This window comes from Psychrobacter glaciei (genome assembly GCF_014652895.1).
GTDB classification, from domain to species: Bacteria; Pseudomonadota; Gammaproteobacteria; order Pseudomonadales; family Moraxellaceae; genus Psychrobacter; species Psychrobacter glaciei.
The window spans coordinates 57,672-115,342 of the sequence record NZ_BMZR01000003.1; the positions used below are offsets into that span (position 1 = coordinate 57,672).

At 43.1% G+C, this 57,671-nt stretch carries 47 protein-coding genes, 2 tRNA genes and 1 pseudogene (1 of these 50 only partly in view); 26 read left to right on the plus strand and 24 right to left on the minus strand.

All coding sequences use genetic code 11. The features are described from left to right. Positions 1-53: 53 nt before the first annotated feature. From IE130_RS07895 to IE130_RS07905, 3 genes are all read right to left on the minus strand, one after another. Positions 54-1,748 (minus strand): sigma-54-dependent transcriptional regulator, encoded by a 1,695-nt coding sequence (locus tag IE130_RS07895; protein WP_189584253.1) that lies wholly within the window; start codon positions 1,746-1,748, stop codon positions 54-56. Between the two features lie 287 nt (positions 1,749-2,035). Then, positions 2,036-3,847 (minus strand): sensor histidine kinase, encoded by a 1,812-nt coding sequence (locus IE130_RS07900; protein ID WP_189584258.1) that lies wholly within the window; start codon positions 3,845-3,847, stop codon positions 2,036-2,038. A gap of 33 nt (positions 3,848-3,880) precedes the next feature. Beyond that, positions 3,881-4,516, minus strand: coding sequence for a response regulator (locus IE130_RS07905; RefSeq protein WP_010199282.1), 636 nt, complete (start codon positions 4,514-4,516; stop codon positions 3,881-3,883). Between the two features lie 401 nt (positions 4,517-4,917). Between IE130_RS07905 and IE130_RS07910 the strand changes: the two genes are divergently transcribed. Next, positions 4,918-6,012 (plus strand): serine hydrolase, encoded by a 1,095-nt coding sequence (locus tag IE130_RS07910; RefSeq protein ID WP_010199283.1) that lies wholly within the window; start codon positions 4,918-4,920, stop codon positions 6,010-6,012. A 112-nt stretch (positions 6,013-6,124) separates the two neighbouring features. Then, entirely contained in the window at positions 6,125-6,796 is a 672-nt protein-coding gene (locus tag IE130_RS07915; protein ID WP_189584261.1) for a thiamine phosphate synthase, read from the plus strand. A gap of 59 nt (positions 6,797-6,855) precedes the next feature. Here the strand turns inward: IE130_RS07915 and IE130_RS07920 are convergent, their stop codons facing one another. Next, positions 6,856-7,185, minus strand: a complete 330-nt coding sequence (locus IE130_RS07920) for a TraR/DksA family transcriptional regulator (protein WP_189584264.1) — start codon at positions 7,183-7,185, stop codon at positions 6,856-6,858. 386 nt (positions 7,186-7,571) lie between these two features. Between IE130_RS07920 and IE130_RS07925 the strand changes: the two genes are divergently transcribed. The 5 genes from IE130_RS07925 to ruvB all read left to right on the plus strand — a co-directional run bounded on the left by IE130_RS07925 (position 7,572) and on the right by ruvB (position 12,754). Then, on the plus strand, positions 7,572-8,774 hold the full coding sequence (locus tag IE130_RS07925; RefSeq protein WP_189584266.1) for a phosphoglycerate kinase: 1,203 nt from the start codon (positions 7,572-7,574) through the stop codon (positions 8,772-8,774). A 260-nt stretch (positions 8,775-9,034) separates the two neighbouring features. After that, positions 9,035-9,421 carry a hypothetical protein gene (locus tag IE130_RS07930; RefSeq protein ID WP_189584269.1) on the plus strand — a complete coding sequence of 129 codons (387 nt, stop codon included), beginning with the start codon at positions 9,035-9,037 and terminating at the stop codon, positions 9,419-9,421. A gap of 407 nt (positions 9,422-9,828) precedes the next feature. Continuing rightward, positions 9,829-10,866, plus strand: coding sequence for a class II fructose-bisphosphate aldolase (gene fba / locus IE130_RS07935; RefSeq protein WP_010199294.1), 1,038 nt, complete (start codon positions 9,829-9,831; stop codon positions 10,864-10,866). A gap of 108 nt (positions 10,867-10,974) precedes the next feature. Then, the gene (gene ruvA / locus IE130_RS07940; RefSeq protein WP_010199297.1) at positions 10,975-11,598 is read left to right on the plus strand and encodes a Holliday junction branch migration protein RuvA; all 624 of its coding nucleotides are present in this window, start codon (positions 10,975-10,977) and stop codon (positions 11,596-11,598) included. Positions 11,599-11,773: 175 nt separating this feature from the next. Continuing rightward, positions 11,774-12,754 (plus strand): Holliday junction branch migration DNA helicase RuvB, encoded by a 981-nt coding sequence (gene ruvB, locus IE130_RS07945; protein WP_026037210.1) that lies wholly within the window; start codon positions 11,774-11,776, stop codon positions 12,752-12,754. A gap of 121 nt (positions 12,755-12,875) precedes the next feature. Here the strand turns inward: ruvB and IE130_RS07950 are convergent, their stop codons facing one another. The 4 genes from IE130_RS07950 to IE130_RS07965 all read right to left on the minus strand — a co-directional run bounded on the left by IE130_RS07950 (position 12,876) and on the right by IE130_RS07965 (position 17,397). Continuing rightward, entirely contained in the window at positions 12,876-14,537 is a 1,662-nt protein-coding gene (locus tag IE130_RS07950) for an ABC1 kinase family protein (protein WP_189584272.1), read from the minus strand. Positions 14,538-14,653: 116 nt separating this feature from the next. Then, positions 14,654-15,358, minus strand: coding sequence for a ubiquinone biosynthesis accessory factor UbiJ (locus IE130_RS07955; RefSeq protein ID WP_189584275.1), 705 nt, complete (start codon positions 15,356-15,358; stop codon positions 14,654-14,656). Positions 15,359-15,456: 98 nt separating this feature from the next. Beyond that, on the minus strand, positions 15,457-16,311 hold the full coding sequence (gene ubiE, locus IE130_RS07960) for a bifunctional demethylmenaquinone methyltransferase/2-methoxy-6-polyprenyl-1,4-benzoquinol methylase UbiE (RefSeq protein ID WP_373299658.1): 855 nt from the start codon (positions 16,309-16,311) through the stop codon (positions 15,457-15,459). Between the two features lie 372 nt (positions 16,312-16,683). Then, entirely contained in the window at positions 16,684-17,397 is a 714-nt protein-coding gene (locus IE130_RS07965; protein ID WP_189584281.1) for an FFLEELY motif protein, read from the minus strand. Between the two features lie 248 nt (positions 17,398-17,645). Between IE130_RS07965 and IE130_RS07970 the strand changes: the two genes are divergently transcribed. Both IE130_RS07970 and IE130_RS07975 read left to right on the plus strand, forming a co-directional pair. After that, positions 17,646-19,337: an ATPase gene (locus tag IE130_RS07970; RefSeq protein ID WP_189584284.1), complete on the plus strand. Its 1,692-nt coding sequence runs from the start codon at positions 17,646-17,648 to the stop codon at positions 19,335-19,337. Positions 19,338-19,938: 601 nt separating this feature from the next. After that, positions 19,939-21,546, plus strand: coding sequence for an inorganic phosphate transporter (locus tag IE130_RS07975; RefSeq protein WP_189584287.1), 1,608 nt, complete (start codon positions 19,939-19,941; stop codon positions 21,544-21,546). 98 nt (positions 21,547-21,644) lie between these two features. Here the strand turns inward: IE130_RS07975 and IE130_RS07980 are convergent, their stop codons facing one another. Further along, positions 21,645-23,279, minus strand: coding sequence for an aminotransferase class I/II-fold pyridoxal phosphate-dependent enzyme (locus tag IE130_RS07980; protein WP_189584290.1), 1,635 nt, complete (start codon positions 23,277-23,279; stop codon positions 21,645-21,647). Positions 23,280-23,715: 436 nt separating this feature from the next. Between IE130_RS07980 and msrB the strand changes: the two genes are divergently transcribed. The 13 genes and pseudogenes from msrB (at position 23,716) to IE130_RS08045 (ending at position 36,230) form a co-directional block, all read left to right on the plus strand. Next, positions 23,716-24,141: a peptide-methionine (R)-S-oxide reductase MsrB gene (msrB, locus tag IE130_RS07985; RefSeq protein WP_010199314.1), complete on the plus strand. Its 426-nt coding sequence runs from the start codon at positions 23,716-23,718 to the stop codon at positions 24,139-24,141. Between the two features lie 158 nt (positions 24,142-24,299). Then, a complete protein-coding gene (locus tag IE130_RS07990; protein ID WP_189584293.1) occupies positions 24,300-24,785 on the plus strand; it encodes a glutathione peroxidase in 486 nt (161 codons plus the stop codon). A 213-nt stretch (positions 24,786-24,998) separates the two neighbouring features. Next, positions 24,999-25,074: transfer RNA gene (locus IE130_RS07995), tRNA-Val, on the plus strand. A 53-nt stretch (positions 25,075-25,127) separates the two neighbouring features. Next, positions 25,128-25,204 (plus strand) — tRNA-Asp (locus IE130_RS08000). Positions 25,205-25,982: 778 nt separating this feature from the next. Further along, a complete protein-coding gene (locus IE130_RS08005) occupies positions 25,983-26,597 on the plus strand; it encodes a YceI family protein (RefSeq protein WP_189584296.1) in 615 nt (204 codons plus the stop codon). 118 nt (positions 26,598-26,715) lie between these two features. Next, positions 26,716-28,113: a cytochrome c gene (locus tag IE130_RS08010; RefSeq protein WP_189584299.1), complete on the plus strand. Its 1,398-nt coding sequence runs from the start codon at positions 26,716-26,718 to the stop codon at positions 28,111-28,113. 353 nt (positions 28,114-28,466) lie between these two features. Further along, the gene (locus tag IE130_RS08015; protein WP_189584301.1) at positions 28,467-30,083 is read left to right on the plus strand and encodes a flavin monoamine oxidase family protein; all 1,617 of its coding nucleotides are present in this window, start codon (positions 28,467-28,469) and stop codon (positions 30,081-30,083) included. Positions 30,084-30,160: 77 nt separating this feature from the next. Then, a complete protein-coding gene (locus tag IE130_RS08020) occupies positions 30,161-30,823 on the plus strand; it encodes a c-type cytochrome (RefSeq protein ID WP_189584303.1) in 663 nt (220 codons plus the stop codon). 140 nt (positions 30,824-30,963) lie between these two features. Further along, positions 30,964-32,640, plus strand: a pseudogene (locus IE130_RS08025) (phosphoethanolamine transferase). 71 nt (positions 32,641-32,711) lie between these two features. Continuing rightward, complete coding sequence (locus IE130_RS08030; protein ID WP_189584306.1) at positions 32,712-33,401, plus strand: response regulator transcription factor; 690 nt, start codon at positions 32,712-32,714, stop codon at positions 33,399-33,401. Positions 33,402-33,530: 129 nt separating this feature from the next. After that, a complete protein-coding gene (locus IE130_RS08035; protein ID WP_189584309.1) occupies positions 33,531-34,877 on the plus strand; it encodes a sensor histidine kinase in 1,347 nt (448 codons plus the stop codon). A 131-nt stretch (positions 34,878-35,008) separates the two neighbouring features. Then, the gene (locus IE130_RS08040) at positions 35,009-35,482 is read left to right on the plus strand and encodes a diacylglycerol kinase (RefSeq protein ID WP_010199357.1); all 474 of its coding nucleotides are present in this window, start codon (positions 35,009-35,011) and stop codon (positions 35,480-35,482) included. A gap of 22 nt (positions 35,483-35,504) precedes the next feature. Continuing rightward, positions 35,505-36,230 carry a PAP2 family lipid A phosphatase gene (locus IE130_RS08045; protein ID WP_189584312.1) on the plus strand — a complete coding sequence of 242 codons (726 nt, stop codon included), beginning with the start codon at positions 35,505-35,507 and terminating at the stop codon, positions 36,228-36,230. A gap of 21 nt (positions 36,231-36,251) precedes the next feature. Here IE130_RS08045 and IE130_RS08050 read toward each other — a convergent pair whose 3' ends face one another. Further along, positions 36,252-37,931: a phosphatase PAP2/dual specificity phosphatase family protein gene (locus IE130_RS08050; RefSeq protein ID WP_201574470.1), complete on the minus strand. Its 1,680-nt coding sequence runs from the start codon at positions 37,929-37,931 to the stop codon at positions 36,252-36,254. A 234-nt stretch (positions 37,932-38,165) separates the two neighbouring features. Between IE130_RS08050 and IE130_RS08055 the strand changes: the two genes are divergently transcribed. Both IE130_RS08055 and IE130_RS08060 read left to right on the plus strand, forming a co-directional pair. Further along, positions 38,166-38,798: a DedA family protein gene (locus tag IE130_RS08055; protein ID WP_189584317.1), complete on the plus strand. Its 633-nt coding sequence runs from the start codon at positions 38,166-38,168 to the stop codon at positions 38,796-38,798. 344 nt (positions 38,799-39,142) lie between these two features. Next, on the plus strand, positions 39,143-40,426 hold the full coding sequence (locus tag IE130_RS08060; protein WP_227676169.1) for an adenylate/guanylate cyclase domain-containing protein: 1,284 nt from the start codon (positions 39,143-39,145) through the stop codon (positions 40,424-40,426). 93 nt (positions 40,427-40,519) lie between these two features. On the opposite strand, the gene fdx is transcribed toward IE130_RS08060, so the two are convergent. The 8 genes from fdx to IE130_RS08100 form a co-directional block, all read right to left on the minus strand. Further along, positions 40,520-40,858: an ISC system 2Fe-2S type ferredoxin gene (gene fdx / locus IE130_RS08065; RefSeq protein WP_010199366.1), complete on the minus strand. Its 339-nt coding sequence runs from the start codon at positions 40,856-40,858 to the stop codon at positions 40,520-40,522. Positions 40,859-40,950: 92 nt separating this feature from the next. Next, on the minus strand, positions 40,951-42,831 hold the full coding sequence (gene hscA / locus IE130_RS08070; protein ID WP_189584323.1) for a Fe-S protein assembly chaperone HscA: 1,881 nt from the start codon (positions 42,829-42,831) through the stop codon (positions 40,951-40,953). Positions 42,832-43,079: 248 nt separating this feature from the next. Then, positions 43,080-43,661: a Fe-S protein assembly co-chaperone HscB gene (hscB, locus tag IE130_RS08075; protein ID WP_189584326.1), complete on the minus strand. Its 582-nt coding sequence runs from the start codon at positions 43,659-43,661 to the stop codon at positions 43,080-43,082. A gap of 149 nt (positions 43,662-43,810) precedes the next feature. Then, the gene (iscA, locus tag IE130_RS08080; protein ID WP_025653020.1) at positions 43,811-44,131 is read right to left on the minus strand and encodes an iron-sulfur cluster assembly protein IscA; all 321 of its coding nucleotides are present in this window, start codon (positions 44,129-44,131) and stop codon (positions 43,811-43,813) included. A 395-nt stretch (positions 44,132-44,526) separates the two neighbouring features. After that, positions 44,527-44,937: a Fe-S cluster assembly scaffold IscU gene (gene iscU / locus IE130_RS08085; protein WP_010199375.1), complete on the minus strand. Its 411-nt coding sequence runs from the start codon at positions 44,935-44,937 to the stop codon at positions 44,527-44,529. Positions 44,938-45,106: 169 nt separating this feature from the next. Then, entirely contained in the window at positions 45,107-46,333 is a 1,227-nt protein-coding gene (locus tag IE130_RS08090) for an IscS subfamily cysteine desulfurase (protein ID WP_010199377.1), read from the minus strand. Then, entirely contained in the window at positions 46,330-46,839 is a 510-nt protein-coding gene (locus IE130_RS08095; RefSeq protein WP_010199379.1) for an Rrf2 family transcriptional regulator, read from the minus strand. Before IE130_RS08095 ends, IE130_RS08090 begins: the two co-directional genes overlap by 4 nt. A 482-nt stretch (positions 46,840-47,321) precedes the next feature. Further along, positions 47,322-47,966, minus strand: coding sequence for a hypothetical protein (locus IE130_RS08100; RefSeq protein ID WP_189584330.1), 645 nt, complete (start codon positions 47,964-47,966; stop codon positions 47,322-47,324). Positions 47,967-48,477: 511 nt separating this feature from the next. Between IE130_RS08100 and IE130_RS08105 the strand changes: the two genes are divergently transcribed. After that, on the plus strand, positions 48,478-48,750 hold the full coding sequence (locus IE130_RS08105; protein ID WP_045445077.1) for an HU family DNA-binding protein: 273 nt from the start codon (positions 48,478-48,480) through the stop codon (positions 48,748-48,750). Between the two features lie 407 nt (positions 48,751-49,157). Next, the gene (locus IE130_RS08110; RefSeq protein ID WP_189584333.1) at positions 49,158-51,032 is read left to right on the plus strand and encodes a SurA N-terminal domain-containing protein; all 1,875 of its coding nucleotides are present in this window, start codon (positions 49,158-49,160) and stop codon (positions 51,030-51,032) included. A gap of 216 nt (positions 51,033-51,248) precedes the next feature. On the opposite strand, the gene purH is transcribed toward IE130_RS08110, so the two are convergent. From purH to mrcB, 6 genes are all read right to left on the minus strand, one after another. Continuing rightward, a complete protein-coding gene (gene purH, locus IE130_RS08115; protein ID WP_189584336.1) occupies positions 51,249-52,829 on the minus strand; it encodes a bifunctional phosphoribosylaminoimidazolecarboxamide formyltransferase/IMP cyclohydrolase in 1,581 nt (526 codons plus the stop codon). Between the two features lie 152 nt (positions 52,830-52,981). Beyond that, positions 52,982-53,227 (minus strand): helix-turn-helix domain-containing protein, encoded by a 246-nt coding sequence (locus IE130_RS08120; RefSeq protein WP_189585244.1) that lies wholly within the window; start codon positions 53,225-53,227, stop codon positions 52,982-52,984. A 306-nt stretch (positions 53,228-53,533) separates the two neighbouring features. After that, on the minus strand, positions 53,534-54,682 hold the full coding sequence (locus IE130_RS08125) for a DUF3426 domain-containing protein (RefSeq protein ID WP_189584339.1): 1,149 nt from the start codon (positions 54,680-54,682) through the stop codon (positions 53,534-53,536). Between the two features lie 197 nt (positions 54,683-54,879). Then, complete coding sequence (gene prmA / locus IE130_RS08130) at positions 54,880-55,806, minus strand: 50S ribosomal protein L11 methyltransferase (protein ID WP_010199392.1); 927 nt, start codon at positions 55,804-55,806, stop codon at positions 54,880-54,882. Positions 55,807-56,020: 214 nt separating this feature from the next. Then, on the minus strand, positions 56,021-56,872 hold the full coding sequence (locus IE130_RS08135) for a tetratricopeptide repeat protein (protein WP_189584342.1): 852 nt from the start codon (positions 56,870-56,872) through the stop codon (positions 56,021-56,023). A 33-nt stretch (positions 56,873-56,905) separates the two neighbouring features. Next, positions 56,906-57,671: the end of a penicillin-binding protein 1B gene (mrcB, locus tag IE130_RS08140; protein ID WP_189584345.1), read on the minus strand. Its footprint extends 1,712 nt past the window's final position; only the last 766 of its 2,478 coding nucleotides appear in the window; the start codon falls outside the window, past its right edge — the gene reads right to left on this strand; it ends in the stop codon at positions 56,906-56,908.

Here is a 57,671-nt window from a genome sequence, read left to right on the forward strand (position 1 = left end):
TTATTATGCTCAAAATTGATGATGTATTATGTTTAAATCTACAGACCTTAAAATCAATCGGCCTGATCTTCAGCAATATTGAGCTTTTTCATACGATAACGTAAAGAGCGAAACGTCGTTCCTAACAGTTCAGCGGCTTGGGTTTTGTTCCAGCCTGTCTGCTTAAGAGCGGTAATAATCAGATTTTTTTCTTGCTCTTGCAGATAGTGTTCTAGACCTTTGGCAGGCAACAACTGTCTTTGAAAATCCTCTTTTGACCCTGTTTGTTCGTCATGACTGGTTGTTAATTCCTGCTCTATAGAAGAAATGGGGCTACGATCAGGCTCGACGCTATCGGCCATCGACCGCTGAATCGTGGAAGGGTAGTGCTGCGTAATTGTACGATATGGATGTAGATTGGTCGTTGCTTGCTCAGATTGCTTCACCGTCGAGGTTTGACCAATTTCTTCTTTGTTAATCACGGATGTGATTGCTGTTTGGTCGTCTTCTTTATAATTAGATGGGTTGGGAGTGGGCGCTTTATGACTGGTTGCATCGGTATTTTGACTTTGTTGAGTATTAATCTCTTGATGAGTATTAAGCTCTGCTAGACCCAGATGACTGACGTCAATGGTGTACGTTTCCGCCAATGTCACGGCACGTTCGAGTAGGTTGCGCAGCTCACGAACATTACCAGCAAAATCATGATGCTGCAAGCGCTGGCAAGCCGCTGCTGTCAATGAGGGCGGGGTGTCCAACTGCCACTCTTTTGCGATCAGTGCTAAAAAATGCTTGGCTAAGACGGGAATATCATCACGCCGCGCATTAAGCGTGGGCAGTTTTAGTTCAATCACGTTAATGCGGTAATACAAATCTTGCCGAAACATGCCGCTTTGTACCAGCTGGTTCAAGTCTTTATGGGTCGCGGATAAGATACGGATATCGACAGGCAGCTCTTTGGTATCACCGATAGCACGCACGGTTTTTTCTTGAATGGCGCGTAGTAATTTGACTTGCATTGCCAAGGGCAAATCTGCCACTTCATCCAAAAACAAAGTCCCACCGTTGGCTTGTTGGAACAGACCTTGCTTATCAGCGACCGCTCCCGTAAAGCTGCCTTTTTTATGGCCAAAAAATTCCGACTCCATCAGCTCGGAAGGGATTGCTCCGCAGTTCACCGGTACAAAACTGCCATCTCGACGTGGGCTTAAATCATGAATCAGCTTGGCAACCACCTCTTTACCTGTTCCGGACGCACCCGATAAAAAAACTGGCGCTTGTGAGCGAGCCAATTTTAAAATGGTGTTTTTAAGGGGATGCATGACGGCAGAATCACCGATCAAACGGCTATCCAACATCTGCTGCTCAGGTGAACATTCAGGCGCGGCTTCTGCTTCGTTATTTTGGTGAATAACCTTGAGCGCATTTTCAACTAATTGGCGTAGACGTGGCAGCTCAAGCGGTTTATTAACGAAGTCAAAAGCACCCAGCTTTAACGCTTCAATAGCCAAATCCATACTACCATGGGCAGTAATCACGGCGATTGGTGTACTAGAGCTGTTGCTGATGTGTTTGACCAGCTCTAGTCCTGAGCCATCAGGTAGCTTGAGATCCGTCAGACAAAAGTCATAGTCGTTTTGCTGCCAGTAGGCGCGTGCTTGCGATAAGGTATAAGCCACATCGCTTTTGATGCCCATCTTGGTTAGGGTGATTTGCATCAAGCGGCACAAATCTACTTCATCATCAACGACTAGCGCGGTTACTGTCATACGTTATCTCATTGTGTTCGATGGCTAAAATTTAAAAATAGGGTTCAATCTGTCTTATCTAGGGCGTGTCATCATTTAGATTGTGAGGCTTAAAATGAGGAAAATTGCAGCCAAACAAGGAAGAAATTGCCGTAAATATGAACATATTGACAAGATTTCTGACGATGTTTGGCTAAATTTAGCCATTTTAAGACCACTAAATGTATCCATGTGCTAATTGATGACACGCCCTAGTAAGGGTGATAATCAACGTGTTTTTATCAAACAACCCTTCTCTTTTATAGAAGCTACTGGTCTTCAGTAAGCCGTTTATCAGCATCGTGACCATCGGTGTCGATAGCAGGGGCAATCAAGCGAAAGCAAGTCTTTTGGTGTTCAGGAATATAGAGTAAACGGGCTTGATTGGCTTCACAGAACGCCTGTGATAAATACAATCCTAAACCCGTTCCAGCTTCGTCGGTGGTAAAGAATGGATTGAATAAATGCTGTAAATCATTGCTACTAACGCCCAATCCATCATCTAAAATATCAATTATAACATCGTTATCAGCACAGTAAATCTCAATTTCCACAAAAGCATGAGGGTGAGCGTAGCTACTATAACGCAGACCATTATTGATCAAATTAATTAATACTTGTTCCAATTGGTGCATGTCGAACGAGATAGTGGGATTGGTATATACACGCAAAAAAATGTCATGGTCTCGAAAATAATTGTCCAAAAACAGTGGTAGCCAATCAGCCAATAGAATTGATTGCTGACGGGCTACCTGCTGGCGCGACAGTTTTAAGATATCTTCAATAATACGGTTTACACGTTTGGTTTGCGAAAATATCATTTCATACAGTTCGTGATTGCCCGTCATATAAGTATTTGCAGGCTCTGTCATCGCTGTTGTATGGTCGGCAGTAGAACTGATAGTACTATGCTCTGCTGCCTTGTTCCTCTCACTTTCTACGACATCTTCCATCAATAGTTGACTGGCCTGTGAGATAGCCGCAAGCGGATTTCTGATTTCATGGGCAATACTGGCGGTCAATTGCCCAAGCGATGCCAGCTTTAACTGTTGAGCGCTGGCTTGCTCACGGCGCAAATCTTCTAGCATGATCAGCTTGCTATTATCTTTTAAGGGGATGATTTGTACCCGTAGCTTACCGATGACAGAGGCATTTGCTACCGCAGGTAATTCATAAACAAAGCTGCGTGACAGCCCTTCAGAGACGGACAAACAGGCATCAATAAGTTGCAGATGTTGTTCTTTGAGCTGATGTTGAAAGTCGGCGAGAAGGGTAGCTTCGGGGTTGTTTTGCTCATATCTTAAATGACTGGACGTATCAAGCATGGACGCTAGCGGAGGGTGGGGGATACTGAGTAGCTGATGAGCCGCTAGGTTTGCTAACACAATATGCTGTCTGTCAATCACGATGACCCCATTGACCATTTGGGTAATGACTTCTTGATTGATCACGTTCAGTCGTTCGACTTCTTTGGCTTGATTTGCAGCGACTTGCTCGACTTGTACCAAGCGCTGGGAAATGGACCAGCTCAAGACCCCTACCGCCAAAAAGCTTGCTGACATCAGCAAGGCATCGCCTAAATTGGACAAACTCATGCTATTGGCGATGGCATAAAAAAACTGCTGATAGATTACGAAAATAATAGCAAGCAAAGTGATAATAAGTGCTTGCGAGCCGTACAGTAGCATGAAGCTGGCCGCGACGACGACCATATAAAGCATGGTGAGCTGTAAGTCAGGGGCACCATTGGTATAAAGCAAAAGGCTCAAGATAATGACATCTAATGCCAATCCAAAAGCCAGCTGGCGCCGCAGATTCTTAGTCACCACATAAAACAAGCCAAGCAAAATCAAACTGATGATGACGTAGAAACTAAGCGCTGTTTGCTGCAATAAGCTTGGTAATAATGAGCCACTATCAGATTTGACGGTCACATATACCATCAACATAAAAAATACGCTAACGATAAATCGATAACTGCTATAGATCAGTCCCAACCGCCGTAACTGTGGTAAAGGCAGCGTCTCATCTTGCTGTAGGTAATTGGTGATAGCAGAGACGGCTCTGAGCGCAAGTTTCATAAATTGACCGTAATAAAAAAGGTATGAAGAGGTTTACGGTTGGATGAGACCATGACGGATAGCCAGATGAGTCAATTTCACGTCACTATCGACGCCGACTTTTTCATAAATGCGATAGCGATAAGTGTTGATGGTTTTGACACTCACGAACAATTGATCAGCGATTTGCTGCGGACTTTGGCAGTTTACCACCATCATGGCTACTTGCTTTTCGCGGTCACTTAATAAGTCAAAAGGTGAGTTGGCATTATCTGACAAGAGAACATCAGCCAACTGCTCAGCGACATCTTGGCTAAAGTAACGACCGCCTTGATAGATTTTTTTGACCGCGCGTATCATCTCATCAAGCGGCGTACCTTTAGTAATATAACCATTGACGCCAGCTTTGATCAGCATGGATGGATAAGGTTGCGCCGACATGCTACTGACGGCCAAAATTTTGATACCTAGATCGAGCTGAATCAAGCGCTTGGTTGCTTCAAGCCCGCCGATATTGGGCATATTAACGTCCAGTAAAATCACATCAGGGCGCAGCTGTTTGGCCAGTTTAATCGCCATGTCGCCGCTGTCAGCTTCACCGATGACTTCGATATCTGCACTGTCTGCCAACATACGGCTGATACCCATCCGCACCAAATCATGATCATCTACTACCAATACTCGAATCATAGTTGTACTCTTTGCTGTCTATCAAAATGAAGGTTGCATTGTGAACGTTAAACTATCTGAACCAATCTGTATATCTATTAACCACAACAATGATTTTTATTATTTTACAATAGGATGATATCGCACTGATGTGATGACTACTACTCTCATCATATATTGCTATAGTGTTAATTAATATTGCTAAAATCTAATTTAAATGTAGCAAAATTTGAAGCAGGTTAAAAAATGCCCATCTAACTGATTTAGTACATTAAACTTAAATGCAAACCATGATACACTAAAAATACAAAAACTCTATGTGAGTACCTACAAACACAACCACAAACGCTACGTACGTTGTTGCTATTAATTAGTATGTAACTGATTCGCTAATTAACAGCATCGCGACAGCAGGGGGAAGAATGAAGCACTTACCATTAACCAAACAGCAGTTAGTTGCTGCCATGATTTCATTGAGTTTAGGCAGTATTGCACAAGCTGCACTTACAATTAATGGTAGCGCTGATGCTGGATCGAGTGCTCGTATGAGTTGGGGCGGTGCTGATAGCTTATCCGAAGCGCGCAATATCATGTACAAGTCTAACGGCTCGGCCATCAAAAAAGTCGATAATGGGTATGGCACTACCAATATTACTAACAGCAACACCAGTAGTTTTGGTAGTAGTAATAACAGCTTCAATAACACCAACAGCTATAACACTACTTATCGTGGGAGCTTTGGCAGCAGTAGCATGATTCCGATCAGCACCGACTCTCGTAGTGTGGCGGTGATCGATGCCGAAACCGGTGAATCTATTTATGAGAAAAACGCTGATGTCGCCCGTCCTATGGCCAGTATTACTAAGGTAATGACGGCAATGGTGGTGTTGGATGCAGGTCTCGATATGAGAGAAGAGATCACACTCGATCCTGAAGATTTCGTCGGTCCTAAGCGTGCAAGTTCGCGGTTAAAATCAGGCGATCGTTTGAACCGTGCTGAAATGCTGTTAATGGCATTAATGAAATCTGAAAACCCTGCTGCCAAAAGCCTAGCGCGTAACTATCCAGGTGGCTATGATGCCTTTATACGAGCGATGAACCGTAAGTCACAAGAGCTTGGTATGACGACAGCTTATTTCGGTGATCCAACGGGTCTCGATAAACGTAACGTTGCTTCATCAAATGACTTGGTAAAAATGGTCCGTGCTGCTGGTAACTACGATGTGATTCGTCGTTTCTCCACGACTAAGAGCTATGACTTTTACGTGGCCAATTATTCAGCTGGTAACCGTACCTATAAAGCCAACAACACCAGCAGTCTAGTACGTTCAGGCGATTATCCAATCGGCATCTCAAAAACCGGTTTTATTAATGAAGCAGGTCGTTGTGTGGTAATGGAAACGCGTGTGAATAACCGTCCTGCGATCATTGTCATCTTGGGGGCGAACAGCTCAGCCACGCGTTGGGGTGATGCTAAAAACATTTTAAACAGTTTGGCGACTCGCCGTACAGTGTAAGCGGATTGATTTAGTAGGTATAAAAAGGCTGTTATGTAATATAACGGCTTTTTTATTGTGTTGAATTTTTATTTGCATTTTTAAACTGAGAACACGCCCTAGGACAAACCATATGACTCATGCACTGACTACTACATTAGCCCCAAAGTTATACTTACTGACCAATGATGATGAATTCGCGCTGCTATACCGCAAATTAGAGACCGCGTTTGCCACAGGGTGTATTGCCTTATTGCAAATCCGCCGTAAGCAAACATTGACGTTAAGCAATGGCGCATCCAAGCTCTATGACGAAGCTTTACAAATAGTTCGCTTGGCAAAGACATACAATGTCCCAGTCGTCATCAATGATGATATTCAGCTGGCCGCAAAGCTTGGTGTTGGGGTTCATTTGGGGCAAGAAGATGGCGATATCAGAAAGGCCAAGCAATGTCTATTATCGAATCAAATTATTGGTCGCACTTGTCATGGCGACGTGGCGCTGGTGAAAGAAGCGCAGGATGATGGCGCCAGTTATGCCGCGATGGGCGCAGTATTTGCGTCTACAACCAAACCGAATGCGGATGTCATCTCGCGCCGAGAGCTTTTCGATGGGTGTCAGCAAGGTATTGAGTTATGTGTGATAGGCGGTCTAACGGCAGAAAACGTTATTGAGCTGGCAGGTTTGCCGATTGCTTATGTGGCAGTAGTTGGGGATATTATGGATTTGCCAGAACACCAAATAGCCGAGCGTTGTGAGCAATGGCAGCAGGCGCTTGGTACGTGGCAGACGCCTGCTTTATAACTGATTTCTAAATTTCAAACTTATATTTCAAAATATAAGTGCATTATATAAATGAATCGTTATTCTGCATGTTCCATACATAACGTGGCATAGGGCAGTGCTTCCAAGCGTTTTTCTTCAATCAGTTTGCCACATACCTCACATTCACCATAAGTCCCATTTTCGATACGGCTCAAGGCATTTTCGACATAGATTAGGCTTTGTCGTGCTTCAGCCATGAGATTTTTACGCATATCGTTTTGACGATAAGAGATGGCTTGATCTTCCCAATGCTCATTGAGGTCATCTTGTGGGTTTTGGATATGATCTTCGATTTTATCGATTCGAGTTTCATACTCGTCTTTCAGCTTCAATAAAGTCTGTTTGGCAGTGGCTAGATCGATACTCATAGTATTCTCCTAATAGGTTATTTTTATTGTTGAACTTAATTATTATCATTAATAGGCGCTGTATCGTAAAGCTCATATTTACGATAAACATCAATGCCATCATAAACAGCCTGCTTGCTGAGTACCACCACGAAATGTTACTGATTTTTATAAGAATTAAGTAAGTTTGCCTTATTTTTAACCTGCTTAGTAAAATTTAATCATAGGTTCTTTATGAGTGCTTGCTAGAAAACTGATAGAATACACCGCCTCAGATTCTTGCTGAATTAGTCTCATGAGACCATTAATAAGAATAATCAGTTAGATAGTTTGATAACTGTCATTCAGTGATATTTAGTAAAAAGCCACACCATAGATTAACAATAGATGATGCATAGGAGCAGGTAATGAATTTTTTGCGTATGAGTGAGCTAAGCTTAACGGACAAAGTGGTATTGATTCGAGAAGACTTGAACGTACCTATTAGAGACGGTAAGGTCACGAGTGATGCGCGCCTGCAGGCCAGTTTGCCTACCATCAAAATGGCACTAGAGAAAGGCGCTGCCGTTATTGTGTGTTCACACTTGGGACGTCCAACTGAAGGTAACCCTGAAACCATATACTCTCTAGCACCTGTCGCTGACTATTTAAGCGACAAATTGGCAGCGCCAGTTAGTTTAAACAATGACTATCTGACTGAAGGCGTTGCAATTAAAGCAGGTGAAGTGGTACTACTAGAAAACGTGCGCTTTAATATGGGTGAGAAGAAAAATAATGCAGACTTAGCACAGAAATATGCATCGCTATGTGATGTGTTTGTGATGGATGCTTTTGGCACTGCTCACCGTGCGCAAGCCTCAACTGAGGGTGTCACTCAGGCCATGCGTCAAGCAGATAAAACAGTGTGCGCAGGGCCGCTATTAGCCGCTGAGCTTGATGCCTTGAGCCTAGCGCTTGAAACCCCAGCGCAGCCCATGCTCGCTATTGTTGGTGGCTCAAAAGTCTCTACAAAATTGCAAGTTTTGCACAGCTTGGCAGAAGTATGCACGCAAATAATCGTTGGTGGCGGTATCGCGAATACCTTCCTAGCCGCGCAAGGTCACAGTGTCGGCGCTTCGCTATATGAAGCGGACTTGGTTGAGACCGCTCGTGAGATTATGACTAAAACTGAGATTTTACTGCCTGAGTATGTGGTGGTTGCCGATAAAAATGAGATCGATTTCGCTGACTTTACAGGCTCCTTACAAAAAGCCACTGCGACTACGAAGTCGGTTGATGCGATTGGTGATAATGACATGATATTGGACATCGCTCCAGAAAGCGCCAAGCAACTGGCTGATGCTATTACCAATGCAAAGACTATTTTGTGGAATGGGCCAGTGGGTGTTTTTGAAGTGGATGCTTTCGGTCAAGGCACTCAAATCGTGGCAAATGCGGTCAAAAACAGTCAAGGTTTTTCGATTGCTGGTGGTGGCGATACTTTAGCAGCGATCGATAAATATCAAGTTGCAGATGGCGTGAGCTACATGTCAACAGGTGGCGGTGCATTTTTAGAGTTTGTAGAAGGCAAAGTGCTGCCAGCTGTTGCCGCACTGCAAATAGAAGCGTGATAATTTAACCAACTTTCAGCAGTTCAGTAACATTAGGCGTACAACGTACCGCAATCATCTAAGGTAGGCTATAAAAATAATATGGTGACTGGCTCTCTTACCTTGTTAATTTGACAGCTATGAGTGCAATTGGTCATCAATTATTATCAAGTAGTAATTATTTGTTTTTATACTGAAAATTATTATTGCATGTCTTATTTACTGCCTATAGAATAGCGCAACCATGTATTTTGACATGCTTTATTTACGAGAGGTTTATTATGTTAAAACGTCATTTGTTACTTGCTAGCGTACTTGCTGGTACTTTTGCAATCACTGCATGTAGCCAAGAAACACAAGATAAAACTGAAGCTGCTGCTGATTCTGCTGCTGAAGACACTGCTGCTAATGCTGACGCTGCTGCTGCTGAAACAGAAGCTGCTGCTGCTGAAGCTGAAGTTGCCGCACAAAACGCTGGTACCGAAGTTGCTGAAGGCGCTGACACTGCTGGTGTTGCCGCTACAAATGCACTAGAAAACACGGGTGAAGCGGTTGTGGTCGGCGCAAATGAAGCCGTTGCCAATACTGCTGAAGTGGTTGCCGATGGCGCATCTGCTGTTGAAGATAAAGCCAGTGAAAACGCAGTAGAAGCAGAGCAACAGTACTAATAATCGTACTGAGCAAGTCAGTTATTGATTCGGTGACGTGCTATCGATTGATAGGACGAGGCACTAAATGAGTAGCGAGCATTGATAATTGCTTTAATTGATAGTTGCTTTATAAGCCCTCAAAATACTAGAAAAGCCTTGGTGATTACCAAGGCTTTTTGCGTTGTGTGTCAGTGTTATAGTTGATAATAATCAAACTCACGTGAAGGGACGTGTAGACTGACAAATAGTCGGGCAACTGCTACGAAGACGGAACAATTTTTGCTATAATCACCGCGTAGCGTTCACACCCAAAATATTTTGGGCTTTTATTACTTTCTATACCGTTAGTATGGTCTTCTGCACATTGGGATGATCGTTATAAAGCTTTTTTAAATACTATTCAAAATCTAATCAGAGAGCGTCTTATGGCCCTAATATCCTTACGTCAACTTCTAGATCATGCCGCTGAACACAGCTATGGTGTTCCTGCTTATAACGTCAATAATTTAGAGCAAATGCGTGCAATCATGATGGCTGCGGATGCTTGTGACTCACCTGTCATCGTACAAGCCAGCGCAGGCGCACGTAACTATGCAGGGTCAGCGTTTTTGCGTCATTTGATCATTGCCGCTATCGAAGAGTGGCCACATATTCCTGTAGTAATGCATCAAGATCATGGTATGTCACCAGCGATTTGCCAACGTTCAATTCAGCTTGGTTTTTCATCAGTCATGATGGATGGCTCGCTTGGTGAAGATGGCAAAACGCCAATGGATTACGATTACAATGCTAGCGTTACTCGTGAAGTCGTCAAAATGGCACATGCTTGCGGTGTTTCTGTAGAAGGCGAAATCGGTTGTTTAGGTAGTCTTGAGACTGGTATGGCAGGCGAAGAAGATGGCTCTGGTGCTGAAGGCGTATTGGATCATGAGCAACTACTGACCAGTGCTGACGAAGCCGAGCAGTTTGTGAAAGACACCAATGTCGACGCGCTAGCCATTGCTATTGGTACTAGCCATGGCGCTTATAAATTTACGCGTCCACCTACAGGTGACATCTTATCTATTGAGCGCGTAAAAGAGATTCATGCTCGTATTCCTAACACGCATTTGGTGATGCATGGTTCTTCGTCAGTGCCACAAGAATGGCTAAAAATCATCAATGAGAATGGTGGTGATATCGGCGAAACTTATGGCGTGCCAGTTGAGCAGATCGTCGAAGCGATCAAGCACGGAGTACGTAAAGTCAATATCGATACCGATTTACGCTTGGCTTCGACAGGTGCTATCCGTAAATTTCTTGCAGAAAACCCGAGCGAATTTGATCCACGTAAATACTTTAAAGCGTCTATGGTCGCAATGTCAGATATCTGCACCAATCGTTTTGAAGCTTTTGGCTCTGCAGGTCAAGCGCATAAAATTCGTCCAACTAGCCTCGAAGGTATGGTGAATTTTTACCAGTAAGGCTATGCTGATAAGAGCAATAAGACTATGCTGCTAAAAGATAGTCGCGGACAACAAAGTGGCAGCTGATGTTATTTATATAATAGCCCATATGAGAGGTAGTAAGTGATGATTGGATTGATTACCGGACAAGTGCAATACTTAATGGCACCAACCGCCTGTATCATGACGACCTCTGGTGTGGGTTATGATATTGAGCTGCCATTGCCTTCATTTTGTCAGCTACATCTCAATGAGCAGGCAAGCATTTGGACGCATTTCCATGTGCGTGAAGATGCGCAGTTGCTCTATGGTTTTATTGACCGCAAAGAGCGTGATGTCTTTCGTCAGTTGATTAAAATCAACGGTGTTGGTGCAAAAATGGCATTAGCGATGCTGTCTGCAATGTCAGCAGCTGAGCTAAAAATGCACGTCGAGCAAGACTCTGAAACCGCATTAACTCGTATTCCAGGTATTGGCAAAAAGACCGCGCAACGGTTATTGATTGAGCTAAAAGATAAGCTAAAAAATATCGAAGTGGATAATAGTAATTTAGAGTTTGCTATGCAGCCAGCTGAGATTTCTGCCGAAGACAATATCATCGCCGAAGTAGAAGGCGCTCTGATTAGTTTGGGCTATAAAGAAAAAGAAGCTCAGCAAGCCATCAAAGCTGCCAAAAGTAACGGTGACATTTTTGCAGATACGCAAGGATTGTTAAAAGCCACATTACAGCAGCTATCAACGTTTAAGTAGTTTTCACTCCTACTGCTATTAATGGTTACATCAGTCAGTATCAAACAAATAAGCGACATTCATTGTCGCTTATTTTCGTTTTGGTATATAACTGTCGATGTTTTGCATGACTTATAGGTGGCGTTTGGTTATGCTATTTATTACCTAATTTTTTAATATAATGATAAAAACTATGATGCAAGATCGTTTGATTAATCCGTTAGAAGGCGCAGGGGATGCGCCTGATTCCAATATTCGACCAGCACTGTTGGCTGAATATATCGGTCAGCCGGTGGTGCGTGAGCAGATGGAAGTATTTATTGGCGCGGCACGCGGTCGTGGCGAGCCATTGGATCATACGCTCATTTTTGGTCCACCAGGGTTGGGTAAAACAACGCTTGCCAATATCATTGCTCGTGAAATGGGCGGTAACTTACGCTCGACCTCAGGGCCTGTCCTCGAGCGTCCAGGTGATTTGGCGGCCATGCTGACCAATTTGGAGGAGGGTGATGTCCTGTTTATTGATGAGATTCACCGTCTGAGTTCAGTCATTGAAGAAATACTTTACCCAGCCATGGAAGATTTTCAGCTAGATATCATGATTGGTGAAGGGCCAGCTGCCCGTTCTATCAAGCTTGATTTACCACCGTTTACCTTGGTTGCGGCAACGACCAGGGCAGGATTGTTGACCTCACCACTACGCGATCGCTTTGGCATTGTACAGCGGCTAGAGTTTTATAATATCGCCGATCTGACAACGATTGTTAGCCGTGCCGCCCGCTTGATGCGTGTGCCTATGAGTGAGGATGGTGCGGTGGAGATTGCACGCCGTGCCCGAGGCACACCAAGGATTGCCAATCGGTTACTACGCCGTGTACGCGATTATGCGGAGGTCAGAGGCGATGGCAGTATCAATGGTGCGATTGCGGGTAGTGCGCTAGATATGCTGGCAGTGGATAGACGTGGTCTCGATCATTTAGACAGACGGTATATTGAAATATTGCATGAGCGTTTTGATGGTGGTCCTGCAGGTGTTGAAGCGGTAGCAGCTGCTATGGCAGAGGATCGCGGTACACTTGAGGACGTGATTGAGCCATACTTAATTCAGCAAGGCTATGTGTTGCGTACGGCACGTGGTCGTGTATTGACTCAAATGGCGATTGACCAAATGTTATAGTAATCAGTATTTAGCATAAAAAATGCGCCTGCTTCTCATTAAAAGCAGGCGCATTTTTTTGTTTAAGTCTCGAGTTGCGGGGCTTTTTCTGAACTAAGAAAGTAAAAGATAAAGTTGGTCTCTAAGCTAAAATTCGCCAAACAACTACCAAAATAGCCAGTATATAAAATATAGGTGATAGCCAACCAATGACTTGCGTTGCAATGGCAATGAAAATAGCAAAGCCTGCAAGTGCTAGCCAATCACGGCGGCGATCATTAAGCATGTCCGCGCGAATTTGCTGTATTTCACGTAGTTGGCTGTCTTGACGTGAGCCTTGCGAGGCAAGACTTTGTAAGCCTTGATCTAGTAACTTGGGAATATCAGTGGTAGACAGTAACATCTCAGGCAATTGCTGGCGTAGCTGCTGTAAGTTACGCATCGGGTCTAGCTGCTCTTTGATCCAACTGCTTAAAATGGGCTTGGCAAGTGACCAAATATCAAGATCAGGATATAAATCGCGACCGAGGCCTTCAACGTGTACTAATGTCTTCAGCAATAGCATCAGCTGCGGCGGGATACTCATATGATGGCGACGTGCGATATCCAAAATCTGCATCAATACGCCAGCAAAGTCGATGTCATTAATGGATTTTTGTAGCATAGGGCCGACGGTACGTTTCATATCACGCATCAACGCATGCTTGTCTGCATTTGGTGGTATCCAACCAGCTCGGCTGACGATATCAACCATTGCGGTAAAGTTGTTATTCATGACTGCCAATAACATCCTCGCGACAATGAGCTGATCGTCTTTTGATAAGGTGCCCATGATGGCGCAATCAAGTCCGATATAACGTGGCTCATGACCCAAGTCGACCGCTGCCATACCTGCATGTAGTGTTTGCACAGGCGGGGTCTCTACGAATACATTGCCTGGATGCATATCAGCGTGAAAGAAATTATCACGAAAGACTTGGGTGAAAAATATCGTTAGACCTTTTTTTGCCAGTGCTGCACGGTCATAACCAAGCTGATCGAACATCTCAACTTGCGAGATAGGAACGCCTTGAATACGTTCCATCACCATCACATTTTTGGCAGCATCGTAGACTTCAGGCACATACATTAATGCTGAACCCAAGAAGTTATTGCGCATTTGAGTGGTATTGTCTGCCTCTAACGTCAAATCTAGCTCGTTAAGCATGACTTGCCGATAATCCTCGACAATATCGATAATATGTACGGCACGCGCCGCTTCAATACGAGCGGATGCCCAGCTTGCCAATTCACGTAGTAGCTCAAAGTCAGAAACAATCGTGGTGCGGATATCGGGACGAACCACCTTTATAACGACTTCACGACCATCATGCAGGGCGGCAGTGTGTACTTGGGCGATAGAAGCAGCCGCTAGCGGTTTGACATCAAAGCGTGCGAACAATGTGCCAATAGACTGCCCAAGACCATGCTTAGGATCTTGGATTTGGGTAATGGCCACATCAGAGTTAAATGGTTTAACCTTGTCTTGTAGCTGAACCAGTTGAGCGATGATCTCAGGCGGTACCAAATCACGACGTGTTGACAGTAGTTGGCCTAATTTTAAAAACAGCGTACCCATGTCCTCAAGTGCGTATTTAATCGCGTTTGGCTGATGTTTTTTACCCCAAGCGGCTGGATGCAAGCGAATTAAACGTGCTAAAGGTTGCAGCTGTGGCGCCTCTTCAATAGAAAAATGCGTATCAATGCGATATATTGCGGCGATACGCCAAAGCTCAAGTAAACGGGCGCGATGGGATAATAGCATGAGGTATAGGTACTCTAGGAAAAGTCAAAAATAAGGTAGACGCTGTGCTTATCTATAGATAATGTGATCAATAACCCGTTTAACTAATAATGTTTGCTTGTTATTAATTAAACGGGTTATTGATGGAACGAATTATTGATAAAACGTGCCTGCTCCTCTTTGATAGCAGCAAGTTTGGCCTCTTCACGTTCGACATCTGCACGCAGCTTTAGCAGTTGTTGCTTAAGGTTATTCACTTCTTCCAGCTCAACGGGGTCAGGGATACTATTGCCCGCCACATCATTGGCCCAGTCGCTGACATCATTAAAAGCACGTTTGGCACTATGACGCCAACTGCCTTTCAGCTGTGATATGAGCAGATGCAACTGACTCGCCATGGGTTTTCCGATGAAGGGTTCTAACTGGCCAGCGACATCTGGGTCAAAACCTGCCACCAACTGTTTCAGCTGCATCAGCACTTTATAGTCACCAGCGATAGGCAAATTACCTTCAGTGCCTCGCATTAGATTGAGCAGCTGGGCTGGGTTGTCTACGGTAATGATACAATCTGGGCGACTGTGACCGATACGTGCGCGCTCCATACTCGCTTTTTGGCGTTCACTCATGCGGCCACTTGGCTCAAACACACTGTCAGTCGTGACGGGCTCAAAACGCAAACGTTCATGGGTGAATAACACATCCAAATCAATCTCAGGCGACTTCATATTCAGCCGTAACACTTTGCCAGCCAATGGTGCTAGACCTAATTTGGTGATTTCATCGCTAGCAATGGCAAGGTTAATCAGCTTTTCGGCACCAGCCAAAAGTAACACAGTCAGCATAAGGCTCTCGCATATTTAATTGAGCGCCTTTAGAAAAGCGCATGGTTTGTCAGGGTCAGTGGTTACGACTATTGGGTGTTAGTATTTTTCTTTTATCGTTATGCTTTAAAGCCACGATGCACGGCGACGATACCAGCGGTAAGGTTGTGATAATCACAATTTTCAAAGCCCGCTTGTTGCATCATTTGCTTCAGCGTTTGCTGATCAGGATGCATACGAATCGATTCAGCCAAATATTGGTAACTTTCAGCATCATTAGCAATCAGCTTACCCATAATTGGTAAGGCGGTAAATGAATATAAATCGTAGGCTTTCGATAATGGCTCAAACACAGGTTTTGAGAACTCTAGAATCAATAAGCGACCACCTGGTTTCAGCACGCGATACATAGATTTTAGAGCAGCATCTTTGTCCGTGACATTACGCAGACCAAAGCTAATGGTAAGCAAATCAAAGCTATCGTCATCAAATGGTGCTAATGTTTCCGCATTGGCAAGTACAAAATCGACATTATTGCAGCCAGCATTAATCAAGCGCTCACGACCAACTTCTAACATTGCCGCATTGATATCAGATAACACGACTTTACCGTTGCGACCGACTTCACGGCTAAAGACTTTGGCCAAATCACCCGTACCGCCAGCGATATCGAGCACATGCTGACCCGCACGTACGCCTGATAAGCTAATCGCATAACGCTTCCATAAGCGATGAATACCAAAAGACATCAAGTCATTCATAATGTCGTATTTTTTGGCGACTGAGGTAAAAACGTCGGCAACACGTGCTTGTTTTTCTGCTTTATTGACTGTTTTATAACCGAAATGCGTTTGCTCATTACCGTCAGTGTCGAGTGTGTGCGGGTTATTAATGTCATCACGCTGGTTAAAAAGCGTTTGCTTAGCGGTCTGCTCTTGTGCAGCGGCGCTATTGTTTGTAGGGTTGTTTGACATAGTGGTTTGTTGGCCTTGTGGCGTTCCAGTTGGCAAGTCTTGGACTTGCGTAAAATCATTACTTTTTTTGACGTTAGCATCACTACCAGTATCAGTCATCGCATTAGGCACAGGACTTTGACGCGCTTTTACTTGTGCAGTGATATTTTGACTGTGAGTGATACTGTCTCTGACCAATTTATCTTGTAAATGACCATTAGTCGTGGTGTTGAGCGCTGGCTTTTGGTCAGAGTGAGCAGTGTTATTATTGGTAATATCGGTCATTGCATTATCCTATTGTTCACTTTTATGATTATTTATTTGAGATATTTTTTGAGTATATATGGTGTTCGTTAACGAGTTTTTGCCAGTTAACGCAGTCTCTCATCAATCCTATGATACATCAAATGACAAGGGCTTACTGCCATTATCCGTGTCATGAACTTCGTCAATAATCTCAAGCTCACGTTCACAAAACGGCTCGATAAAATTGCTCACACTTTTGAGGGGTTTCATGGCCTTAAAACCAGTATCGATGAAGTCGTACAATGGTTGAAAGTTATAGCGATAGGCGGTACCTTTTGCTAGGGCAAACGCTTTTTTGAGCATAAATGAGTTCAAATGTTTGTCAGTGCGGTAGCAAACGTCTTTAAGAGTACCAATCTGGACACGGCGTTCATCCTCTTCATCGACAGTACGATAGGCGGCTAGCATATTGTCTTCGGTGACTGGTAAGTCTTGGGCAAGTAGCCATTGGGCCAAATGCAAGTCTAGCTCAATCGCTAAAATGGCTGCTTGAATGCCCATGCTGCCAGCTTCTAAAGCGGACTCTTTAGCAAGACGCTCAAGCTTTTTTGCTTTTGGCAAAATGCGTTCTAACTGTTCGGCCAATAACTTGAATTCATCGCCACCATATAACTGTGTCAGAAAATAGTCTGCCATCAGCTGGTTTTTTGGCTGTTCAAACAGCTCACTATGCGTACGTTGGAGTCGCGCTTGTTGCCATGCTTGCACTTCGTTGAGTTTGGTATTTAATTCGGTGTCTTGATGATGTGGCAGCGCCCAAAAATTTGTTAGGTGCTGTTGTAAGTCGGTTAAAGCAGACATGGCGTAAAATCCTATATAAAAATAAAGATCATGATTAAGTTGAGAATAAAATGGTCAAAGTTATGCCGTTTTTGGTGCTTATTATAATTTTAAGACTCTTTTAAAACATGCTCTCAAGATTGTGTTCACCTTAAAAGAAAATAAAGCAGAATACAAATGTCAAACTGTTACACAGCAGCGTTATTTACTGAATTGGTCGAATGCTATGATTAAGCTGACACGCTTTCAATCATAGGACGATACCAGTTATGAGCAAAAATAATAATACGACTGAACTTACAGCACCACAAGCGGTCAGTGCGCAATTTAGTGAGCAAGTGATCGAGGAGCGCTTAACGCCCAATCCACTGAGTCAGTTTTCGATGGATAAAGATGACCTTAGGTTGGCATTGGTCACCGCCCAATATGCTCTGCGCGCGACACGGCAACAAACGCCGCCACCTGCCAATCAGCCAACTGGGCTGTTGGTACTGGTTAATGGTATGGAGCAGGCGGGCAAGGGGACTGCTGTCAAACAGTTGCGCCAGTGGGTAGATCCTCGGCTGCTCAAGGTGGAGGCAACTATTGGTTATAGTCCCTTAGCGTATCAGCCGATGTGGCAAGCACACACTAAAGCGCTGCCACGTCATGGTGACGTGATGGTTTATTTTGGCAACTGGTATGCTGATTTGCTTTACAACGTCATGCGTATGGCAGCAGACAACAAAAACGATGATAAGTCGTCAAAAAATAGTCAATCAGAAGACAAAAAATCCGATAACGACAAAGCGCTACCGATTGCGAAATGGCAAGCGTATCTACAGCAGCAACTTATTAAACTGCAAGCATTTGAGCAAGACCTCGTTGCCAATCAAACCAGACTACTAAAATGCTGGTTTCATGTTGATATTGAAACGTTGCAAGAGCGATTAAATGACGATGAAGCCGATCCGCAGTTTTTGTATCAAATTGATTGGAATAATGCAGAGATTGTCGCTCAGTTTAACGAAGTAGCCGTGACATTGTTACGGCAACAGGATGACTGGATCATCATCGATGGTGAGGATAAATCACAAGCTGCCGATCATTTTTGCCATGAAGTATTGCATGCGATGCAAACTGCACTTGTAAGTAGTCGAACAGACAGTAACGAAACAACAAAAATTCAGTCCGAGTCCAAGACGCAAAAACTTGAGTCAAAAGTCGATCAGGAACCGTTTGAACCTGTAAAAATACCCAAGTTACTAACCGATATCGATGACTCAGACGTCAGTAAGGCTGACTATCAAGAGGCATTGGCGGAAAAACAAGCTCGTCTTGCCGAATTGCTACGTGCGCGCAAAGGTCGTCATATTGTTTTTGCTTTTGAAGGAATGGACGCTGCTGGCAAAGGCGGGGCTATCAAAAGACTGGTGGCAGCGCTCGATCCGCGTGAATACCAAATTTATAATATTGGTGCGCCGATGTTATACGAGTCACAGCATCCTTATCTCTGGCGTTTTTGGACAAGGCTGCCTGACGAGCAAACAAATCGCATTAGCCGTATTGCCATCTTTGATCGTACTTGGTATGGGCGCGTGTTGGTTGAGCGTATTGAGCAGTTTGCGACTGATGCTGCATGGCAACGTGCTTATGATGAAATCAACCGCTTCGAGGCGGATTTGAGCGCAGCAGGGACGTTGGTTATTAAATACTGGCTGGCGATTGATAAGAAAGAACAGCTTAAGCGCTTTGAAGCGCGAGAAGAAACACCTCACAAGCAGTTTAAGCTCACTGATGACGATTGGCGTAACCGTGATAAGTGGTCAGATTACGTACAATCCGCCGCTGATATGCTGGCACGTACTGATACTGAATACGCACCATGGTGTGTCATAGCCACCAACGAGAAACGTCAGGCGCGTTTGGATGTTTTAGATCATGCTATTAAACAGTTGTCAGTAGCATCTAAAAGCCAGTAGCTCTTTATTAAAATCGAAGGTTAATGGCGGTCTATATTGTTAGCCGTCTTTTCCAAGTGAAGTTTAGTGAAACACACTCGATCTAATCTGTCACTGATAAAGAGTGACATTGAAAGTACACAGTCACAGTTACAAATCTTGCAATATCATTATGCATTATGTGATTATATTTAATATAATAGGGGCACAATTGTCTCTGTTATGTCATATATTGCCTTAATAAGTGTGTATTGTATGATTTGTATAGATATTTAAAAGATATTGTTGCCGTATCAGATATCGGTAAAAACAGTAACATCGCCACAAATATAAGCCGCAAGATGCTGTAATCAGATGATTTAGCAATACCACTTGCGGCTTTATGACATGTGGAGTGATGGGTTTTTGATAATGTATTAATAATTTGAATCAAACGTTAAACAGCAACAATCGATTCTAAGATACGGCAGCAAAACAAACGTAAAGAGTTCATTGTTTAGAGAGCACGTTGCGCCTTTATATAATGCTATTTTAGTGCGGGATATTAAAACCTGCCTGTATAGCTGCGCAATATTACTAATCGCATATAATTCCAATCAGCTTACGCAGGACGCATCAACGTATGGGTATTAGCAACAGTTCTACAGAGTCAGCTAAATCAGTTGGCTCCATGAGAATAAATCTATTTTTTGCCATTTTATTGGTTGCGATGACCAGCTACTTTTTGTGGTGGGGTCTAGATTACACGATGCGTCAGCAAACGACGCTATTTATTGTGGCGACCGCTTTTGGTGTCTTTATGGCATTCAATATCGGTGGTAACGATGTCGCCAACTCCTTTGGTACTTCAGTAGGTGCAGGGACGTTAACTATCCCGCAAGCATTGGGTATCGCAGCGATATTTGAAGTGTCAGGCGCTGTGTTGGCAGGTGGTGAAGTAACCGATACTATCCGAAGCGGTATTGTCGATCTAGATGGCCTCGCAGTCGAACCCAACCAGTTTATTTATGTCATGCTTTCAGCGCTCATTGCTGCTGCCTTTTGGCTGTTATTTGCCACCAAAAAAGGCTTACCTGTTTCGACCACACATGCGATTATTGGCGGCGTGGTTGGTAGCTCCATCGTATTAGGTATCACGTTAGGTGGTACCGAAATGGCATTATCAACCGTGAATTGGGGCAAGATTGGTACTATCGCCATCTCCTGGGTGCTATCACCGCTACTAGGCGGTGTTTTGTCTTATTTATTATATGGACAAATTAAGAAAAATATCATCGAGTATAATGATAAAACAGAGGCGCATATTGGCGAGTTAAAAGCTGATAAAAAAACCTTAAAACAAAACCACAAAGAATTTTTGGACGGTCTAACAGAATCAGAACAGCTGGCTTATACCTCAGCGATGTTACGTGACCAAGAAATCTACAAAGATGATGATTGCGTCGTTGAAGATTTAGAGACCGATTATTACAAACAGCTTTATGAGATTGAAAACGAGCGAAGTAACCTCGATACCCTAAAGGCATTGAAGCAATGGGTACCTATGATTGCGGCTATGGGCGGTGCAGTCATGGCCTCTCTGGTTGTCTTTAAAGGTCTAAAGAACGTCAATAATGGTATGACGACGCTGCAAGGCTTTTTGATCATGGGGATGATCTCAGCGCTAGTATGGCTTGCGACCTATATTTATACCAAGAGTATCCGTGGTAAGCATAAAGAAGATCTGACCAAAGCCACCTTTATTATGTTCAGCTGGATGCAGGTCTTTACCGCCTCTGCATTTGCCTTTAGCCATGGTTCAAACGATATTGCCAATGCAGTTGGTCCTTTTGCGGCGATTATGGATGTCATCCGTACCAACAGCATCTCTACCGAAGCGGCTGTACCCCCTGCTGTAATGCTGACCTTTGGTGTTGCTCTTATCGTTGGTCTTTGGTTTATTGGTAAAGAAGTGATTCAGACCGTCGGTACCAATCTAGCGAAGATGCATCCAGCTTCTGGATTCTCAGCTGAATTGGCTGCTGCTGCCGTTGTGATGGGCGCATCGACGATGGGTCTGCCAGTCTCCAGTACACATACCTTGGTCGGTGCAGTACTTGGCATTGGTATCGTCAATAGAGATACTAACTGGAAGCTTATGAAACCAATTGGTCTGGCATGGGTGATTACCCTTCCGGCTGCAGCTTCAATGTCTGCTATTAGTTATCTCATATTGATAAATATCTTTTAAGAGTAATGCTATAGAGCCCATTAATAAGGCTTGGATTAGAACCAAAAAATGCTTATCAGCGTGATGCTGATAAGCATTTTTTTATGTTGGATGCATATTTACTCAGTGCCAAACTGCTGGCGTTTTTTGGCAAAAAAGCGATCCAATCTATCCATCGCATTTTCTAAATCAAGCAAGTTTGGCAAGAACACCAAGCGAAAATGATCTGGTTTGTCCCAGTTGAATCCTGTGCCTTGAACCATCAATACGTTTTCTTCGACAAGTAAGTCCATCATAAAATCCATATCATCCGTGATAGGGTAAACTTCAGGATCCATCTTTGGAAAACAATAAAACGCGCCTTGAGGCATGGTACAAGAAATACCTTTAATCGCATTGAGACGTGAGACGGCCATGTCGCGCTGCTTATATAGACGACCGGTCTTAGAGGTTAAGTCCTTCATGCTTTGGTGACCGCCCATGGCTGTCTGAATCGCATACTGTCCTTGAACGTTAGAGCAAAGGCGCATGGATGCGAGCATATCCAAGCCTTCAATAAAGTCCGCTGCATGTTGCTTGCGACCAGATACCATCATCCAACCTGAGCGAAATCCTGCAATGCGATGCGACTTTGACAAGCCATTGTAAGAGAGTACCAGCACCTCATCAGTCAAGGTGCTCATCGGGGTATGCACATTATCATCATAGAGAATGCGATCGTAAATCTCATCGGCCATGATGATTAGGTCATGCTCCTTAGCGACTTCAATGATCTGCTTTAGTAGTTCATCACTATAAAGGGAACCTGTCGGATTATTGGGGTTAATAACCACAATGCCTTTGGTTTTGCTGGTGATTTTAGATTTGATGTCCTCGATATCAGGGTGCCAGTTGTCTTCTTCATTGCAGCGATAGTGTACAGCAGTGCCGCCAGCGAGGTTGGCCGCAGCCGTCCATAATGGATAGTCTGGCATAGGAATGAGCACTTCATCGCCATCATTCATCAACGCCTGCATGGTCATGACAATCAGCTCAGAGACCCCGTTACCCAAATATACGTCACGGACATCAACTGCCGAGAGCAGACCTTTAGATTGGTAATACTGCAAAATAGCTTTGCGTGCCGAAAAAATCCCTTGCGAATCCGAATACCCCGTGGCTTCAGATAGATTCATCGCGACGTCGCGTAAAATCTCATGCGGCGCTTCTAGGCCGAACGGCGCTGGATTGCCCACATTTAACTTCAATATGCGTTTGCCTTCTGCTTCCATTTTATTGGCAGTCTGTAATAAGGGACCACGAATGTCATAGCAAACGTTTTGTAATTTATCGGATTTTTTTATCGGATTCATAGCATGACCATTTGTCAGATTGTTTGGTAAGTTTTTATTAGTATCAATGAAAGCAGTTGATGGCGTTTTGGTCTGATTTCTTTGTGTTTTCTGTGGTGTTATTGCGTATTGCATTTTTTCATCTTGAGGTGGGCTATTACTGTTAGGCGATGTGTCATCAGAGTTTTCATTTTGAAGCTCACCACGTAATAGATACCCTTCGCTACAGCCCAAAATACGTGCGAGGGTAGGGAGCTTGGATGAGACGATACCATTAGTACCACGCTCCCAGTTCGAGATAGCACCGCGACTCACCTTGGCACCAGCGGCGGTCATCGCTTGTGCTAGCTGCTCAGCGGTGAATCCTTTCTTACGGCGTAGTTGTACCAATCGTGCTGCTTGGGTGCTGTTGTCATCCGACATGGTTTTTAGGCCTTTATTAACTGGTAGTTTTTCAATAAGTAGATGAATTGAGGATTTTAATTAGACGCCAATGCAAGATATTATTGCATTGTTAGTCTTAATGCAAGAGGTTTTCAAATCACTTACACTTGTAAATGCAAGCTTTACTTGCATTACTCCTTTTATGTATGACGCTCCCGACGATGATAGTCAACTGAATACATGTTTACCTATCAAAATTACATCTTTACTCACTCTAGTTTTAGAGTAATTTGATATATTTTAAATTGGATAAAATTCTATTTAACGACATACTTATTCCAAAATACAGTCATTGCGACTCTAATATTCATCTTGAATAGTGAGTCGATAAGCAACAGATAGGGCACATCGTTTTCATAATAATATGGCGATAAAATAGTGACAGAGATAACAGATACTCTAATAAGGACAAATCATGCAAGACAATCAATTAAGTAAAGAAGAAATCAGCCAATTGACTGAAGCTGACTGGAAAGAGCGTTTGAGTGCTGACGAATATCATGTACTGCGTGAGAAAGGCACAGAGCGCCCATTTACTGGTGTTTATAATGATGCGACCGATGACGGTGTTTACCGCTGTAAAGGCTGCGGTGCCAGCTTATTTGATTCAACAAATAAGTTTGATGCAAGCTGCGGTTGGCCAAGTTTTGATCAAGGCATCGATAATAGCGCAATTGAAGAGCACGTCGATAATTCGCTAGGTATGACGCGCACAGAAGTAACTTGTAGCAACTGCGGCGCACACTTGGGTCATGTATTCCCTGATGGACCGAGTGAGACGACAGGCATGCGCTATTGCATCAACTCAGTATCTATCGATTTAGATAAGTCTGAGAAGTAAGTATTTAGATAATAGTAGTAATAGTAATAGTAATAGTAATATGGAAGGGAAGTACAGAGTGCTTCCTTTTCAATAACATTTGCCGCTTATATGACTGATAAAGTAAAAGTGTCAAATGAATACCCAAAACAACAAAAACCTCAATTTAAGGATAAATGATGAGTACTATTTATAATTTTACGGCTGAGCGTATGGATGGTAGCCTGCAAGCGTTTTCTGACTATCAAGACAAGGTATTGTTAATCGTTAATACCGCGAGTAAATGTGGCTTTACGCCCCAGTTTGAAGGGCTGGAGGCGCTATATGAGCAATACAAAGATCAAGGATTGGTCGTCGTTGGCTTTCCTTGTAATCAATTCGGTAGCCAAGATCCAGGCAGTAATGACGAAATTGGCGCGTTTTGTCAAAAGAATTATGGCGTCAGCTTTCCGATGATGGCAAAGATTGATGTCAACGGAGCAGAGGCTCATCCCATTTATGCATGGCTCAAAGAGCAAAAAGGCGGATTGCTTACCGATGGTATTAAATGGAATTTTACCAAATTTTTAATCGATGGTAAGGGTCAAGTGATTGATCGTTATGCACCAACGACCAAGCCTGACGCGATAAAAAGCGATATCGAGCAAGCACTAGCTAATAAATAAGCATGAAGTCTAGAAATATTGAATATTTATAAAAATATAAAATCAATAAAAACATATGCTTGTCATGATATTGAATGAAATATCTCAAAAAGTGGTAAATACTGTTTGACACGCACATGTAAATCTATATAATACACACCCACAGCAGCAGAGCTTAGTGACAAACTAAAGAGCTCGGTTGATGTTGAATAAATTGCATAGCAATTGTTCGATGGGTGATTAGCTCAGTTGGTAGAGCGTCTGCCTTACACGCAGAATGTCGGCGGTTCGAATCCGTCATCACCCACCACTTATTTAGCGAAGTGGGCCTCTTCGAAAAGGTAGAATGCTAAAGAGACCTAAGCAGCGGTAGTTCAGTTGGTTAGAATGCCGGCCTGTCACGCCGGAGGTCGCGGGTTCGAGTCCCGTCCGCTGCGCCATATTTAGAACGAATTTAAACTATAAAGTTTAAGCAAGTTTCGCCTCAAGTATTAGTTTACTTGAGATTTTTTTGTGTCTAAATTTTAGCTCAAGCTCTTTAATAATATGGACTTGTCACTTTCTCTTTATCGCTCCAGTAGCGATAGCTAGCTCTTTATTAATGAACCAGATATGAATCTGCATGCAGGTATAGTATTTTTCTAAATCGCTGACTATTTGCTCGGTGACCAAACAATGACCTTTTCATCGATGGCATCCTCGCTTGGCAAAATCAGCTTCTCAATAGCATCTATCTCATTGTCTATTTGGACTGTATTGTCACTAAAGTGCGAGAAGACAAGCAAATCATCAACAACGTTGCGCGTATCAAAACGAACCGCACTGGTATCGTCAGAGATTCAACACGTTGAGAGAGTACGACAGTAAAAACGCGCAACTACCTGCCTTAAATTGCTAATGTAATTATCCTTCCTAAACCAAGTTACCGTCTTGACGTTTTAGCATCTTAACGTTTTCTTAACGGCGCGCTATTTATGATAATAGATATATAGCGAAAATTTAGCCTAAGCAGATATTGCCACCTTCGCTAAAATAATACTCCTAAATCTTTGATAAATAGGGTATAAGTCATTAGGGCGTGTTATCACCTAACAGAGTTATCTATTTAGCAGTCTTAAAATGGCTAAATTTTTATTAAGTACAAGCATGGATTGCGTCCATCAATAAAAAAGTCAGTAGTATCAATAAGGCTTACAATGCTTACGAAGGAATGTGGCTATGGGCGCTTCAGACAGCGGTCAAAAAAGATCGTATATTTTTGCCTTTTTAATACTGCCATTGCTAATAATAAGTAACATAACGGGCAGTTTTGCCGCTAGCTATGTCATCAATCCTACCAATACAAATATAAGCTTCGGCATTGAGCGCTTCAAAAGATCGACCACTACTGGCGGCTTTTATAATGTCAAAGGTAACTTGCAATATGATCCAAGCTCACAGACAGGTGATATCTCGTTAGTTATTCCTATTAGCTCTTTGAGTACAGGCAGTAAAGCATTTAATCATACTTTGACAGGTCCTAACTTTTTTGATGTTCAGCGCTTTCCGTTGGCGCGTTTTGACTCTACCAAATGGTACTTTAATCAGAATAAATCGTTCCCTAAGATTCTAAAAGTGGATGGTAATTTAACCCTGCATGGCGAAACCCATCCTATAAGCTTGACAGCGACTAAGTTTGACTGTTATTTGCATCCCGCATTCAAAAAAGATGTTTGCAATGGTAATTTTACGGCTACCGTTGACCGAACCAAATGGAATATCGATAAATATGCATGGTTTGGAGTCACTAAAAACCTCAACTTGGAGATTCAAATTGAGGCCATTAAACAGTAGCTATTACCGATGAATAGTTTTATTTTAGTAGAGTCTGTTTTTAGTAGGACCTGTTAATGAAGAGCAGACAGCTTTTGAAAAGTGATCAAGGATGATTGACTGGTATGATAAGGATATTATGAAGCCACTTTCTATGATGATATCAACACTCGCGCTGAGTGTGCTGAGTGTAGCCTCTAACGTTGCCATTGCTGACGGCACAGGCATCGTTAATAGCAATCTGACACAATCCAGCTTACCTCCCAGCATAAGCCTGCCTAATGTTAGCCCAATCAATAACGATTTGGCCAATCGCGGGGCTTATATTGCACGTACAGCCGACTGTATGGCCTGTCATCGTGAAGACTATAGTGGGGGTGTTCCTATCGAAACGCCTATTGGTAATATTTATTCGACCAATATCACGCCTTCTACGCAGTATGGTATCGGTAATTATACGGAAGCTGACTTTACCAAAGCATTACGTAAAGGTCGCGCGCCAAACCATCAACTTTATCCGGCGATGCCGTATCCGTCCTATCATGGAATGACGGATGATGATATTAGCGCTTTATTTGCTTATTTCCAAACAGTTCCCGTCGTCGATAAGCCACCTGAAAAAACAACTCGCCTGCCTTTTCCTTTAAACATTCGTAGCTTAATGCTCGCGTGGAATGTCATCAATGTGCCGTCTACTAAAAGCCGTACTGGTCTGACACCAATGCAGCAGCGCGGTGAATATCTGGTGAATAATCTAGAGCACTGTGGCACTTGTCATACGCCGCGCAACCTCACCCAAGGTCTCGATAAAGATGGTTACCTCTCTGGTGCGCCGCTTGGTAAATGGTTTGCGCCTAATATTACTCCTGATAACGACACTGGTATTGGACGTTGGAGTGAGCGTGATATTGTCACTTATTTGCGTACTGGAAAAATTGATAAACGGGCGTATGCAGGCGGCCCTATGGCAGAAGCAGTAGGACATAGTACCCGTTATCTCACCGATGAAGATTTGAGTGCGATGGCTAACTATCTAAAAGTCATTCCTGCGATCAAGACTGATGATTATCTGATACCGGTTAATGTTGCACGTTTACCAAATCCCATCAGCTCCTCTATTACTTATGATTTATTAGAGCAAAAGGACTATCTAGCACAGGCAAAAACGAATACTTCTAAGACTAGTAGCAGCGATTCGTCTAAATCCTCAGCTGAATCCTCGTCTAAAGCCCTGTATCTTGCTCATTGCGGGAGTTGCCATGGCGTTGATGGGTACGCCCAACCGGATGCCCGCTATGCTGCTATTGTCGGTCTTAGCAGTATTCGCCGCGCTAAACCTGATGCGTTGATTGGCGTTATCGCTTTTGGGGCAAAAGGTGCGTTCAATACTGCGCCGAAAATGCCAGGTTTTGAGAAAGACTTAAGCCCTGCACAGATTGCAAGTATTACTAATTATGTGCGAGTCAATTTCGGTGGTCTGCCAAGTAGCGAAGTCAGTGCGGCGGATGTCAAACGCGTCATCAAAGAAAAAAGTTAAATCTCACATCCTTAAATTTAAAGAATTGAATCTGAAAATTTGCTTGTTTGATTAGGGTCTGTTGAACATTCAAATATTAGGACTGCTGATCGCTAAAATCTTCCCAAACTAGGCGTAAACCGACGATAATGTCGAGACCTTAGCTAGGTTTACAACAACGTTTGGGACGATTTTAGTATCAGCCTTTCAGGGCAGGGCTATTTTTTGCCAATACATGGCGAAATTGTCTAACCTAGAATGACTAGGCGTCAAAAATTTCACTGCGTATTGTCTAAAAAATAGCCACTGCCAGTACCACATTTGAATGTTCAACAGACCCTACTATAAAAACGAAGTGTGCCAAGGATAATTAAATGAACGATTTATTGCATTCCCCTACACGGCGACAATTGCTTTCAATGATAGGTAAGACTGCTGGCGCGACTGCCATGTATCAGGCGATGACCACATTGGGGTTTGCATCCGAGTCGAGTTTTAAGCAAGAAATAGATCTCAAGGGTGCTCCTGCTGGCGCGAGCATCGTTATTTTGGGAGCAGGGTTGAGCGGGCTTACAGCAGCTTATGAGTTACGTAAAGCGGGCTATAAAATCACTGTGCTTGAATACCAAAATCGCGGTGGTGGGCGCAGTTGGACGCTAAATAGTGGCGATAAATATACTGAGCTTGGCGGTGAGGAGGTGACTTGCGACTTTGAAAAAGGCAATTACTTTAATGGTGGACCGTGGCGATTGCCCGTACATCACTATGCGGTATTCCATTATTGCAAAAAATTTAATGTCGCATTGCAGCCCTTTATCCAAACCAATGATCGTGCTTATCTACATCGTACTAACCATTTCAATGGTGCACCGCAGCGCTTAGGCGAAGTACAAAGCGATATCCGTGGCTACGTGTCAGAGTTACTATCTAAAGCAGTCAATAAAGGTAGTTTAGATGATACGGTCACCAAAGAAGACAAAGAGAAGCTACTGGAAGGTTTGAAAGGTTGGGGCGTTCTTGATAATAGCTATCGCTACGTCAAAAGCCATGAAACCAGCAAACATCGCGGCTATAGTGTTTATCCGGGTGGTGGTCTGATGCCTGATGCTAAACCATCGACACCAATCCCAATGAAAAAATTATTAGACTCAGGGATGTGGTCGGATCTCTATGCTAATTACACCGTTTACGTGCATCAACCAGCAATGTTTCAACCTGTCGGAGGTATGGGAAAAATAGGCGATGCTTTCACACGTGAATGCCGCGATATGATCAAGTTTAATGCCAAAGTCACCAAAATCAAGCAAGATGAGACAGGGGTAACCGTTGATTATATTGATAGCACCAATTCTGAAAGCAATAATTCAGAGGGTAGCGTCAAAAGCGTTCGTGCTGATTGGTGTATCTGCACTATTCCGCTGTCAGTATTGACCCAAATTGACATCAATGTCTCAGAACCAATGAAGCAAGCGATGGCAGCCGTCCCTTATGACAGCTCTTATAAAGTTGGTTTGGAGTTCAAGCGGCGGTTTTGGGAGGAAGATGAATGGATCTATGGTGGCATTACTTATACGGATCTGCCTATTACCCAAATCTCTTATCCATCACAGGACTTATTCACCCAAGGCTCTGGCGTGCTACTAGGTGCTTATGGCTTTGGAGAAACCTCTTATAAGTTCAATTCCTTAACGCCAAAAGAGCGCATCAAAGCGGCATTAGAATACGGCAAGCGTATCCATCCGCAATATCCCAAAGAGTTTCGTTCAGGTACGTCAGTCGCTTGGCATCGTATCCCGTGGTCGCTTGGTTGTTATGGTATTTGGAGTGAATCGAGCCGTGAGCAATACTACGATACGCTTTGCAGCATTGATCATCGGATTGTGCTGGCGGGCGAGCATTGCTCACACATTCCGGCTTGGCAAGAAGGGGCCATATTATCGGGGATGGACGCGGCCAAACGCTTACACCAAAAGGCCAAAAAACTTGGCTAGTAGGCCTATTTTGGCCAGCATAGTAACGATCGTATAGTAACAACTATATAGTAACGATTATAAAGGCGATCATAAACATGATAAAACCACGCTCTTTTAACGGTCTTAAACCGTTTATTTTATATAAGACAGTCATATTATTAACGTTGGTAGGCACATTTACCGTGTCAGGCTGTAGTCAATATAGTAACGATAATGCAGTCACTATTGCCAGTCAACAATCCAGCCCCATGATATTTGACGATCAAGCCAGCCGCAATAACGGGGCGTGGGGCGCGGTTTATATGTCCAAAGAAGCGCTGACCAGATCCCCCACAAATATCGTTGATGTTAATTCGATACCAAAAATGAGCGAAGATGGCGGCTTACAAAAATGGCTCACCAAATTTGAAGGCAGCTTACAAGGCAAAAGCGGTTTTTTTTCTACTGATGGTAAAAAGCTTTATGAGGATTCTTGTGCAGGTTGCCATATGCAAAAAGGCGAGGGCGCACAAGGAGCAGGCTACTACCCACCGCTAGCTAACAACACTAAGATGGAGTCAAAGTATTATATTATTAGCGTCGTTATGAATGGTCTACGTGGTATGCCTTCTTTTCATAGCATGATGACCGATCAGCAAATAGCTGCCGTTACCCAGTATGTGCATAGCGATTTGAACAACTATACGGACACGGTGACCACTGCTAATGTCACGCAGCTGCGCCATGACTTTCCACCCGGCGCTGATCCTAGTGAATAACGCATGACTCATTTTCTGACATCCTAAATTTCTCATTGTCGTTTAAACTTTTTTAATTTAAGCAGCTTAACGCCTTCTTAACAAGGTACTTGTTACTTTAATGAATTGGGTCTTCACTCATTCTGTTGAGAAGTATTTGTATGTCAATATCTCAAGCGCTTAGTGCTAGCTTTACCAAAGTTCATGATAGAAAATATGCTATTAGCAAACGCTATCATTTTGAGCTGAATGTTAATGTACTTATCGTCATCACTGCACTATATCTAGTCACTACCGCTAATATTAGTTTTTTTGCGCAAGTCCTAAATATCTACCCATTTGATACAAATACGGGGTTCATTCTTTCACTAGTGGGCTTGTTGTTTGGTTTGCTGTGGCTAATACTTCAGCTGCTTTGTTATCGCTCCACGGCAAAAGCAGTGTTGATTACCATGGTGCTAGTGGCAGCAGTTTGTGGTTATTTTACCGATGCTTACGGCACGATTTTTGATCGTAATATGCTTATCAATAGCTTACAAACCGATCAAGCTGAGGCTATGGATCTAATGGCACCAAGCTTTGTGATTAGAGTGGTATTATTAGGCATCATTCCAGTATTTATTATTAGCAAAATTCGTTTAAAGCGCTTCTCTTGGCAACGCGCAATACTTCAAAAGACCGCAACCTTAGTTGCCTCTATTGCGCTGATTGCGCTTTGCCTGATACCTTTTGGCGATCAGTACGCCAGCTTTTTTCGTCAGCATAAAGAGGTCCGTTATTATAGCAACCCAATCACGCCCATTTATTCTGTCGTAAAACTAGGAACGGATTATATAGCTGAACGGCAACGCCCTGATACGCTGATACTTCATGCAGCAGATGCCAAGCGTAGCGCAGCTGTGAATAGCACTGCAAAACCTAAGCTGATGGTATTTGTGGTCGGAGAGACTGTGCGTGCTGACCACATTGGCTTGAATGGCTATAGACGCAACACTACGCCACTGCTCGCCAAGCAAGCGGATATCTATAGCTTTAAGAATGTAACGGCCTGTGGCACCTCTACCGCTTATTCAGTGCCTTGTATGTTCAGCTATGCAAACCAAAGTGACTACGATGTAGATACCGCTGCCTACAATGAAAATGTGTTGGATACGCTAAACAAACAAGGCGTCAAGGTCATTTGGCGAGACAATAACTCTAGCTCTAAAGGCGTGGCAGATCGAGTGGTGTTTGAGGATTACAAAACGCCGGATAAGAACCCCAATTGTGATAGCGAATGCCGAGATATTGGCATGTTGGATGGCTTTGATAAAATGATTAAGTCGGACTCTAGCCAAAAAGACACTTTGGTTATACTGCATCAAATGGGCAATCATGGCCCCGCTTATTACAAACGTTATCCTAAAACCTTTGAAAAATTTCAGCCAGTTTGTATGACCAATGAGCTGTCCAAATGTGATGCACAGTCGGTCATCAACGGTTACGACAATGCGATTGGCTATACTGATTATTTCTTAAATAATGTTATTGAAACATTGAAGCCTTATTAACAAGACTATGAGGTGGTGATGGTATATATTAGCGATCATGGAGAAAGTCTGGGTGAGAACAATATCTACTTACATGGACTGCCGTACAGCATTGCGCCGAATGCGCAAAAGCAAGTGCCGTTGATTGTTTGGTCACCTGCGAGTAACCGTATCAGTAGCGAGAGTCTGACGAGTATGAGCACTCAGCCAGTATCACATGATTTTATCACGCCAACTTTACTAAGATTTTTTGATATCACCACCGACGAGGTAGCCTCAGCGCCTACTTTTTTTAAGGTCGCCAATTAAACGCTTATTTATGATAGATAAGCGTTTTTAGGCAGTCATATTTAGGCAATCATCTTTAGGTAGTCATAGCCATGTACAAGATACTTATTATTGAAGACAATCCCGATATCGTCGCCAATATCTATGCGTTTTTTGAGCCAAAAGGTTTTGAGCTCGACAATGCTCACAATGGTTACAGTGGTTTGACCTTGGCATCAACCAATCGTTATGACGTTATATTATTGGATGTGATGCTCCCTGGTATGGATGGCACTCAATTGTGCAAGAAGCTCAGAGAAGAGTTGCATGATAAGACGCCGGTATTGATGCTGACGGCTCGCGATACGGTCTTGGATAAAGTCGCAGGATTCGATAGTGGTGCTGATGATTATCTGGTCAAACCCTTCTCACTGGTGGAGCTCGAAGCCCGTATCAAAGCGCTCATACGTCGCCATCAAGATGAGCATTTTCGGCATAGTATAGAGGTCGGTAAACTGTCTCTAAATACAGATGAGCACACTATTCAGCGCGAGGGCATCTTTTTAAAACTGACCCCAACTGGGTTTAAGATACTCGCCACGCTGATGAACGCCGCTCCTAGAGTGGTCAGCAAAACGGAGCTTGAGGAAAAAGTTTGGGGACGAGATATCCCAAGTAGTGATGCTTTGCGCACTCATCTTCATAGCGTAAGGGCACAGGTCGATAAGCCATTTGCTCAACCGATGATAATGACCATACCAGGCGTTGGCTATCAGATAGTCGACCCTGATAATTTGTCGTAACTTGTCTCGCAGATCATTTTTTATCATTTTGTGAGCCATCTTACTTTCCATAACGATAAACTGGTCGGGCGTATTTATACCCCTGATAACCTATATCTATTCTCTGCTACTACCAATTAAGCCCATGCCATGTTTAATATAGATTCTATAGCCAATAAGTTTCGTGTGTCCTACCTCTTATTTGCCTTGTTACTATGCGCCACTTTTGTCAGTATTTTTTTGTATGCCGAAATGCGAATAGAGCAGGATTTGGTTAAAGCTCGTCTGTTGCAGCAGCTAGAGCTCAGTCAGAAAGAGTATGGTGAGCAGACGGTTTATACGGCAGAACCAGGGATTAAAATTTATCGTTATGATAGTGCACCTGAGAATTTAAAAGCCATAGCGACTGAAACGGTGCAAGAGATTTCTATCACTGTTGATACGGGCGCAGACAAAACGAACACTGAACTGCATTTCTTTCACTATCACCGCGACCAACAAAATTACATTCTAACCTACCTAGAAAACACCGATATGGTGATGGAAAATTATCCTGTTTTGGCAATCTTTGAGCATTTAGAGGACATATTTGCGGCTGCCTTGAAAGCTGCTGTCATTTTAAGTTTATTGATTGCTATTGTCTTTTCTCAATTGTCTTCCAAGCAAATCATCAAGCCTTTACTGGCTCTAAAGCGGGCAGTGGAAACAGACCATCGTAACTTGACAGAGTTGACCCATTTGCCGTCGGAAGTCGGAGTGTTGGCTCGAGCGATTGATGAAAAAAACCATAAACTGGAGCAGTATCTAAAACGCGAGCAGCTGTTTACAGGTGATGTCAGCCACGAGCTACGCACACCATTGACAATCATTATGGGCGCGTCTGAAGTGTTGGCCTCACAGCTAGAACATGACAGTCGCTTGAGCGAATTTACCAATCGTATCAGCAATACTGCCAAAGAGACCTCTGAAATTATCACGGCTTTATTATTGCTTTCGCGTGCGCCTGAAAAATTGGATGCGCCGCTAACGTCCATTAATAGCATTGCAGCCAATGAAATTGAACGTTTGAAGTATCTGCTGCGTTATAAAACAGTGACCTGCACAGTGGTAGCAGACCAAGAATACACTGCCTATGTGCGACCTGAGTTACTCAAAATGGCGTTGGGTAATTTGATCAAAAATGCGTTTCAGTATACGGATGATGGAGAAGTCATTGTCACTATCGATGCTAAAAAAATAACGGTGACAGATACTGGTCTGGGTATTCCTGAAGTTATGATGCCTCTGCTTTATGAAAGATTTGAGCGTCTAAATCACAGTGATACCGACAATCAAATGGATAAAGATCTATCACCTAACTTTCATTCTGTTTATAAAGTAGAAGGTACGGGGCTAGGGCTTAGTATCGTGCAGCGTATCATGACCCATATGAGCTGGCAGTTAACCCATCACCCCAATGAAAGTGGTGGTAGTACGTTTAGTATTTATTATCAATAGCACTCATCAATGCGAAGCATTAAAAAATGCTCATAATTTTTTAATGCTTTCTTAACGTTGTCTTAACCTTTGCTATCTTATACTCAACACTTGCAGCATATCCTACTATTCATGAGTATAAAGAATTCAATATGAGCAAAGTCACACCCTCTCACTTTGACTATAAAAAGCCCGATTTTGAGCCTATTGGCCAACCGGTTCCCATCCCATTGCTTGCAATTGATAGTTATGCCAGTAACGCGAAAGGTAAAAAAGGTCTTGCCCGTATCGTCAAAGCCACCAGTTACTCTATAGATGGCTTTAAAGCAGCTTACCAATTTGAGGCGGCCTTTAGACAGGTTTTGTGGCTCAACTTTGCCTTACTCATGGCACTCATCTTCACGCCTTTTGATCTCAGTATAAAAATGCTGCTGATAGTCGCTTCTTTCTTATCATTAATCGTTGAGTTATTTAATACGGGTATCGAAGCCAGTGTTGACCATACTTCGACAGAGCAGCATCCACTGGCCAAAATAGCCAAAGATGTCGGTTCTGCTGCACAATTTTTGGCATTATTGCTTTTAACCCTGCTATGGCTGATAGCGCTATCTAGCACTTTCTTGTGAATCCTATCTTTTGGGTGTATCAATGACTGTAAAAACCAATTCCGCTGATTGGGCTTGGCTCAAACTCTTGTGCCTCACCCTCATTGCGACACTGACATTTGAGCATAGCCAATTGGACCTTCGTATCAGTGAGCTTTTCTATGCAAATGGTCGATGGCTGATAGATAAAGGTGCGCAGCCTTACGCGTTTATCTTTTATGATTTACCTAAATTATTGCTGATTTTGCTCGGCGTTTACTTAATAACCGTGTTAATCATCAAGTATAGACAGCCCTTGATTACAACCTCTCTGCCCAGTAAATCAAAATTTGATAGATTACTTACTCCCTTATCGGTGCGTGAGATAAGTTATCTTTTGAGCGTATTGATTATGGTGCCGACTACCATTGCTGTACTCAAAGGCATGACCCACGTCAGTTGCCCCAATCACTTGATGGTTTTTAACGGTGACTTACCATACCTTAATCTTTGGCAAAGCATAGTGGCTATGACACCCGCCAAGTGTTTTCCAGCAGCACATGCCAGCGCAGGATTTTCTTTATATGGCTTGGCGTTTTTACCGACGCTACGACAATATCGCTATAGAATCTTTGAGACAGTCACTGTCTTAGGGTGGGCGATGGGAGGGTACAAAATGCTCTTTGGCGACCATTTTTTTAGTCATACCTTGGTATCGATGCTGCTGTCACTGACAATTGCTTGCGCACTCGCAACAGTATGCTTCAAAAAAAGAGAGCTCATATATTGATGATATTTCCTTAATGCTTGTTCAAGTATTTTTAGCCAAGCCCCCAACCTTGTCAACGAGCGACTTGGGTAGATAATTATCATTGATATGCGCTTTTGGATACTGCTCGTTGATCCAAGTAACGTAATTATCGGCAGTCAGTTGTCCTCGATATATCAGATATAAAGCGTGCAGGGCGACGCTACGGGATAGTCCCATCACGCATTGGAAGTTGATGAGGATTGTTTTGCTAGGCAGCTTTTTTTTAGTGATATTAGTCACTATATCAATGGCTGTTAATATGTCTATCTGCTTAAATAAATGGATAAAGTGCTGAGTATCAATCTCTCCTAACGACTGTAAGTCTAATAGTGGAAAATAAAGATATCTCATCTGAACAGCAGCAAATGATGGATGAAAATCGCAGGATAATGAGTCGTCATGATTAACCTCTAAATTACTGACATCTAAATGACCAGCGCCTAATCTTTGTGCTTGCGCGTAAGTATGATGGGTATGCAATGCTTGTTTTAAACTCAAACTATGACTGTTGGTTTCCACAGCCGAATCAATCACAATAATCATCGCAAAGTTAGAAAAGTATGAATAATGCTCATCGCTCATTTTAGATAAGCCAAATAATGTTGGGGTAGCAACTGCATATACCGAGTCTACTATTTTATGTGTTGGACATCTATCAGTATGGTTCAATGAGCCAAAATCTGATTTTGTATGTTGAGTGAGCTGATACCGTTGCCCGACATACCACATCAGCCGGTAGCCTAATAGTAAGGGTGCAAACGTCAGCCAAGTAGATAGGAGCAAGCGCCCTTGCTCATCCTTTGCAAACCAACGTTTGTCGCGAGGTTGATTGGGATATTGATAAGCCCAAGCTAAGACAAAAAAACTTAACATCCAATACGTGGCGACTAAACGATATAACCCTGCAAAAGTAATAGAGGTCATGCTTCTATTGAGCATAAACCCTGCTATCGATAGGATTAAAAATCCTGATATCGCCACTGTCAGATACTTTAAAACCAAATTGTTTCGCAGCTTATTGGTTATTACCAGTATCAACGTTGCCAGTAACAACCCACCAGCAATATCTAGTAGATGATGCTGGTAAGTCAGAACGGTAGATATGATGATGAGACTACAGATACAGCAGAGCGTCAGGCGATAGAGGGCAGATTTTGAAAGTTGCCATAATGACGTCCCTAGTAATACAGCATATGTCACATGCAAGGAAGGGAACTGATTAAAAGGTTTGTCTGTTATATGCAAAAATTGATAGCCATAGTGTGTCCAGCCCAAAACTGTAGGCCGCTCAAAAGTGAATTTGGCGGGAAACACATAAAAGATAAAACAAGCAAAAAGGGTGGCTAGGATTAACTTGCGCGTTAATAAGGAGAGCTGTGCTGGTGTTTTTACCATAAAAAAACTGGCGCAAAACAGCATGATTGACCAGCTATAAGGCACAATCATCAGCGCAACAAAGGGAATAGCTGCGTCAATCGGTATGGCTAGTATATGGACTTTCTTAGGCCATATAGGGTTAATGCTACTTAGCTTAGAAAGCTGAGTAGCATAAAACTGAGTAGCATAAAAAAGTGTTTGCGCATAGATATTAGTCAATGAGTACAGAAGAGCAAAGACCCCTAATGCGCATGCTAAGGAGATCCATCTAGAAGTCATTGAAATAGGCGAATTACTGGTCATAGGATTTGTCTAATCGTTGCCATAGTGCAAGTGCTATAAATAGCATAAAACAGGATGTTTTGACATAAATGAGGTTGAGACTAGGGTCTGTTGAACATTCAAATAGCCACTGCCAGTGCCACATTTGAATGTTCAACAGACCCTAATAGCAGTGTTTGGATAGTTACATTGTTAGGTTTACTCAAAATTAGAAAAATAAATCGTCTATAGTTTTAATAAGGGGAGGCAGTAATTATGAATCAAATCAGCGAATGGGTACTCAGTATTATGGCAAAGTTTGGCTACTTTGGTATTGTGTTTGCCATGTTTGCCGAAAACGTCTTCCCACCGATACCTTCTGAAGTCATTATGCCGGCGGCCGGTTTTGCCGCGTCAAAAGGCGACTTAAATTTAATGCTGGTTATTGTCGCCGGTACACTAGGTGCCTCACTTGGCGCGTTGCCCTTATATTATTTAGGTCGTGTATTTGATAAAGAACGTTTGGTCGCGTTTACCCAAAAATATGGCAAATACGTTTTCGTTAAACCCGATGACGTTACCTCTGCGAATGATTGGTTCGATAAACATGGCAAAACAGCCGTGTTCTTTGGGCGTATGGTGCCTGGCGTTCGCTCGCTCATCTCTATACCTGCTGGCATGAACAAGATGCCGCTGTTGCCTTTTTTAGTATTGACAGCGTTAGGTGCCAGTATTTGGACTACCGTATTAACGTTAGCGGGATATTATCTCGGACAGAACTATGAGGCCATCGAAGGCGCATTAGCCCCTTACTCTAAAGGGTTTGGCATACTGGCTATCATAATTATCATCGGTTGGCTGATCAAGCATCGTCGGCAAAATAAGTACCGTAATTCCGATTTAAAATAGATTCAAGGTAAAATAAGTGATAGGTGGTATACTTTTGGTTATATATGACATAGTTTTTAACATACTTAAAAAGTATAATATCAATTATAATATAGTGATAACTGATTAATATCCGACTTGATAATAGAGGTAGTTGATGCACCTGTACTATCTTCGTAGCCTTTTAGTCTTTCCGACCACCTGTTTTGCTTAAGCGAACACTTTATATGCCTTTTTTAGACACGCTGAGACCAAATCGCCCTTCAAAAAATGAAGGGGTATATCGATTTGACTATCCAGAAGTCTTCGTCTTAATTCTCACGGTCATACTCCTCGCGTTACATTTTGATTTTAGATCTACCTCAATGGCACTTCTTGTTATTGTTTGTCTGCCAAGCTTAATGATACTAATCTACAATTATCGTCGCCCAAAAAGTTTTTGGACGTCTAATATTGTCATTATTTTATTGTCGGCGGTCATCGGATCAGTACAGTTTTGCATCATTATTTCGCTGAGTTTAGCTGCGCTTATAGGTCTTAGGATTATCATTAGTGGCTCTGAAAATAATTTAAAGCTGATCGCCAGCTCAATTATAACGGTCATTGTTTTTTATTATGTTAGCGTCACTTTGGCGGTAGCTGAGATAGATTGCTATGAAGGCTGGACAACACCAATCGTGTTATTGGCAAGTATGGCGGTTATTCTGTGTCAGTTTCAGTATATGTATCAAGAATATCTCGGTTATGAAACGCGTGCTAATCAGGCAGTCGGGCGTCTAAGCAGGATGGTCTCCGTTATTAATAAGTTAACACGCTTCATACCGCCGCAAATTTGGGAACCCATCGTCAAATCTGACAGCCCAGTCATCGTTTCTAATAAGCGTGCTAAGCTGACGATTATGTTCTCAGACATCGTTGGTTTTACCGAATTGTCCGATAGTTTAAGCTCTGATAATCTGGCTGATATTTTAAATACTTATATGCACTGTATGACGTTGATAGCCAATAAACATGGCGCCGTGCTTGATAAGTTCATTGGCGATGGCATGGTGTGTTTTTTTGGCGAACCAAAGAGCCGCGGTGCTCGCCAGGACGCGCTAGATTGTATCGCAATGGCGATAGATATGCGTCGTGAGATGCGCACTTTAAGACAAAAATGGCGGCTCATGGGTTTTGAAGGACTGTACATACGCATTGGAATTACGACAGGTTACTGCCATGTTGGTAATTTTGGCAGCAACAATCGTCTCAGCTATACCTTGATCGGTAAAGAAGCCAATTTAGCAGCCAGACTTGAAGCGAGTGCTGATAAAGATGAAATATTAGTTAGTGAGAGTACCTACGATTACATCTGCCATAATTATGAATGTCAGCACGCTGGTGCATTTCAGCTAAAAGGCTTTGATGACCAAGTAAATGCTTGGCAAGTGCTTGATCCTGATGCTGATAAGGGTCATCTCTCTAAATGGGTTGATCACACGCTGCCAGGTTTTAACTTGCATTTGAACTTTAAAGATATGAAAGATAATGATTATCAAGATATCAGGGCGCGCTTAAATTTTGCGCTTGAGCGGGTTGAACAAGAAGAAGAAAAGTTGGCAACTGATATAGCAGCAGAATGCAAACGTGACAACAATGGTCATAAATAATCGTCTAAAAGCAATATCTATAATATTGAGCACAAAAAAGCCAGCTATCATGACGATAGCTGGCTTTTTTAACATAACAGTAAGATAGGTTGTTTAATGGTTTTCTTTGGCATGGTTGAGCGTATATTTAGGAACCTCGATGGTTAAATCCTCATCATCGAGCATAACCTGACAAGATAGGCGTGAGTCAGGCTCTAAGCCCCAAGCACGATCTAATAAATCGGCCTCAATGTCGTCCATCTCATCTAAACTATTAAAGCCTTTGCGAACGACCACATGACACGTAGTGCAAGCTTTTGACATCTCACATGCATGTTCAATTTTAATGCCTTTTTCTATTAGCGCCTTACATAGGTTGCTACCAGCTTCTAGCTCGACTTCGGCGCCTTCAGGGCAAATTTCATGATGCGGTAATACGGTAATTTTTGGCATAAATCGTCTTTCCAGTGCTAATCAATTAAAAAAATAAAAATATAAGAGATGAGCTTAGTATGGTCGCTAAGCCGCATTCTTAAACGTATCTGCTACCAATCTTGGGCATTCGTACCTGCCATGCTGGCTTTGACGCTTTGATTCATAATACTGGCAGCAAAGGCATCGCTATGAGGCTTGAGCTGAGCCTGCTTAGTTTCAATAAAGCTCAAGTCATTAGTGTCGAGCGCGGCTGCTAGAGCTTTGATTTGCTCTGCTAAAATGCTTTGTTCTTCAGAGGATAGTAATGCTGAAAATTCATTGAGTGCAGATTGTAGAGCCAGTACTTCACGCTCCGCTTCTACTTTTGTTTCAATTAAAGAGCGTGCGTTTTTATCTTCCTCTGCGTACTTAAATCCAGCCACCAGTAATTGCTCTTTTTGCTCGTCAGATAAACCATAAGAAGGCACAATCTCAATCTTACTTTCTGTTTTGGTGGTGGTCTCTTGCGCACTGACAGTTAGCTGACCATTAGCATCAATACTAAAAGTCACTTCGATACGGGCAAACCCAGCTTTCATCGATGGAATACCATACAACTCAAAACGTCCCAATGAGCGGCAGTTGTCCACCGTCTCGCGCTCACCTTGTACCACGTGAATCACCATGCCTGTTTGACCATCTTGGTACGTGGTAAATACTTGGCGTTTTTTGACGGGGATAGGCGTATTACGTGGAATCAGTACTTCAACTAAGCCGCCCATGGTCTCAAGACCGAGCGATAATGGCGTTACGTCTAACAGTAATAAATTATTGTCACTATCGCCGTTGACTAACTGATGCGCTGTCTGTGCTGCGCCCAAAGCAACCACTTCATCTGGATTCAGACGACAGAGCGGCTGCTTGGCAAAAAATTCAGTGACAACTTGCTGCACAGCAGGCATACGAGTAGAGCCACCGACTAAGATAACCTCATCTAGGTCTGAGGTAGATAGCTTGGCATCACGTAGCACTTGTTCACAGACGCTTATCGTGCGGCGGCTAACAGGTTCTGTAATAGCCAGCAAATCTTCACGGCGCAACACACCTTGATAAGCCTGCTCATTCACAGTGATATCGATATCAACTTGTTGATCGTCAGTCAATGCCTGCTTATAAGCTTTGGCTTGTTGCGCCAGTATTGACTTGTCATGACGACTCACATCTTTGGGATCAATGTTTAATTGTTTGATAAGCCAATTGGTTATCAGACGATCGATATCATCACCACCTAACGCACTGTTACCGCCAGTTGCCAATACTTCAAAGACGCCATCATTCAGCTTCAAGATAGAAACGTCAAAAGTACCACCACCCAGATCGTAAATTAAGTAGTAGCTTTCTTTATCACCATTTTGCGTAGCTTGGTCGAGACCATAGGCGACTGCCGCAGCGGTAGGCTCATTTAATAGACGCAGCACATTGATACCGGCTGCTTGGGCGGCATCTTTGGTCGCTTGACGCTGAGCTTCATCGAAGTAAGCGGGAACGGTAATCACCGCACCTTCAATACTGTCTGCAGGCAATGCAGTGGCTGCACGTTGTTCAAGCGTTGCCAATATCCGCGCTGATACCTCAACAGGCGATACTTCGCCTTGAGCAGTCACGAATGCTGGCATATCGTCTTTGCTGCCACTTAATTCATAAGGATGAGAGAATTTGATATCAGCTTGGCTACGACCCATAAAGCGCTTAGCCGAGACGATCGTATTTTTTGGATCATCCGCCAAGTGGGCTAGGGCATCATAGCCGACAAGCGGGTTGCCTGTGCTTGGATAATAGACCACAGAAGGTAATAGAGTATCGTTAGCTGCGCCTGCTTCTAACACTTGCGCCTTGCCTGAGCGCACCACAGCGACCAATGAGCGCGTAGTACCAAGATCAATCCCTAGGCCAAAACGATGCTGATGGGGTTGGGTACTTTGATTAGGTTCGGCAATTTGCAATAAAGACATAAGATAACTCAAAGATAAAATGAATAAGTGAAATGAGGCAAGTACAACATAGGCGCTATGACAGTCAACGGCTGCGATTCTTCTCTAATATATAAGAGAGTAGCGTTTAATAGTGCTTAAAATAAGGGATTATACGGTATCGTTGGGACTATTTTAACTATCGTTTTAAATATAGCTTTAAATAAGAGTAATAAATTAGAAAAGCGTGTATACATTATTAATAACACAAGCGTTTAAATATTCATTATCTAAACGTATAAATCATCATCATCTGAATGTTCAGACGTCGCAACCTCATCAAGCCCTGTCGTCACGTCAGCATTTAACTTGACCAAGAATTTCAGTTTTTGCGTCGCATCAATCGCCGTTTGCCAGTCCTTGCTTTGGTACGCGTCACTAAAACGCTTAGACTGTTTCGTCAAACGTTCGGTAATCTGCGGATGTAATTGCTGTAAGGTTGGGCGATCTTTGTCTTCAATCGCTTCATCTAATTCGATACGCATCTGCATCGCATCTTCTAAAAAGTCTAAATCTGCGATTGAGTGTTCTAGATTCTGTGCTTGTCCCGCCATATCTAACATATAGCTCGCACGGCTATCAGGCGCACTCAACGCTTGATAAGCTTGGTTAATCAATGCTGACGCTTGCTCAGACTGCTGTTGCGCTTGTGCGGCGTCTGCCAAGTTCTTGGCGACATTGTCAGGGTGATAACGTTTTTGTAGCAGACGTAGATGTTGATCGAGACTACTTTGATTGACTTCAAATTGTACAGGCTGCTCAAATAGGGCAAAAAAGTTATCAAACTGTGCTTCTTGAGTAATATCTGTCATATCATACGCCTTTCTTTTTCTATTTATTTTTAAAGTGTTGTCAATATCAGAATAGGTTTGTTATTTGGTCGACCACACTGACTTAATTGTGGCAGCATTCTTTTATCATTGCTTAAGAGCAAAGTCAGCAACCTTAAGCCATTGAATCATTAAACGGTAAATGACTCACCACAACCACATTCGCCTTTTTGGTTGGGGTTAGTGAACTTAAAGCCTTCGTTCAATCCTTCTTTTTCATAGTCCATCAATAAACCATCTAAATAGACCAAGCTTTTAGGATCAATAAAAATACTGACGTCACGGCTTTCATAACGCGTGTCATTTTCGTCAGGGGTATCTACGAACTCTAAAACGTAAGCCAAACCTGAGCAACCCGCTGTGCGGATACCCACTCGAATGCCTTCACCTTTACCGCGATTGTCCAAAAAATCCCGAACATGTTGAGCGGCGCGTTCTGTCATTTCAATCATGCCAACTCCCATTGACTATTAATTATAAGTATCAATAAAAAATCTGTATAGACTGGCAACTGGAATCACAAGTTTGCCAAAATAATATGATAGGGCGTGTCATCAATTAGCACATTAATACATTTAGTGGCCTTAAAATGGCTAAATTTTGCTAAACATCGTCAGAAATCTTGTCAATATGTTCATATTAACGGCAATTTCTTCCTTGTTTATCTACAATTTTTCTCATTTTAAGACTCACAATCTAATTAATGACACGCCCTAGCGGCTATTAGAAAATAAAAGGTGACAATTACATAAGTGTCATTGTCACCTTTTTAGCATCAGTAGCTGTTTAACGTGTTGCTACTTAGCACTGCTAATTCTACGCAGCGCATAGGCCAGTAGGTTTAGCCTTAGATAACAGCTTCTTCGGTTACTGCTGCTGCGCCGTGCTTATCTTTATAGTCGCTAATAGCAGCTTTGATAGCATCTTCTGCAAGTACAGAGCAATGCACTTTTACTGGTGGTAATGCCAGTTCTTCAGCAATGTGACTGTTCTTAATTTCACCAGCTTGATCCAAGCTCTTACCTTTTAGCCACTCAGTAACGAGCGAACTTGAGGCAATTGCTGAACCACAGCCGTAAGTTTTGAAGCGTGCATCTTCGATGATACCGTTATCATCGACTTGGATTTGTAGACGCATCACATCGCCACAAGCTGGGGCACCAACCATACCAGTACCAACGTTTTTGGCATTTTTGTCAAGATTGCCGACGTTGCGTGGGTTTTCGTAATGATCAATAACTTGGTCACTATAGGCCATGGGGTTTTCTCCTAGTTAGATGATGAGCAGTGGCTTCTGAAAGTTGAAACACTACCCACTCATCGATAATTGGGGTCAAACATTTAGTTAATAAAAATGGTATTTATAACTGTCTGATCAATCGTTTAATAAATTTATTTGATGTTTATATCGCTATATATACTTAAATTTAGTGCTCAGCCCATTCGACTGAATCTAAATCAACACCTTCTTGGTACATGTCCCAAAGTGGTGATAGGGCACGTAGTTTATCAACGGCTTCGTGCATTTGCTTAATAATCGTATCGACGTTTTCTTCAGTGGTGTAGCGACCGAAGCTAAAGCGAATAGAGCTGTGTGCCAATTCGTCTGGACGACCGATAGCACGTAGTACATATGACGGCTCAAGTGTCGCTGACGTACAGGCTGAGCCTGATGATACAGCCAAGTCTTTAAGGGACATCATTAGTGATTCACCTTCGACGAAGTTAAAGCTGATGTTCACAATGTTAGGAACGCTATGCTCTAAATCACCGTTTAGGTAGATCTCTTCGATATCTTGTAGACCATCCCACAGTTTTTGGCGCAGTTTGGCTGCATGGGCATTGTCTTCTTTGTAGCTATCATTGGCTAAGGCAAATGCTGCGCCAAGACCGACAATTTGATGCGTAGGTAGTGTACCTGAACGCATACCACGCTCATGACCACCACCATGTTGCTCTGCTTTTAGGCGAACACGTGGCTTACGACTAACAAACAAGGCACCAATGCCTTTAGGACCATATGCTTTATGACCTGAAAAACTCATTAAGTCGATTTTCATCTCTTGAGTGTCGATAAGAACTTTACCAACAGATTGTGCACCATCAACATGAAATATAACACCAGCTTCACGAGTGATTTCGCCAATAGCGGCTACATCAGTAATAGTACCAAGCTCGTTGTTTACCATCATCAGTGACACTAAGATAGTATCATCGCGTAGCGCTTCTTTGACTTGTTCTGGAAAAATAAGACCAGTACTTGGCTGCGGCTCAAGATACGTAATCTCGAAGCCTTCTTGCTCAAGCTCGCGGCAAGTATCTAATACAGCTTTGTGTTCGATTTTACTGGTAATGATATGTTTACCGCGAGACTGATAGAAGTGTGCGGCACCTTTAATTGCTAGGTTATCAGACTCAGTCGCACCAGAAGTAAAGACGATTTCGCGTGGATCAGCGTTGATGACTTCTGCCACTTGCTGACGCGCTGTTTCTACTGCTTCTTCTGCTTGCCAGCCGTAGCCATGCGAGCGCGAGGCAGGATTACCAAAGATGCCATCTACCGTCAGATATTCGCTCATCTTAGCTGCAACTGACTTAGCAACTGGGGTGGTGGCGGCATAATCTAAGTATATAAGGTTGTTATGTTGGCTCATGCTGGGTTTGCCTCGCTGGTCGATAGGGTAATAGTATTGATGTCTTTTATTGAAATATCTTTGGTAACGGTCTGCTGACGGTCTGAGACTGACTGCACGTTTTCCATGTCTAATAATTGCGCTAATGTTATATTTTTCAAGTACTGTTCGATATGATTGGACAATGCACACCATAAATCATGGGTTAAGCACATTGTACCACCTTGGCAATCACCGCGTCCTTCGCACTGCATCGCATTCACAGATTCATCGACAGCGGAGATAATACTCATCACATCAATTTCGTGCAATGGCTTGGCCAAATGATAGCCACCTGCTGCACCGCGGATGCTCGTGACTAAGCCACGTTTACGGAGCTTAGAAAATAACTGTTCGAGATAAGAGATAGATATGGATTGCCGCTTAGCAATATCGGATAGCGATACCGCTGTCTCTTGTTGGCTAGTCTGTAACGCCAGATCTAATAACGCAGTAACGGCATATCTGCCTCGAGTAGTCAAACGCATGTGTTATCTCCCAACTTCTCAGTTATAAGTGTATTTAACAACGATCTTAGTAAAGTAGTTTTGGTAAAAGCGAACTTTTGCCTCTGTTAATTATCTATCAACTAAGTGTGTCTTATCGCTATTAAACAACAGATGGTGAACCCGATGTGTGCAACGATAGAGTAATTATACTTAATCCCGAGTAATTTAGTCAAGATTAAAGTGTGGTTGAATGGTTAATCCAATTGATTACTATGATTGATAAAAACAATGGTGGTTGAGATGCGGCGTAGAAGGGCTTCAGAGCGCATATCGTAAAATATCTGCATCCATTTTAGATTTGTTTCGAATTCACAATGAGTGAATTAAAGCGATAAAAAAGCGTTTGGTAGCTTATTGAAGCTATCAAACGCTTAATGGTCACTAAAGTAATCGCCTAACAGGTGCATTATTATTTATGAATAAGTATATTTATCAATAAACATCACCATCATTAACAAAAACTAGTTCATCAATAGTGCTATGACTGAACCAATCATAATGACAAGCGCCATAATAGTCACAATCATCAATGTCTTCTGTTTGCTCTGCAACTCTTTTACCGTGGTTTCAAGCTCACGGTTTTTAGTCGTCAATGTACTGATTTGTGTCTGTTGCTCTTTTATACGGAGCTTATAGTTGTCTTTCTTTTCGGCCATTTCCGCGTCAGTAGGCTTAGACTTACCTTTGCCGCCTTTTATCTTTTTGATAAGACCCTGAATCAAGTTGCCAAGACCGAGCTGCATGATAAATTGCTTAACCAATTGCACTTGTACTGACTCACCGCGCATTTGTAATTTTTCGGTTGTTTCGCTATCGTGAGTGGTGATCGCATTGATGACTTGGATACTGTAAGCATTGATAACCACATCCGGCTCACTACGGCCAATAGGTAGCTGAGCATCTAATAGCACGCCTTTGGTACTAAAGGTAGCAAAAATTTCTACATGTGGTAAGTACAAGCGAAGTGCGACGACGGTGCCTTGCTTGGCAAGCGGATAAGCGGCTTTACGTAGCTCGGGATCTAAACGTAACAGTAGTGTCAGAGCCGACTCAATGAACACCAGAATAATATTAAGAAAAGAGTGAGACAACGTAGAACGCTTCATGTAAATAATCCGTTTTTTATTTAGCAAATTAAAATTAAAGTTATCGAATCAACTCAAGTTGATTTTTACTAAAAATTTGCAGTGATATTTTGCTTATAGTAACGCCTTTATAATAAAAAGTAACGCTAGTTTCTGTCAGTAGCAAAATTATTACAGTACAATTTAGCAGTCGATAAAGACACCACTATTTATGACTGGCAATGCACAGACACCAACTGGTCACGGTTTTCAAAGCCTAAAGAGACATGCAGAGAGTGATTTGAGCTAAAGTAGTTGGCTTGTATAGACGTTGCAGATGTTTTGCGTAACATTGGGTGTCAAATACGTAGTACATGGCACAAAAATATGTAAAATCGCTTGCGCTCCTTATGCTGCCTTGATATAAAGACGATAACAAAGCGAAACCTGTTAATACGCCAGTCAGGTAGTTTTTATTGCGTAAGTGCTATGAGAGCGTTACAATGCTTGGCGTGAGCGTTTATTACCCCCCCTTAAACTTGAAGGAAATTTTATGAATAAGTCAGAATTGATTGATAGCATCGCAGACAAAAGTGGTCTAAATAAGACTCAAGCTGGTGATGCCTTGAATGCCGTTATGGAAAGTGTTGGCGAAGCTTTAGAAGCTGGCGATAGCATCTCACTAGTTGGCTTTGGTACTTTTAGCGTAAAAGATCGTAAAGCCCGCACTGGCCGTAACCCTAAGACTGGTGAAGAACTTAGCATCCCAGCAAGCAAAGTACCAAGCTTCAAAGCCGGTAAAAACTTAAAAGAGCGCTTAAACTAAGCCGTTATCTTTAAGTTACTCTATTATAGACAAGCGCTGCATAATGACTCGCAAGACGAATAAAAACAGCGTTTGTTGGCAGTAAAATAATAGATGGTCGCTGATAGTTTAGCGCACATTCTAAGCGCTAAGCGAAGCAGCAAAAAAGCACCTAAATATTAGGTGCTTTTTTTGTAGCCATAGTTTGTATCGTACCACGTGAATATTTTGAGTCTACCGTAAAAATCACGTATCATAGGGCGCGCGATAGATGTGTTGTTTGAGTAAGGCTTTTTCACTCAGCCCTATATTCCTTTATAAAATGCACATGTTCTTCTTCTTACCATTGCCGGCTTAGATAGCATTGATATTAATAATAGTATTACAATGGTTTTTCATCAATATAGGTTAATAAAGCAGAGATAACTATGGATAAATTGCGCGATTTCTTAAAAAGCTGGCCAGGTCGCATTTTATTGATTTTATGCCTATCGCCGCTCGCTCTCTTGGGTGTCGAAAGCTACTTTGGTGGTGGCGTTGATCCCAACCAAATTGCACAGGTAGGTGAGGCAAGTGTCGGATTATCAGAGTATCAGACTGCTGTCAATAACCGGCGTACTGAGACATTAGAGCAAATTGATGATGCCAGCTTATTAAATGAAGATGTGCTGCATGAGCAGGTGCTAAAGGGTTTGATCGATCGGACTTTGTTAGATCAACAGGCTGGTAAGCTTGGTATGACGGTGTCTGATGACACGATCAATCGTCTGCTGCGTCAAGAAGAAGTTTTTCAGGATGCTGATGGTAACTTTTCAAATGACCAGTTTTCAAACTTTTTGCGTCAACGCGGCATGACCAAAGACCAGCTATTTACAGAATTTCGTAACCAGTTAAGTCTCGATCAGCTCAATGCCAGTATCGTTGGTACGGCAGTGTATCCGATGCAAGCGGTCAGTCAGTTAATCGATCTGCAGCTAGAGTCGCGCAATATTTGGTTGCATCGCTTTAATTGGCAGGATTACCAAGAGCAAGTGAAGCTGAGCAAAAACGACATACAAGCTTACTATGATGCCAATAAAGACACGCTAAAAAGCGCGGCAATGGTAGACTTGGCTTATCTGCAACTGAGTCCTCAGACCGTTCCAGTGACTGATGTCACAACAAAAGATTTGCAGCAGCAATATGAAGCCTATAAGCAGCAGCTGGCTGTAGTCGATGAACGCAAAATCAGTCAAATTTTATTGACAGGTAAAGATGCAAAAGCTCGCGCAGACAAAGTAAAAGCCCGTTTGGACAAAGGCGAGGCTTTTGGTAAGCTTGCTAAAACACAATCAGATGACCCATCAGGAGAGACTGGTGGCGATATCGGCCGCTTTAATCCTTCTGTGTTTGGTAATGACGCAGCAGCAGTTGAGAAAGCTCTGGAAGGGCTGAGTGTCGGCGATGTGAGCGCACCAGTTAAGACCAGCTTTGGTTATCAGATATTTACGGTCACCGAAGACAATGGCAAGAAGATCCCAAGCTTAGAGAGTATGCGTGATGAGCTAACCGCTAAAGCAAAAGAATATAAGCGTCAGGAGATGTATGCCGATAAAGTGACTGCGATTAACGACTTGGCAGCAGATGGTTTTAGTATCGAAGATATCGCTCAGCAAGAGAATGTGACGCTAAAACGTCTCAAGGATTATCGTAAAGAAAACAATCAGTCAGCATTGTCGCAACCAGCAGTTATTAAGCAAGCCTTTGATGAGTTTACGATTCAAGACCAAGCGGTTACCGCCGGTATTGAAGTTGGTAATGGCACGGTATGGGTACAGCCAAGCAATTATCGTCCTACTAAAACACTTGCTTTAGCAGCGGCTACGCCACGAATCACACAGACATTACGTCAGCAAAAAGCCACGGCATTGGCATTAAAAGATGCTAAGAAACTGGCGACTGGTATTAAAACAACGGCAGATATTGCTAAACAACCAGTCAGTTTTCAAGCCTTGGGTGAAATAAACCGTCAAACCACACGATTGACAGAAAAAGAGCGAGGTTTGGCGTTTAGTCAGCAAGCGGCCAATAATGGTGTCGTTGCGATTGCGAGCGAAACAGAGATGGGTGCGACGTTATTGGTCGGTGATCGTATCAAGACCGAGCAACAGTCACCACTGTCTGATATGCAACGCGCGCAAACTGCCTCCATTATCCGTGATAACTTGGGTCAAGATCAGCTACAAGATTACTTAGAGTATCTACGTCTAGTGTATAAAGTCGAGATCAATGAGACTAATATGGCTAATGCGCAAGGGCGCTAGAGATAAAGGTGTTGAAATAAGAGTATTAAGGGAAATATGACGTAATTGCTAAATCGTTTTTTCTAAATACTTTTATTAAATTTGACGTATAAAAAAGCCACTATAAATAGTGGCTTTTTTAATGGATATTGCTTTTATCATAAGAATGTAGCATTAACAGCGATATACAATTCAATACGGCTATTAATGCCAGTTTTCAAAGTGATAAGACACAGTTTAATGGCGGAAATGACGCATACCTGTAAATACCATTGCGATACCATGCTCATTCGCCGCAGCAATGGTTTCGTCATCACGCATAGAGCCGCCCGGCTGGATAATCGCTGAGATACCTACTTCAGCAGCATTATCAATGCCATCACGGAACGGGAAGAAGGCATCTGAGGCCATAACAGCGCCTTCTGTGGCCAAGCCAGCATGTTCAGCTTTGATAGCGGCAATACGTGCTGAGTTGACGCGGCTCATTTGACCAGCGCCAACACCAATAGTGCGCTGACCTTTAGCATAAACGATGGCATTAGATTTGACGTATTTTGCGACGTTCCAGCTGAATAGTAAATCCGCAATCTGCGCTTCAGTTGGTTGCACGTCCGTGACGATTCTTAGGTCGTTGGCAGTAATCAAACCCAGATCTTGCTCTTGTACGAGTAGCCCACCGTTAACACGCTTATAGTCGAGCTGGCTTTCGCGCTGCTCAGGCGTTGGTAGCTCGCCACATACCAATACACGCACGTTTTTCTTAGCAGCAGTTGCTTCAAGCACACCATCTTCGATACTAGGTGCAATAATCACTTCTACAAACTGATTGTCAATAATCGCTTTTGCAGCAGCAACGGTCAATGGGCGGTTAAAGGCAATGATGCCACCAAAAGAAGATTCAGGATCCGTGCTAAACGCAGTGTTATAAGCTGCTACTTGGTCGGTATCGACCGCGACACCGCAAGGATTGGCGTGCTTAACGATGACACAGGCAGAGGCGCTGAACGCTTTTACGCACTCAAGCGCCGCATCAGTATCAGCAATGTTGTTATAAGACAGTGCTTTACCTTGTAATTGCTTCGCCGTGGCAATAGAAGCTTGCTGACTTTTTAGTGGATGGTTTTCCGTATAAAAAGCCGCGTTTTGATGTGGGTTTTCGCCATAGCGCAGGTCTTGGGCTTTTTCTAGTTGCACGTTAAAGGTACGTGAAAAGTTCTCTGGCTCTTGAGTCTCATTGACTCGGCTACCTAAGAAGTTGGCAATCATACCGTCGTATTGTGCAGTATGTTCAAAGGCTTTCACCGCTAAGTCGTAGCGTAAGGCAGCGGTCAGTTTAGTGCCATCACCCAAAGCAGTAAGCACGCGATCATAATCTACTGGGTCAGTAATAATACCAACGTGAGCATGGTTTTTGGCAGCAGAACGTACCATTGTAGGACCACCGATATCGATATTTTCGATCGCATCGTTCATCGTTACATCAGCACGAGCGATGGTTTCTGCGAATGGGTAAAGGTTTACCACGACTAGATCAATACGATCAATTTGATGATCGCTCATAACAGCATCATCAGTGCCACGGCGCCCTAGAATACCGCCATGAATTTTAGGATGCAGCGTCTTAACACGGCCATCCATCATTTCAGGAAAACCGGTGTAATCTGATACTTCGGTCACCGCAACGTTATGCTCTGTCAGTAGTCGATAAGTGCCGCCAGTCGATAGCAAAGCAAAACCTGCTTTAATGAGGCCTTGAGCAAATTCAACGATGTTAGACTTATCGGAGACCGACAGTAGGGCAAGTGGGGCTGTACTCATAAGAACTTTCCATAAAAAAAGCCTGACGTAAACGTCTGGCAAGGTGATAATGGCATTCGCTGTAGACGTTATCACTATGGATAAGGTCATGAACGATACATTGCCATACATAATGAGGGTTAATGACGATCGATAAGCTCATATAGCTGAGGCTACATCAAGTTATAAGTTTTGAGTTTTTTGCGTAACGTACCACGATTGAGACCTAAAATTTGCGCGCATTTGGTCTGATTGCCTCGCGTTTGTTCAAGAACGACAGACAGTAGTGGCTCTTCGATTTGTTTTAGGATGAGCTCATACAAGTCGGTAGGTATCTCATCACCCAACATCACAAAATACTGACGTACCACGCGTTCTACATTCACACGTAAAGGTTCATGAGTCTGGATATGGCTCATACGGTTATCTGAAGGCTCTAAATTGTGAATTGAATGCTGATAGTTGTCGTCATTATAATCGGCAAGATGCTCAGAGCTTTGGGCAAACCGATTGGCATTATGCTGTGCATGAGGTGCCATAAGATAATGTCCTTGGGATTAGAAAGAGTCAAACTATAGGGGTTAGAGGAATATTATAACAAATTAATATCGGCTAGCACTGACAGATTAGACGTTATCTTAGTGGTGATACCATGAAACTAATGTCATCACTAAGATCATTTAATCTAAAATCATCTTATGAAGTCCTATTTATTAAAGTTTTGCTTAATAAACGGGACTGACACTGACTTCACGAATTTGAGCATTGGCAACGGGTATCGTAAACAGTAACTGTCTGCGACTGTCAGCGGCTATTTGGCTTTGGGTGCTCAATAGATAATCATCTGGCGCTGCAATGAACTCTCCGAGGAGGGCATTTGCACCGTAAACGCTGACCTTAACACTAGGGTAGAGCTGTGCTTGTACGCTTTGGTTGTTTAGTGTCGCACTTACCTCACTAAAAGTACCTGTTGTTTTAATTTGGCTGGGTTTGTGACTGAGTTCAGTGATTGTCAAGGCAGCCAAGTCGGCACTAGGTAGGCTGCAAGCAGCGATCGTACAGAGGGTTTGTAGTCGTTCCGCATGAGCAGGATTTTTTACCAAGGTTTCCAAATTAAAAATAACGTACTGGGCAAAAAGCAGTAGCACCAAGACCAAACAGCCTAATGTCCACAATAACGAGGCAATCGAACGTCGCGCTGGTGTCGGAGTGAATTTTGCTTGTGCCTCCATTTTTTTGACCCGCTCTTCATGCGTGCGGTCTTCGTCTTTGAAGGGCACACCCATGCTGAGCAATAGCTGTGATAAGTCCGTATCCTCTTGGACGGTATTATCATTTTTGCTTTGCTCTTTGAGCAAATCTTCAAGCCATGCGTTGTCAGTCGTATCATCAATATTTGCATGAATATTATTAGCTTCGGCTGAACTAAGCGCAACCTGAGCTGCTGATTCGTCACTTTTATCAAGATTATTGTGCTGCTTACTGGTTATCGAGGTGGTATGACTGCTGTGATCTGCTTTACTTAGCCAAGCATCCATACTGGCTAACGAGTCATACTCCAAATTGTTGTCATCCGACTCTTCAATATCCATATCGTCATAAATTAAGCCGTCATGAATTAAAGTATTAGAGAATACTGTTGAAGATTGCTTGTTATTGGATGGTTTGGCATTGCTTGTATTATTAGGATTGGTTGTCGTGCTATCTGTAGGATTTGGCGGCGTATCGGTGGTGACGATAAGATGTCTATTGACCAAAAAACTCTGCTGACACTGATCGCAGCAGACGGCTGCATTCACTTTATTTAACTGCGTTTGTTTTAACTTGAAGCAAGCTTGGCAATGAGGGCACTGAGTTTTTATTGGCGTGGTCATAGGGTCGAATCCAAAAAAGTATGGTTATCAATACCGCGTAGCCACTCACCAATAGTTGCCTACAACGCTCAGGCTTCCACAGTAAACACTCATCGTTAAATGTTTGATACATATATGAGTGATAGATCAGGACAGAGTGGCGTCAAACACATAACATTTGACTGCCTCTCTATCGTAACAGATGTAATTACATGTTGCTAGCCTGTAAATGTACCAGACAAACGCTGCCAATGTTGGTCTTCTTGCGCTGTAAAAGCGTGCTTCGGATCGAGCGCAAAGTAAGGCTGATAAGCAGCAGTCACTTCTTCAGTTTGTGACTCGATTAAGCCAGCTAATACGATACGACTTTTTGGTGCCATTAAGGTGACAAAATAAGGTGCTAAGCCAATCAGTGGCTTGGCTAAAATATTGGCGACCATCACTTCTACAGGTTTAACGTCGTTTTGTTTCCAATAATCAGTAAACTCCTCTGGCAAAAATGCTTGCAAGCGATCATCGACATGATTACGTACGGCATTTTGGTTGGTCGCCAGCACGGCTTGTGGGTCAATATCGACAGCATAAACGTGACGTGCCCCCAACAACAACGCCCCAATGCCCAAAATACCCGAGCCGCAACCATAATCAATCACAATTTTATCGGTCAGATCTTGCTCTGTTAACCAGTCGAGACAGAGGCGAGTGGTGGCATGATAACCAGTACCAAAAGCCAAACCAGGGTCCATAATGATATTGGTCGCCTCAGGATTAGGTGGCGTTATCCAGTTAGGCACAATCCATAAATTGTTAGCACATGGTATAGGATGGTAATTGCTCATCCATTCGCGTTCCCAGTCTTTATCATCTACCGCACTTAACCAAATGCGACTGGCGTGTACCTGTGCACCAATTTCGTGACTTAACTGTTCAACCGCATGACGACTACCAATGTCTGTTGTGGCATCGAACAATCCTGTCAGAATGACCTCATCCCACAAGGGTGATTCGCCAGGTAATGGCTCAAATAGGGGTTGATCCCCTGCGTCGTCTAAGGCGATTGATAATGCACCTGCTTCTAGTAACAATGCCTCGGCGAGATCGACGTTTGCTTTTTCACATTGTAAGTGCAGTTGTTGCCATGCCATAACGATAACCTTAATCTAGAGTAAAAATGAATGGGTGTTCTGGATAAATCCCAGCTTGGAGTAAATAGTGAATGAGCAGCCTACTTAAAGTTAAAAGTTTGCATACCTTGCTTTGCTCTTTTAACTTTTATAAGTGTTTAACAGCCATGAACTTTTAACGCTTGCGAATGCAGTCCTGCTCATTTAGATACTAACTAACTAACTAACTAACTAACTAACGCAATGCTCGCTTTGCTTCGCTGACTACACGTGAATTGCCTTGAGCTTGTCCTGATTGCAAAATAACTTGCCAGAGTGCCCGTCTACGATTGGCATTTTGCGAGACGGCAAGACCACGGCGCGCCATCGCTTCTGCCTTGCGCGGCTGGTTCTTTTTGAGGGCAACCTGTGCCAAATAAAAGTATACTGCAGAGGATTTTGGTGCAAGTCGCTGGGCACGGGTAAAGCTACTCTCAGCACTGGTCAACTTTCCTGATTTTAACTGACCGATTCCCGTTTGCATGAGATTACGAAATGCTGGCAAATCACTGTTATTAGTAGCCACTTGCTGACTTCGTTGCTGCGAATTTTGGCGCGCGCGCTCCAACAGTTCATTATGTGACGGCACTGAGGGTTCGGATATCATATAGTCATCAGGAGAAGGCGTAATAATCACGGCGTCGGGCGTTGTAAATACGGGACTAGGCGGTGTATTAGGTTCTGTAAATACTGGGGTCTGCTGCGTCAATGGGTTTGTCGCTGCAGATGGTTCGGACGGCGTATAAGGGTCAACAGGATAGTTGTTCTTATTTTCGTTATCATTGTCGTAGCCCCTGCTATCAATGATTGGTGCTTGAGTCGCAGGCGTTATCTTGGTAACCGATGAGGGTGCTTTTGGATTTTGCGTTGCTGGCACCGTTTGAACAGGCGTTGTGTTCGTCGCATTAGGCACCGTCTGACAGGCGCTCAAGCTCATCATGCTGACGAGCGCACTGACAGCAAGGACAGAGTTCACTAGCGTGGTTTTTTTAGCCGCGCGCATAAAGTATTGCTTGACGGATACGCTCTGCTGTATAGATGACACCATGTTAGAACCCTCTTTTAAGTTTTAAAAACAATTTTAGAACCATTCAACCGCACGGTCGTACCAAGTGTCAGCACCGTTCTGCGCATCACTATCATTTTGGTTGTCAGTATCAACGGCTTCGCCATTTGGAATGTCTAAGCCTTCGCGGCGGCGTTGCTGATTGATAGCGCCTTGCGCACTCTGTTCTCGAGCGCTATCTTGTTTATACAACCCAATGGCGCAACTGCTGGCTTCTTCGGGTAAATGCGCAGACATCACTGGTAAGTAGCGCGCATCAGCACAGCGCTCATTTGACAGCTTGCCAGAATTGTTTTCAAGCCATAACCATTCAATACCTTCAGGCTCAGGCAGCGATACCGGTGTCAACTTTAAGCGACTCATATAGTCGACCCAGACTGGTAATGCACCCGTACCGCCGCTCAGACCAATTGGTTTGTTATCATCACGACCGACCCAAACCACGCTGACATAGTTACCACTGTAACCAGCAAACCAAGCATCGCGGTAATCGTTTGTGGTACCTGTTTTACCCGCGAGATTTAGGTTACTACCAAGTGATTGTGCTCGTTTAGCCGTTCCGCTGGCGACCACTTGCTGTAGCGCGTAATTGGTCAAAAAGTTAGTCTCAGGCGGAATGCTACGCTGCGTATTAAGTCCTGTACGCTGTAAAATACGGCCGCGATCATCAATGACACTACGAATGCTGTGAATAGGTGTCCGAAAGCCACCCGTAGCAAATACTTGATAGATACCAAGCATATCCATGGGGCTAAGATTGACAGAACCTAGCAAAGCAGAA

Coding starts and splice junctions, on each gene's coding strand:
- IE130_RS08005 (WP_189584296.1), top strand. CDS start 25,983: ATGGGCGCTTCAGACAGCGGTCAAAAAAGATCGTATATTTTTGCCTTT.
- msrB (WP_010199314.1), top strand. CDS start 23,716: ATGCAAGACAATCAATTAAGTAAAGAAGAAATCAGCCAATTGACTGAA.
- IE130_RS07980 (WP_189584290.1), bottom strand. CDS start 23,279: ATGTCGGATGACAACAGCACCCAAGCAGCACGATTGGTACAACTACGC.
- IE130_RS08040 (WP_010199357.1), top strand. CDS start 35,009: ATGAGCAAAGTCACACCCTCTCACTTTGACTATAAAAAGCCCGATTTT.
- iscA (WP_025653020.1), bottom strand. CDS start 44,131: ATGATTGAAATGACAGAACGCGCCGCTCAACATGTTCGGGATTTTTTG.
- IE130_RS07990 (WP_189584293.1), top strand. CDS start 24,300: ATGAGTACTATTTATAATTTTACGGCTGAGCGTATGGATGGTAGCCTG.
- IE130_RS08105 (WP_045445077.1), top strand. CDS start 48,478: ATGAATAAGTCAGAATTGATTGATAGCATCGCAGACAAAAGTGGTCTA.
- hscA (WP_189584323.1), bottom strand. CDS start 42,831: ATGTCTTTATTGCAAATTGCCGAACCTAATCAAAGTACCCAACCCCAT.
- iscU (WP_010199375.1), bottom strand. CDS start 44,937: ATGGCCTATAGTGACCAAGTTATTGATCATTACGAAAACCCACGCAAC.
- IE130_RS08120 (WP_189585244.1), bottom strand. CDS start 53,227: ATGAGCCATATCCAGACTCATGAACCTTTACGTGTGAATGTAGAACGC.
- IE130_RS07920 (WP_189584264.1), bottom strand. CDS start 7,185: ATGAGTATCGATCTAGCCACTGCCAAACAGACTTTATTGAAGCTGAAA.
- IE130_RS08095 (WP_010199379.1), bottom strand. CDS start 46,839: ATGCGTTTGACTACTCGAGGCAGATATGCCGTTACTGCGTTATTAGAT.
- ruvB (WP_026037210.1), top strand. CDS start 11,774: ATGCAAGATCGTTTGATTAATCCGTTAGAAGGCGCAGGGGATGCGCCT.
- IE130_RS07910 (WP_010199283.1), top strand. CDS start 4,918: ATGAAGCACTTACCATTAACCAAACAGCAGTTAGTTGCTGCCATGATT.
- IE130_RS08135 (WP_189584342.1), bottom strand. CDS start 56,872: ATGGTGTCATCTATACAGCAGAGCGTATCCGTCAAGCAATACTTTATG.
- IE130_RS07975 (WP_189584287.1), top strand. CDS start 19,939: ATGGGTATTAGCAACAGTTCTACAGAGTCAGCTAAATCAGTTGGCTCC.
- purH (WP_189584336.1), bottom strand. CDS start 52,829: ATGAGTACAGCCCCACTTGCCCTACTGTCGGTCTCCGATAAGTCTAAC.
- IE130_RS07955 (WP_189584275.1), bottom strand. CDS start 15,358: ATGCTGACTGTGTTACTTTTGGCTGGTGCCGAAAAGCTGATTAACCTT.
- IE130_RS08090 (WP_010199377.1), bottom strand. CDS start 46,333: ATGAGCCAACATAACAACCTTATATACTTAGATTATGCCGCCACCACC.
- hscB (WP_189584326.1), bottom strand. CDS start 43,661: ATGACAGATATTACTCAAGAAGCACAGTTTGATAACTTTTTTGCCCTA.
- IE130_RS07915 (WP_189584261.1), top strand. CDS start 6,125: ATGACTCATGCACTGACTACTACATTAGCCCCAAAGTTATACTTACTG.
- IE130_RS07900 (WP_189584258.1), bottom strand. CDS start 3,847: ATGAAACTTGCGCTCAGAGCCGTCTCTGCTATCACCAATTACCTACAG.
- ubiE (WP_373299658.1), bottom strand. CDS start 16,311: ATGTCAAACAACCCTACAAACAATAGCGCCGCTGCACAAGAGCAGACC.
- IE130_RS08100 (WP_189584330.1), bottom strand. CDS start 47,966: ATGAAGCGTTCTACGTTGTCTCACTCTTTTCTTAATATTATTCTGGTG.
- IE130_RS07930 (WP_189584269.1), top strand. CDS start 9,035: ATGTTAAAACGTCATTTGTTACTTGCTAGCGTACTTGCTGGTACTTTT.
- IE130_RS08010 (WP_189584299.1), top strand. CDS start 26,716: ATGAAGCCACTTTCTATGATGATATCAACACTCGCGCTGAGTGTGCTG.
- prmA (WP_010199392.1), bottom strand. CDS start 55,806: ATGGCATGGCAACAACTGCACTTACAATGTGAAAAAGCAAACGTCGAT.
- fdx (WP_010199366.1), bottom strand. CDS start 40,858: ATGCCAAAAATTACCGTATTACCGCATCATGAAATTTGCCCTGAAGGC.
- IE130_RS08030 (WP_189584306.1), top strand. CDS start 32,712: ATGTACAAGATACTTATTATTGAAGACAATCCCGATATCGTCGCCAAT.
- IE130_RS08035 (WP_189584309.1), top strand. CDS start 33,531: ATGTTTAATATAGATTCTATAGCCAATAAGTTTCGTGTGTCCTACCTC.
- IE130_RS07925 (WP_189584266.1), top strand. CDS start 7,572: ATGAATTTTTTGCGTATGAGTGAGCTAAGCTTAACGGACAAAGTGGTA.
- IE130_RS08050 (WP_201574470.1), bottom strand. CDS start 37,931: ATGACCAGTAATTCGCCTATTTCAATGACTTCTAGATGGATCTCCTTA.
- fba (WP_010199294.1), top strand. CDS start 9,829: ATGGCCCTAATATCCTTACGTCAACTTCTAGATCATGCCGCTGAACAC.
- IE130_RS08015 (WP_189584301.1), top strand. CDS start 28,467: ATGAACGATTTATTGCATTCCCCTACACGGCGACAATTGCTTTCAATG.
- ruvA (WP_010199297.1), top strand. CDS start 10,975: ATGATTGGATTGATTACCGGACAAGTGCAATACTTAATGGCACCAACC.
- IE130_RS08110 (WP_189584333.1), top strand. CDS start 49,158: ATGGATAAATTGCGCGATTTCTTAAAAAGCTGGCCAGGTCGCATTTTA.
- IE130_RS07965 (WP_189584281.1), bottom strand. CDS start 17,397: ATGTCTGCTTTAACCGACTTACAACAGCACCTAACAAATTTTTGGGCG.
- IE130_RS08125 (WP_189584339.1), bottom strand. CDS start 54,682: ATGACCACGCCAATAAAAACTCAGTGCCCTCATTGCCAAGCTTGCTTC.
- IE130_RS08060 (WP_227676169.1), top strand. CDS start 39,143: ATGGCACTTCTTGTTATTGTTTGTCTGCCAAGCTTAATGATACTAATC.
- IE130_RS08055 (WP_189584317.1), top strand. CDS start 38,166: ATGAATCAAATCAGCGAATGGGTACTCAGTATTATGGCAAAGTTTGGC.
- IE130_RS08045 (WP_189584312.1), top strand. CDS start 35,505: ATGACTGTAAAAACCAATTCCGCTGATTGGGCTTGGCTCAAACTCTTG.
- IE130_RS07905 (WP_010199282.1), bottom strand. CDS start 4,516: ATGATTCGAGTATTGGTAGTAGATGATCATGATTTGGTGCGGATGGGT.
- IE130_RS08020 (WP_189584303.1), top strand. CDS start 30,161: ATGATAAAACCACGCTCTTTTAACGGTCTTAAACCGTTTATTTTATAT.
- IE130_RS07950 (WP_189584272.1), bottom strand. CDS start 14,537: ATGCTATTATCCCATCGCGCCCGTTTACTTGAGCTTTGGCGTATCGCC.
- IE130_RS07970 (WP_189584284.1), top strand. CDS start 17,646: ATGAGCAAAAATAATAATACGACTGAACTTACAGCACCACAAGCGGTC.
- IE130_RS07895 (WP_189584253.1), bottom strand. CDS start 1,748: ATGACAGTAACCGCGCTAGTCGTTGATGATGAAGTAGATTTGTGCCGC.